Here is a 57,497-nt window from a genome sequence, read left to right as displayed (position 1 = left end):
GTAGTCTCGGATCCGCTGCGACAGCGTCCCGACGTTGAACGCGTCCAGGGGGCGCCGGCCCACCCGCCACAAGGACAGGTGAACGTCCCGCGCCTCCGCGAGGTGACCTGCGCCGACGAGGCGCTCGGCCTGCGCGCGCAGTTGCCGCTGTGCGGCCGGCTCCGGAGGCTCGGCGGGCGGCGGCGCGGCCATGGCCGAGCTCTCCATCAGCAGCGCGAGCACGGGGATCAGCGTGTAGAGCGAGCGTCGCATGGTCTCGATCGGGGGCTCGGGGGTGAGGCTCACCCCGTTCGTGGGGCGCGTCGTCTTGGCTACCTCCATCCGGGCCGGAGGCGAAGCGCTCTTTCCCTGTCGGCTCCGCCGCGCCTTATCTTTCCGTCGGGTGCGGAGTCGTCGTGAGAGCCGCCGGTTCACCCCCCGCGCGAGCAGTGACATGGGGCGCACGTTTTCGACCCACATTGCGGATGACTTGGGCTTGTCCGTCCGTGTAGCTTCCCACGCTGGAGGGTCTCATGGGCAAACCCAAGACATCGAAGTCCCCAAAGGCACCCAAGGCTGAGCACACCGAGGCCGAGCCGCTCGACGAGGCGCTCGATGAAGCCACGCCGACGGAGCTCGACGCCGTGACCACGGCGTTCCTCGGACGTGTCCATACCTTGCTCTTCAACATCCCGAAGTACCTCGATCGGGCGCGGCGCCACGGGTACACGCAGAAGGAGCACGATCTCGGATGGGAGCTGTACACCACGGCTTCCGGCAAGAACCGCCGCTTCGAGCACTGGCTGGCGGAGAGCGATCACCTCGACGTCGCGGCCGGCGTCTCCGCGGAGCGGATGCGCCTGCTCCAGGAGATCGACGCGTTCGAGAACCTGTGGTTCCCGCGGATGCGGGCGCTCATCCCGCGGGCGCTGCCGCGCGAGAGCGCGGATCGCTTCGCCGCCGCGTTCTTCAAGGATCTCTCGCAGCAGCCGCTCAGCCCCGCCGTGGTGGACTCGGTGAAGACGTTCCTGAACCGGATCGACGAGCTCGCGTCGAGCGCCGAGCGCGGCGCGCGGAAGCTGTACGAGACGCTCGGCGAGCGCGGTCTCACGCCGAAGAAGATCGAGGCCATGCGCCGGCTGATCGCCGCCGCGGAGGAGCACAGGACGCCGGACAGGGCCGCGCCCGCGTTGAGCCGGGAGGAGATCGCGAAGGCCAAGGAGGCGCAGCTCGCCGCGCTGGAGTCGCTCCGCCTCTGGTACAACGACTGGGCCACGACGTTCCGCGGCATTTTCGGCACGCGCGCGCAGGTCACGCTCGGGCTCACGGCGCTCAAGCGAAAGAAGAAGGACGCCGCGCCGGAGGACGCCGCGCCGGAGGACGCCGCGCCGGACGGCGAGGAGGAGGACGGCGGCGCGGGCGACTTCTAGCCGCGCTGCCGGTCGAGACCGTCCATGTCACCGGCGGACGAGCGCGCCGGCTGACCCCGCCCTTCGCCCCGCCGCTCTCGACCGCGCTCCGGGGCGCCATGATGGCTGCTAGATAGCGTCTCCACTGCAATCCGGCGGGGTCCGGACCGCGATTCCGAGGGGTCCGGACTGCGATCCGGCGGGGTCCGGACTGCGATCCGGAGGGGTCCGGACCGCGATCCGGCGGGGTCCGGACTGCAATCCGGCGGGGTCCGGGCTGCAGTCGGGAGCGCTTCCCACCGCAGTCCGGAGGGATCTCCTCCGCCATCCGACGGCTCTTCACCCCACGTCGGACCTATAGACCAGCACGGCGCAGCGGCACGACCTCCCCGCAGGGCCCGGCCCATCGCGGTCGAGAGCCGCGTCCGGCGCACTCACAGGCCACGAGCTGCGGCGCAGGTTGACGCGGAGCGGTCGCCGCAGGTATCGTCGCCGCGTGCGGTACGGTGCGCAATCGTGCTTGGCATGCCGGATGCTCGGCGCGGCGCCTTTCGCTCTCGGGGCAGCCAAGGCGGCGGGCAGCCCTCCAGCGCCCGGCCGGCGCGATGGCGTGGAGGCCGGCGACCCGCCCGGCCACGAGCGGAGCGCGCGCAACGCTCACTGGTGCACCGACATGCATGCCGCCCTCGATCCGGCGCGTTCGACGCTGCCATTGCTGCGACGAGGACGGATCGTGCGCGCCCCGCGACTGCCGGATTGCTCGGCCGCGCGGGGGCTTCGTACGCAGTTGCGCCGGCCGACTCCAGCGGGTTCGACAGCGAAGCGGGCGACCTGGCGCGCCTCCGGCGTAGGAGGTGCGTGATGCGACGATGTGTTTCGTTGTTCCTGCTCGCTCTGCTGACCTGCTCTGTTCCCGACGACGGTGCGTCCGTTCGTGGACAAGCGTGGATTGCGTCGGTCGGTCCAGGCGCCGGCGCGATCGAGGGCCCGTATACCGGGACGATCCAGGCGCCTGGCGGGAGCGGGGCTTGGGAGGAGGGCGAACAACTCGAGCGATGGTTCGCTCGTGAATCGGCGGTCGTCGTCAATGGCGAGGTGGTCGACCACGAGGAGATTTTGGCGCGTCGCCGCGCCGCACGCCGCGAAGCCGCCCGAAACGACCTCCCCGGATGGCTGTCCCGTACCGTCAGCGAGACGATGAGGGGGGTCAAGGTTCTGGGCTTCAAGATTTCCGCTTGGGTCCAGGGGGTGCGCTGCGGGGGTAAACGGTTCATGGCGCTGTCACCGGCGCCGGGAGGCCGATGCCAGGACGGCACCGAGGACTGCGACGACGCTCCTTCGCGGTGACGGGCGGTCTCTCGCTGTTCGTAGGGTGTGCGCTGAGCTACGGGTATGAGCGTTGAATGGTCAAAAGACATCCTTCTCATCTGGGAGATCGCCCGCAAGACCCGGTCCGGCGGCGTGTCGGCGGAGGAGCGGCGCGCTCTGGCCGAGCAGTTCGGCGTGAGCGAAAAGGTGGTGCTGCGTTACGAGCACGCGAGGACCGTCTATAATGCGCAGATAGCCGACAAGCGGTGGCGTCAGGCCCGGCAGGAGACGCTCCTCAGGATGACGGAAGGTGGAAAGACGTTCGAGCTGGAAAAGTATCCAGACGAGTTGGAAGCGACGTTGGAGGGGATGAGGGGTGCGGAGTCGGAGAACGAGATCACCCGCGAACTCCGTGACGCCAGGGATGCGATTAGGGCAGAGCTCGGCCTGCCCCCGGTACCGCCCGAAGACTACTCGTGAATCCCCGCACGCGAGCGCACCGGAACGCTCGGTCTCGAACGACTGATCCGCGTAGAGCGGCCCCATCCGGTTCGGCAGCGAAGCTGCAGACCTGGCGCGTCTGTGGCATCGGAGGTGCGTGATGCGAAGGTGCATGTTGTTGTTTCTGTTCGTTCTATTGAGCTGCTCTGTTCCCGATTACGACGCGTCCGTGCGAGTCCAAGCGTGGCTCGAGTCGCTCGATTCAAACGCGGATGTGATCGATGTCCGGTGCACTGGAAAACTTGAGGAGCCCCGTGGGAGCGGGACATGGAAGGAGTATGAGCGACTTGATCGATGGACTGCAGGGGATGTGCTAGCAGCCCTCAAAAACCAGGGTCTTGATTGGGATGAGACTGTGGCGCGTTGCATCGGTGCAAGCCAATTCGAGTTCCCTAAATGGCTTTTCAATGAAATTAGCAAGAATATGTCGGCGGCGGATCGTCTGCTCTTCAAGGTGAGCTTCCATGTCGAGGATGTGCACTGCGACGGCAAGCCGCTCAGGTCGCCGCCACCGATGCCGGTGGGCCGCTGCCCGAACGACATCGACGGCTGCGACGACGCTCCTCCGATGGCGAGCGACCTCCCGCCGCTGCCGCTCCCGCCCCCGAGCGGAGGAGGAGACTTCTGAGCGACGGCCTCTTATGGTGTCAGGTCGTCGCCGTCGCCGTCGCCGTTACCTTGCTCCCCAGCGCCGCCCGCGCGGGCGGCTTCGACGTCGAGGCGGGTCTCGGCGTGGGCATCACGTTGCTGGGTCAGCGCCGCGCCACGGGAGGGATGACCCTCCAGCCCAGCGCGTCGCTCGGCTGGCGGTTCGCCGAATGGGGAAGCCTTCGCTACCGCAATTCGGTCTCCCTCTTCAACCTGAAGGAACTGCGCTGGATCGGCGTCATCGACGTGAACGCCGCCCTGCTCGGGATCCACCTCCGCGATCTCACGTTGGAGATCGGTCCGAGCCTCGACGTGTTCGCCGTGCCCCTCTGCGCCGACACGTGGTGCCAGCGGGAGCACGGCCTGGCGCCGGCCTTCCACCTGGGCGCGATGGTGTTGCCCGCACCGGAGAGCAGGCTCGGCGGCAGAGGCACCGTACATACGACGTATATCCCAGGTATCGCCTGGTCCGGGATCTCGGTCAGCGCCGCCGTCGAAGGCGTCTATCGCTTCTGATGGCGAGGCCCGCGCGCCGCTGTCGCCGAGCAGAGCGAAGGGGTACCGGTGGCGCGTCCCTGTGTCACCATTGATCCGGGCGCGGCCGTGGCCGAAGCGTGCGCTCGGGCAGGCTGACCGCGCCGGCCATCATGACCGGCGCGGCCCGTCGCCTTCACCCGATCACGGCAGCACTGCGCGCTTCGGGCACTCGCCGTCGCCCTGGAAGTCGCCGAGCGTGCGCGCCTGCGCGACCACGTAGTCGTACGCCGTCTCGAGCTCCCCGATCGCGCCGGCGAGGTTGTACTCCTGGCCGAAGACGTCGGCGACCTTTACCTGCTCGAGCTCCTCGATCGTCGTCTCGCCGTCGCCGTCGAGATCGCAGTCGGCGATGTACTGCGCGTAGCGCTTCGTGAGCTCCACGCCCGCGGTGATGTTGTTGAAGAACCAGTGATCGCCGTGGATGGTCGGCTTCACCGCGATCGTCCCGCCCGTCGGCACGCTGAAGCCGGGCAGCTCGTCCTCGGTCGCGCAGTCGTCAAACGACGTGCCGGCCGAGAGACCCCAGCTGAAGCGCACCTCCTCCGCGGGGACGCACTCCCCGTCCGGCGGGCACGACTCGCCCCCCTCCTTCTCGATGGAACCCTCGAAGAACACCGAGTAGCCGTTATCGACCATGAGGGCCACGTCGTCCTCGGTGGTGGGCGAGAGCGTCTTCACCCCCTCCCGCGCGTTCGGGAGATCGAAGCCGAAGCGATCCCAGCGCGCCGCGCTCGCGCCCTCGAACTCCGCGATCACATACCTCGTGGCCGGAGCGTTCTTGAGGTCGAGGACGAACACCGACGGATCGCTCAGCGTCTCCTGCGGCGCGTCCGAGCGCGCCGCGCGCACGTTGCCGATGGTCACGAGGAATCGATCGTAGGTGACCTTCCAGCCGTCCGCGATGTTCTCCTCCCCCGTGCCCGGCTCGAGGCCCTCGGGGATCGTGTCCTCCGGCTCCACGAAGATCTGCACGGTGCCGGTCCCGGACCCCGCGCCGTCGTCGTCACCACCACAACCCGCGACCAGCGCGAGCGCGCACGCCGCGACCGCGATCCTTGCCTGTCCGATGCTCTGCATGATCCTGCTCCTCACTCGCTGGAAATCCGAACGAGCGCGCACGGGCGCGCCCGGCGAGCGCAGCCCCGCGCGTCTTGCGCGCGCCGCGCCCGCATCACCCTGTCGCCTCGCCGATCAGGCCGCGGGCGGAGAGCTCTTCGGCGCCAGGATCAGCAAGGGGATCGGGCGGACCTCCGGCGAGGGCCGGAGCGCGTCGAGGCAGAGCACCCCGAGCAGGGTGGCCTCGCCCACGCGATGAACGGGCGCGCCGAGCTGGCCGCACCGCGCGAACGCGTCGCAGTGATCGTCGTCGAGGTGGCGCTGGCGCAGCGCGTCCTGCGCGGCGACCTCCTCTCCGGGGCCGGGCGCCCGGCCCTCGGCCTGCTGCGGCGCCGCGGCCACGGCGGGCGGCGCGGCGCGCGCGACACCGGTAGCGCGGGCGGCGCCGGCAGCGTGCGAGTGGCCGCCGTGACCGGCGTCGACCAGCGCGCCGACGTGGACCAGCTCGCCGTGCTCGCAGCGGTCGTGCCGGACGAGCAGCGCGTGCGTCAGGCCGCACAGCTGCGCGAGCAGCGCGAGCAACACAAGCCACCGCGCGCTCCAGCCCGCGCGAGCGCGCGCTTGTCGCGGGAGCGGCCGCCGCACCGGCACGCGCGCCCTCGCGCCCGCGCCGCGGCGGCCCCTCACGGCGACCCCGACCAGACGAGCTCCGGCGGCTCCTGCGCCGTCATCGCGATCACCAGCGCGTTGTGCGCGCGCGACCCCGGCGCGATCGCCGCCCTGGTCGTCCCGCCCTCGCCGCCTGCGCCCTCGCCCTGCTCGCCGCCTGCGCCCGCGCTCCCGGCCTCCTCGGCCAGCGCGTCAAAGTCGATCCGCGCGACCCACGCCCCCACGTCGAAGCGGACCGCGAGGCGCACCGGCTCGGCGCCGACGGTCGCCGCGGCCGCGACGCTCGGGACCGCGCGCTGCCCCTGGAACTGCGGCAACGCGTCGACGTCGGCCACGAAGTCGAGCTCGGCCGCCCCCCGCGTCGCGCGCCCGCGCAGGTGCGCCGAGTGCCCGCCGGGCGCCTCGGGCGACCGCACCGGCGCCGACTCGGTCAGGAACCAGTGGATCCCGTAGTCGAACGACGCGCTCCGGATCTCGCCCTCGAAGCCGCGGACCCGGCCGAGCCGCTGCGCCCCCGGATCGAGCAGGTCGACGCGCACGATCGAGAGCAGCTCGGCGATCGCGGTGCCGCAGAGCGTCGCCGAGCCGGACTCCGCCGCGCAGAGCTGGACCGGCCCGAAGGCGACCGACGCCTCGTCGAGCACGACCGTCCAGGCGCCGGCGGCGATCTCCCCGGGCGGCGTGGCCTCGGCGTACGCGAGGTACGAGACCTCCGGCTGGCCGGTGCCGGCGCAGCCGAGCGCCGGCGCCGCGGAGAGCGCGAGGGCGAGCAAGCAGCGGGCGGCCGCGCGGTCGTTGCGAGCGTTGCGAGCGTTCATAGCGAGAGCGTCACGTGGCCGAGGACCGTGAGCGGCGGCCCCGCGCTGATGTGCCGGGCTGGCAGCGCCGACGGCAACGGGGTGGTCTGCCAGCTCGAGACGAACGAGTACTCGGTGTCCGCATGCTCGGCGTCGAGCAGGTTCTGCGCCTCCACGCCGACCTCGATCCACGGGCCCTCCTGCGCGGGATCGCCGCCCGCGCGGAGGCTCCGGCGGAGCGAGAGCGACGCGTCCATCACGAGGAGCGGCGCCGCGGTCTGCGCGTACGGCAGCGGCCGCGCCGAGAGGAACGTCGCGCCGTAGCCGAGCCGCCCCACGATCGGCCGGCCGGCGATCGTGACGAGCGGCCGCTTCACCGAGAGGTCGGCCCGCACCACCACGGGCGGCACGAACGGCAGCTGCTGCCCCTCGACGTACGGCGGCGTCGGGTTCTCGGGCGTCGGCGGGGGCGGCGCGTCCAGCGTGGCGTGGGCGAGCGTCGCGCTCACGCCCGCGGTCAGCATCGGGCTCGGCGCCGCCTGCAGGTAGACGACGAGCCCGCGGCGGGTCGTCGGACCGATGCGCGCGAGGCCGCCCTCCGCCGCGTCGAACGCGAGGTCGTAGGAGAGGCGCGTCTCGTAGGCGGCCGCCGTCGCGCTGAGGCCGCCGCCGGGGCGCAGCGTCGCGCCGACCTCGTAGCTCTTCACGGTCGCGAACGGCGCGTTCTCACCCTCCTCGAGCTGCCGCGCCTGCGGGGAGCGGTAGCCGTGGCCGTACGCCGCGGAGAGGCGCAGCTCGGGCAGCGGGTCGACCTCCAGCGTGGCCCGCGGGCCGAACGCGACGCCCGCCGCCGTGCGCCGGAACCCCTCGATGTGCGTCTCCTTCTGGAACGCCGGGATGAAGTTGCCGAGGCGGTCGTCCACGTCGAAGACGAGCACGTCGGCGCGGGCGCCGCCGCGCAAGCGCGCCCAGCGCGACAGCTCGAGCAGCGCGTCGCCGTGGACGCCGATCCCGGTCAGCTGGATCGACGCGTCGACGCGCCGATCCCACGTCTCGTTCTGCGGCGGCTGGAGGAGGTTCTGCGCCTGATCGATCGCGTCGGTCTGCACCTCGGTCCCGACGGCGACCTGGCCGGTGAGCCACGAGGCGAGCGGGATCCGCGCCGTGCGGTAGGCGAGGCCCCCGCCGAGCGCGACGTCCTGGTTCGACTGCTCGACGAGATCGCCGCGGCCGGCCCACGTGGGCCGCACGCGCGAGCGCTGCGTGTAGCCGGTGAAGTTCATCCGGCTCCGGTAGCCGGACGTCATCGCCCAGAGCCAGGCGCTCTTCTGGGAGCCGTCGTCGTCCGCCCGCTCCGCGAGGAGCCCGACCTGGAGCCGGGTCGACGCGGCCGACTGCGAGCGGGCCGACGGGTCGCCGTAGGCGTCGTAGAAGCCGACGCGCCCCGCCGCGATGTCGTCCCGCCGGAGCACGCCCGCGAGGTTCGCGCGGCTGCCGTGGGCCGCCACGTGGAGCAGCAGCGAGAACTCGTCCGGCAGGTACATCCGGTACTGGCCCACGGCCGCGCCCGAGATCGCCCCGCGCGTGCCGTCGCCGAAGCCGTCCGTCGTGCGCACCGCGGCGGCCCCGAACGTGTCCTCCGACTGCGCCTCCGGCGCCCAGATCGCCAGCAGCCGCCGCGTGTTGAACGAGCCGAGCGTGCCCTTGAGCAGGAGCCCGCGCTCCTCGACGCCGAGGTCGAAGGTTGCGCTGCCCGCGACCGCGAAGTCGCCCTGCTGCGGATCGTAGACGCCCTCGACGACGCGGAGCGACCGCACCACCTCCGGGATGACCACGTTGAGGTCCGCGTAGCCCTGGCCGTGCACGTGCGAGCGCTGGTTCAGCGGGATCGGCCCGACCCGGAGCTCGATGTCCTGGCCATGCTCCGCGTCGAAGCCGCGGAGGAAGATGCGCTGCGCGACCGCCTCGCCCTCGGGGTGCGCGACGTGGACGCCGGGCGCCGTGCGGAGCAGGTCGGCGGCGGACGCGTGCGGCGCGGCGGTGAGCGCCGCGCGGCCGATCCGGAAGTCGCTCGACGCGCGCCGCGGCGGGTTCGGGCGGCCCTGTACGTGGATCTCGATCGGCTTGCCGGGCTCGGCCACGGCGTGCGGGCCCGCGACGCCCCCGGCGAACTCCACCGGCTTCGGCGGCGCCGGCGGCGGGGAGGCCTCCGGCCGATCGGGCCTCGCCGGCGGCGGCTCGGGCTGCTCCTCGTGGGGGCCGGGCGCGAAGTGGAACGGCACCCGGATCCGCGCCCGCACCGGCGCGCCGCCGCGCAGGGCCGGCGAGAAGCGCCACCGCCGCACGGCCTTCATGGCCGCCTCGTCGAACCCCGCGCCGCCGGACTCGGCCACGACCGCGTCGCTGACGGTGCCGTCCTTCTCGACCGTGACGAACAGCGTGACCGTCGTGTCGACGCCCTCGGCGAGCCGCTCGGGCGGGTACACAGGGTCCACGTGCTCGAGGATCTGCGGCGCCACGGCCGCGTCCGCCGGCGGCCCGGGCTGCGCGAGCGCCGCCGGCGCGGCGAGCGTGACGAGCGCGCTGGCCGAGAGGCAGCACGCGAGCAGAAAGCGCCCCCGCGGCGCGACGGAGCCCTCGCGGGCGCGGGCAGCGGCCTCCTTCACGACCCCGGAGGCGGACGCGCGCGGCGCGCCTGCGCGAGGCGCCGGCGGGCTTGTTTCTCGTCCAGAAGCGCGCATGGGCAACTGAGCCCCAGGCGACTACCACGGCGCACAGCGGTGCCGCAAGCGACGCACCGCTGCGTGTCGCGGCCTGGAGCGCCCGCGAGCGACGGCGACAGAAGCGGGCGCGGCGCGAACGACGCCGACAAAAGCGGGCGCGGCGCCTGTGCGAGCGACGGCGACGGAAGCGCGCGGCGCCCGCGGCGCTCGAGCGACGTTCCGTCGGCGCAGCGGCGGGCTCCCCGCGGGGCGCCGGCCCGTGTATCGTCTCGACATGGCGAATGAGGCGCTCGTCCAGGCGGTCAAGACCATCGTCACCCTCGCGCGCGGGGGTAACCTCGACGCGGCCTACCGGGGATACCGCGATCTCTTCCAGAAGCCGGAGTTTCTCAAGCACCGGGCCGAGGACCAGCGGCAGGTGCTGCGGCTCATGATCCTCGCCAAGGGCGTCCCGTCGAAGCCCACCGAAGCGATGACCGAGGCCCACCGCGCCGCGGTGCCCGCGCTGACCGAGCTCGTCTCGATCCACGGGGATCCCGCCGACCACGAGCTCCTCGGGCTCTGCCACATGGTGCTCGGCAACCTCGATAGCGCCGACAAGATCTTCCGCGCCGGCCTCGCGCTCGAGCGCGCGCGCAACCCGCAGAGCGATCTGTGCGGCACGCTGATGAAGCGGATCTCGCTGCTCTAGTTTCCGGCGGCATCCGTCCTGTTAGGATGCCCCCCGGGCGCCGGGACTGCGCGCCGTCGGGGAGTCCATGTACGTCATTGCGGTCGCGAGCCAGAAGGGCGGCGTGGGAAAGACCACGATTTCCCTCAACCTGGGGCTCGCCCTTGCGCGCGCGGGCAACCGCGCGCTGGTCCTCGAGCTCGACGCGCAGGGCAGCCTCGGGCTGTCGCTGGGCCTCGCGGATCGCGCGCGGCCGGGCGTCGCGGAGCTGCTCACGGGCGCCGAGCGCCTCGAGTCGGTGCTGCTCCGGACGCGCGATCCGCAGCTCCAGGTGCTCACGGTCGGCCGGGTCGATCCCACGACGGTCGCGGGCTTCGAGGACGCGCTCGCCCGCGCGCCGGTGCTCCCGAGCGTGCTCGCGCGGCTCGCGCCGGACTTCGACCTCGTGGTCGTGGACTGCCCCGCGGGGCTCGGCAAGGTCACGACGCGCGCGCTCGAGGTGGCGACGCACGCGCTCCTGCCGCTCCAGGCCGAGCCGCTGGCGCTCCGCTCGGTCGGCCAGCTGCTCGCGGTGATCGATCGCGTGCGCGCCGAGACGAACCCGCGCCTGTCGATGCTCGGCATGGTGCTGTCGATGTTCGATCGGCAGGCGTCCGCGTCGCTCGACGTCGCCGAGACGCTCTGGACCAGGTTCCCCGACGGGATCATCCTCGATACCGTCATCCCGCGCGACGAGGCGTTCCTCGAGGCGTCGCTCCGCGGGGCGCCGCTCCTCCTCATGCAGAAGCGGCCTCCGCCGCTCGCGCGCGTCTTCGATCAGCTCGCGAACGACGTCCTGGTTCGCCTGGAGCCCACCTCCCCGGACGATGACGATGGCCCGATCTCGCTCCTCCTTTGACATCGACAGCGCCGTCCTCACCGCGGCGGCGCTCGTCAAGCAGTCGAGGCCGCGCAAGCGGCAACCCCCGTCGATCGCGCCCGCGGGCGCGCCGCTCGTGTCGTTCGGGTCGCCGCCGCCCTCGCGGGCGGAGCCGGAGCCGATGTCCGCGGCGCCGCTGTCGCCGTCGTTCGAGGAGCTCGCGCCGTCGAGCGACCTCTTGCCGATGTCGAGCGCGGGCGCGGGCGGCGGGCTCGGGCTCGGCAGCGCGCTGCCCTCGTCGGCCGACGACGTCGACGCGCGGCACGGCGCGCCGCTCGACCTGCCGTCGCCCGCCTCGTCGGCCTCGTTCGTGTCGGCGCGCGAGCCGCTCGCGGAGCGGCTCGACCTCGCCGTCGAGGCGCTCGCGGCGGGGCGCGCGCAGCCGCGCTTCCCGGACCTCGCCGCGGCGGGCGGGCCGGTCGCGCGCTGCGAGCGGGTGATCGAGTGGATCGCCGAGGTGACCGGCGCCACGGACGTCTTCCTCGCGGACGCGGCCGGGCTCCCGTTCGCCGGCGCGATCCGCGACACCGAGGCGCGGCTCGCCGCCTCGGGCCTCATCGCGTCGGCGATCGGCTCGCTCGTGGCGGCGCTGCCGGGCGCCCCGTCGCAGCGGTTCGACCTGTGCGTCGGCGACGGGCCGTGCTTCCAGCTCATCGGGTTCCAGGTGCGCTCGGCCGGGTACATCGTCGGCCTGATGCGCCCGGGCCCGCTCATGCCGCGCGAGGCGCACGCTGTCCGCATCGCGTGCCGGCACGCGCTCGACGTCGCGGTCAGGGTCGTCAGGTGAGCGCGGACCACGCCGAGTCCTCGTTCGGCGGTGGGGTCACGGCCGTCGCGGGCGCGCTGGACGACGACGATCCGCTCGCTCCGATCGCGCTCGACAGCATCGGCTACGGCGTCGACGGCCTCGAGGCGATCGTCGTGTTCCACCTGAGCGACGCGCGCGTCCACGCCCTGTTCGTCCGCGAGGGCGCGGCCCTCTCGCCGGGCGACGTCGCCGCGGGGCTCCGCGACGCGTACCTCGGGAGCCAGCTCGCCGCGCAGCGGCTCGTCCCCGAGCGCGAGGCGTCGGCCCGGCCTGTCCGGGGCCGCGGCGCGCGGTCGTCGAGCAAGCCGCCGGGCTCGCACGGCCGCGGGGAGGAGCTCCCGGACCCGGTGGTCACGCTGGAGCTGAGCGGCCGGACCGTCCTCCTGCGCCGCGTCCGCGCGTGCGTGGTCGCGAGCCTGTTCGACGGCACGATGCCGCTCGGCATGGCGCGGCTCGTGGCGCAGCGGCTCGCCGCGGCGCTCGCGCCCGAGCTGCCGCTCGAGGAGCCGCCCGAGGAGATGCTGAGCGACCCGCCGGGGCTGTTCGACGAGGCGCTCAGCGCGGACACGGTGGACGATCTCGTGCGCGGCGTCGCGCGCTCCGCGCCGCCGCGGGGCTCGTCGAGCATCCCGTCGCGCCGGACGGGCGGCACGCCGCCGCCCCCGGATCCGCCGTCGGCCGAGGCCGCGCGGACCGAGCGGCTGCTCGCGCTGCTCGAGGCCCGCGCGCCGGAGCCGCACGTCGCGCGGCTCCGGCTCGCCCTGCGCGCCGGGCTGACGCCGCTCGCGCTGGAGCACCCAGGCGAGCTCGGCGCGGAGGCGATGGTGCTCATCGAGACGGCGGCGGCGGACATCCTTGGCCTCGAGCGCGCCGCGCTGCGGAGGCTCCTGTGACGGCGCTCCGGCGCGGCCTGCGGGGCCGCATCGAGGGGCCGCTCGGCGATCTGCTCGGCCTCATCGCCCCCCACTGTCTGCTCCACGTGGCGGACCAGCTGGTGATCGTGCACTCGCACCACTACGCGCTCTTCCTGGAGCAGACGATCCACGACGCGCTCGGCGGGGAGAGCCGCGGCGTGCGCCGGCAGGCGGCGTTCGAGGCGACGCACGCGCTGCTCGGCCCGCTGTACGCGGCGCGCCACGGCGCCTCGCCGCGGGAGAAGCTCGAGCTCGCGGCCGAGCTGTTCGCCGCGATGGGGCAGGGGTGTTTGCGGTTCGAGCTGAGCGCGGAGGGCGGCATGGTGCAGGCGGAGGCGCTCTTCCACGGCACGAGCTTCCTCGCGAAGTACGGCGGTCGGGTCCAGAACCGGATGGTCGTGGACGCGTTTGCCTCCGGCTACTGTTCGGCGGCGGCGAGCCTCGCGTTCCCGTCCGACTGGGGTCGGCTCGACGCCGACGAGGTGACGTGCGTCGCGCGGGGCGACGCGGCCTGCGCCTTCCTGCTCACGCGGCGGTCCGAGCGGCCGCGCTTCGGCGAGGCGCTGACGCGCGAGCTCGTCGAGTCGTCGCGGGTGAGCTGGGAGCCCGAGGGCGGCCCCGAGGCGCGGGCGCAGCGCGCGGGGCTCGCGATGCTCGAGGAGCTCGGGGCGCTCCGGTCCGACGAGCGCGGGCTCATCCAGGCGTACGGCGTGAACCTGGCGGTCTTGCCGGTGGGGTATCTCGAGCAGAAGACGTTCGACACGGTGCACCTCATCGAGCGTCGGTCTCCGGAGCTCGGCCCGGTGTTCGAGGCGCTGGTGCGGGAGGCGGCGCAGACGGGCGCGTTCCACCTGCTCGGCGGGATGCTCGCCTCCGCGTCGTTCGAGGCGGTGTGCGGCCCGGCGGGCAGGGACCAGCACGAGCGTCTGGATCAGCTGCTCGGGCTTGCCCGCGCGCTCGGGTGGGGTGCGCTCTCCGCGCCGGAGTTCCAGCCGGGCCGGGTGCTGGTGCTGCGCGCGCCGATAACGCACGAGAGCGCGTATTACGGGGTGAGGCACGGGCCCACGGCGAGGGCGCGGCTCCTGTTCCAGCAGGGGACGGCGCTCGCGATCATGCAGCTCCTGCACCGCGTGGATTTCGGGACGGAGCGGCCGATCGACGCGGAGACGTACGGCGGGCTGTTCAAGATCGGGACGCGGTTCCGGGTGCAGGAGACGAGATCGCCGCTCCGGGGGGACGACGCGTGCGAGGTGAGGGTGGAGGCGATCGAGGACAGGTGGTGACGACCTCGTTGTCGGGCGCACCGCCATCGCGCTGGCGGGAAGAACGGCTCGCCCGCCGTGCGGCAGCGCAGTAGCCTGTAGGGGAAGAGGTTGAGCATGGCCGAGCCCGCGCGGAAGCTGACGTTCACGTTCGCCGAGTACCTCGCCCGCGAGCAGGGGAGCGAGGCCAAGCACGAGTACTTGAACGGCGAGATCTTCGCGATGGCGGGGGGCACGCCTGAGCACGGGCTCATGGCGGTGAACGTGGCCAGCGTGCTCCGCGGCCAGCTCGTCGGTCGACGCTGCCGCGTCTACAACTCCGACGTGCGGGTGCGTGTCCGGGCGACAGGGCTCGCGACGTACCCGGACGTCAGCGTGGTGTGCGGAGCGCTGGAGCGCGATCCCGAGGATGAGAACAGCATCCTGAACCCGGTCGTGCTGATAGAGGTGCTGTCGCCGAGCAGCGAGGCCTACGACCGCGGCGAGAAATTCGCTCACTACCAGGCCATTCCCTCGCTGCGCGAATACGTGCTCGTCTCGTATCAGAGGAGGCGTGTGGAGGTCTTGCGGCGCAATGACGACGGCACCTGGACGCTCCACGACGTGCGGGAGAGCGGCGTCGCGGAGCTGTCGTCGATCGGGTGCCGTCTTCCGCTCGACGAGGTGTATCTCGGCGTCTTCGAGGGATCAGAGGAAGAGGTGGGCTGAGCCAAGCGGAGGCGCACCGCGCGCGCCTCGTGCTGGAGGAGGTGTGCGGGTTCCGGCACGACGATCTGCTGCTCGCGATGGTGCGCGTCGAGCTCAACCTGCGCGCCGGCAAGGCGGAGCGCGCGGAGGACATCGCCCGCAAGCACCGCCGGCGGATCGCGGGGCAGAGCTTCCGGGAGGAGCACGTGACGTTTCTGCTGCTGCTCGCCGAGTGCGCGCTCGCGCTCGGGAACGCGGACAATGCGCTGCGGATGGTCGCCGGCGCCGAGCTCTTCATCTCGCGGGCTGGCTGGCGGCACGCGGCCTGCCGGGTCCACCGCCTGCGCGCCCGGGCGGAGGCGCTCCGCGGCGAGGCGCTGGCGGCGCGGCGCGGCGCGAGCTCGCGGCTGCGCGATAGATCGCCGAGCAGCACGGCTTCATCTCGCTGCTCGTTGACCCGCTGGTGCTCGAGGGCGAGCTCTCCCTCGAGGCGGACCCGGACGCGGCGTTGCGGTGCGCGCGCGAGGCGCGCCGGCTCGCCGAGAACCACGCCGTGAAGTACAAGTGGGGGCACGGCGATGCGCTCGACCTATGGGGGCGGGCCGCGGCGCGGCTCGGCGAGCGGAGGTTCGCCGAGATGCAGCTCGGGAAGGCGCTGCAGATCCGCCGCGAGCTCGGCAATCCGGAGCGCACGGCGCGCACCGAGGAGGCGCTCGCCGCCCTCCAGGCGAGCGCGCCGCGGCGCGGGTGAGCGGACGCTTTAATACGTCGCGCTGCCGACCGGCGTGTCTCCGCCGATCATCTACAAGGGGACCTACTTGGGGCGACTGCCGGAACGCTTGGTGATGCTCGGCGAGGCGCGCTTCCGTCCAGTTCGGCGCTGGGTCGGCGAGTCCTGTTCACGGGTTGTGCTCCCAGGTTTATCGGATTCCAGCTCGCCCGAGCGGGCCCGGCGGACGAGAGTGTCATAAAATTTCGGAAGAATATTGCTGAATTCGTGGAGCGCCGTTGAGAAGATCTTTTCGACTTCCGCATGTCCGATCTCGCGGGCGGCGCTCATAAGTCGGCGAGAGACCTCGGCAGCCAGTTCCTTGCGACCTGTGCCTAACAACGCGAAATTTCTGAGTAGAAGGATCTGTAGCAGCCATGGATCGTTCGGACTGAATCGCGATTCAATTAGTTCTAACCGAAGAAGTAGATCTGTTGCCTCTTGCTCGGCACCTCGGAAAAATCGTACGACTGCAAGAAAGGCGAGCGTGCCGGCCTCGACGATCTTCTCGTCGATCTGGCGAGCAATCGTTATGCTCTTTCTTAGTGCCTCCTCGCCTTCGTCCATACTCCCTGCACTAAGCAGAAGCTCGCCGAGCTTCTGCAAAGCACGTGCATGTTCGGGGTACGCTCCTCGCGATAAAAAAATGCCAATCGCCTGTTCGAGTTTGCGGATTCCCTCCTCGTATCTTTTCGCCTTGCGCAGCTCTTCCGCCAGCTCGTGCAGGGTGATGGCAAGGCCCAGGGTGTCTCCTCTCAGCTCCGCTGCGGCAGCCTCCGTCTGGAGAGCTGCAATATCCTTCGGGTGAGCTGGTGCAGATGCAACGGCGAGGGGCGGGGAGAGCGGGACCGACTCCTTTCGGAGCCACCGCAGGAGCGTCCCGGTGAGCTGCTCATATGCAAGCACCAGCGGATCCTTTGAATCCACCATGCCCCCTTCACGCAGAACCCTCTCTTCAAAGCCCCAGCGTGCCCTGTGTGGGAGCACGTGTGTCCGGATCCCGTCAGGGTGGTCTTCCCTGAGCCATAAGCCATCCTGGAGGCCTTTCTCGAACAGCTTTGCTTGTTTGCGGAACCACCCGTCAGCGAGGTAACTTTCCTCTACCAGTGGGACACGGCTCATGGCGAGCCACACGCGAGGTTTCTCGCGGTCCGCCCGTTCCTTTTCCGGCGCCCCGGCAATTGCGCGCGCTACGCGCTCGGTGCCCTCGAACGATTGATGGTTCGGCGCGGTGAACAGCACCACGGCATCGGGAAGCTGAATGGTGCAGATCCCGCCGATGTCCGTCAGACCCGTGCGGCTGTCGATGAGCACGACGTTGGCGTTCTCGACGAGCTTCTCACGCAGGGTCTCCACGGCCGCGGAACCCTCCGTCCGGGAGTAGAAATCTTGCCAGTGAAACCCCGCGAGACGATCGCCGTAGGCCCTGTCGAGCCGGCCAGCGAGGAGCACCCGGAGCGAGCCGAACCTGGGAGCATGCTTTTCATCGGTGATGGGAATGAGCCAGTCAAGCACGCTCTCCACCTCGGGCGGCGGCTCGGGAGCGTTATGCGCTACTGCGTTGCGCCATGAGACGAAGTAGTCGAGCATCCCGTTGGTCGAGCCCGCGACTTCCGGGGAGATTCCGAAGAAGCGATGCAGTCCGGGTGCTTCCAGGTCCCAGTCGACAGCAATGACGCTCAGCCCGTGTGTGTTCGCCAGGCGGTAGGCGACATTCGCGAGCGCCATGGTCCGCCCGACGCCCCCCTTGTAGGAGTAGAACGTGAGCACCCGACGGTTGGGTTCAGTGAAGATCATGCTGCTGCCTTGTCATAAAGCCGCGGGGGCAGATTCGGCCCTTTCTTGCGGCGTGCCCAGGCTGGTGTCCTGGAGCCCTCAGAACCGTGGTCGGGCAACCACACATCGAGCTCGTCCTTCTCGGCACCGAGCGCCGCTAGCGCATCGCGGCATCGCCGGCGCGCTTCGTTCGAAAGACCGGCCAGCGCGCCGGCGATGGCACCCGGTTTGTACGTCCGATCCGTGGCGAATGCCCAGAGGACGTCGCCCAGCGGGAAATCATGATTCCGACGGGCGCGCTCGACGGCCTCGGGAAGGATCCCGAGGGCCCGCTCCGGGTCGGAGATGCGCAGTCCGGCCGTGACCACTGGCCACAGGCCAGGGAGCTCGCGCTTCCAGAGGGCAAGCCACTTCGAATAGAGCTCACCCGGAGTCTGGAGCCCTGCGAGCGCGAAGAGGACGAGCTCCTCGGCGTCGTGGTCGAGAGCGCCGTCATGCCCGCCGAACGCGCCGCGCTCTGCAATCTCACGGAGCGTGCTCTCGGCCGCGCGTAGCTCCAGCGTGTCCACGAGCTCGGCCAGACAGCGAACGGCATGCGCGTCCGGCCCTTCGCGCAGGTTCCCCCGAGCTGCTTCCGCGAGTGTGGCGACAGCGGCCTTCTCCAGGCGCGCGCGGAACGCCTTGTCGCGCGACTGCTCGTGGAGGGTGGCCACGTAGTCGTCCGGGCTCTCCATGTGGAGCTCGGAGACGGGTGGGTCCTGCTCCCATCCGCGCATCCGCGCGAGCAGCCACGCGCGGAGCTTCGCCGCGCTCATCCGCGCGATCGTCGACGCGTCGCTCAAGGAAGCCTCCGCTTGGCGAGATAACCCCGCGGCGGAGCGGCCCGGACCTCTCCGACATACCGCGCCTCTCGATCATCGGCGGTGTCCGGAAGCACGAGCAGCTCCGGTTCGGACGGCGCATCGGTGCGGAGGTGCCGCGTGAGGCCCCAGGGGGCGTTGTGCCCAGCGTCCGGGCACCGCCACGCGGGGTACCAGCCGGCGTCGAGCGCGGTCGGGATGTAGAGCGGCCGGCTCGGAACGGTGCTCACGGCGATGCGGATCCGATAGAGATGATTGCCGCTCTTCATCGTGCATAGACCGAGACGGTCGCGGAGGTCGTCCGCATCTACTCCCGTGTTTCTCGTGATCCACACGGAGACGCCGGCGCCGCTCGCGCTCTGGCCGATGGGTCGAGCCAGCGAGATGCGCGGCGGTGGCCGCGAGCGCTTTACGGCTCGAGACAGGTATTTGTATCCCTGGAGAGCCTTGAGCGTCACGTGGTGCCACCAGTCGCCCTGGATGGCGGGAGGACGAGGCGAGGGAACAGCGAGCACCCTCGGCGCCACACGGGCAGCCTCCGCTAGCCGAGCGCGCGCGAGCCGGCTGGCCGAGCTCGTCAGCCTGGCGTGGAATGCAGCTCGCTCACTGCTCGGAACCCGGTCCTCCTCCATCAGGTTCAGGAGTACCGCACGCGCCTCCGTATTGCCCGCTCGGAGCCTGGTCCTGAGCCGCTTGACGGCGGATGCGTGGGCGGGGTTGGGAGAGTCCAGCAGCGACATCGGGAGGAGCCTAACACAACGTCCGGGGAGGCTGAGCTTCGTCCTGCCGATCTACCTCACGCTCGTGAGCGGCGCCGGACGGCCTGTCCTCGCGTTCGGTCGGATGTCAAGGACATGATCAGCCGCTGCTCCCGCCAGCGCCTCACCCCGGCTCGTACCGCTCCGAGCCCCTCGGCGCGAGGCGTACCAGCCAGATGTTCCTGTACCGCACCGGGTCTCCGTGATCCTGGAGCCGCAGCGGCCCCCGTGCGCCCTCGTCCTCCTCATCGATCGCGCCCTCCGTGGGGCCCCGGAGCGTCACGTTGTTGTAGATGACCACCCCGTTGTGGAGCAGCGTGAGCCGCGCCGGCTCGACGACCTCCCCGCCGCCTGACACCCGGGCCGCGCGAAAGACGATATCGTACGACTGCCCCGCGAGCGCGGGCCAGCACGCGTTCGACAGCGGCGCGAGCTGGCCAACCATCGCGCAGCAGTCCCCCGTTGCCGGGGACCGCGATCCCGTGCGAGTCGAGCACCTGGATCTCGTAGCGATTTGCAGGAACATACCGCTGTTGCCCGTCGCCTGCCCGGTCGCGTGCGGCATGTCCGAGCACTGGAACTCAAGGTGGATCAGGGCGTCTCCGAACCGCGCCGCGGACAGAATATCTCCGGCGCCGGCGACCACCTGGATCGCGCCGTCTTCCATCTTGCCCATGACCTCTTCGATCCTGGCAGATCGTTCTAGCGGTTGTGACCGCAGAGGCTGCCGGAGCAGGGCGGCACGCGGGCGCGAGTCGACCCGATATGCTATATAGCGTCACTGAATATGTGCCGTGTTGTGTCAAGCTTTCCACCCTCGCTGGCCATCCTTCTCTCCGCAGCCTCGGCGCTCGCGCTCGCCGGGTGTACCGCCATCCCCGAGGTCATCGGGAAGACGATGGACGCCTCCGGGACGGGCGGCGACGCCTCCGGGACGGGCGGCGGCTCCTCCGGGACCGGTCTGGGCGGCGACTTCTCGCCGGCCGGCGGCGGATCGGCCCCGGGCACGTCCTCCTCGAGCGGCGGGCAAGCCGGCTGCGAGCCGCGGCTCGAAGGGGTGGTGCGCGACTTCAAGGCGGACGGCACTGCCGGCGGGCACCCGGACTTCGAGCGCTTCGAGGGCACGGGCTTGCCGGGCATCGTCGAGCGTGTGCTCGGCCCTGACCAGAAGCCGGTATACGCCCATGAGGGGGCCACGGAGTACACGTCCGGGCCCGAGCACTTCGATCAATGGTTCCGGGACGTCCCGGAGATCAACCGTTCGATCCGGTTCGTCGTCCCCCTCGACGTGAGCGATGACGAGTTTCGCCTCTTCTCCAGCAGGGAGTTCTTCCCCATCGATGGTGAAGGCTGGGGCAACCAGGACAGGGACCACAATTACGGTTTCACGTTCGAGCTCCACATGAGCTTCAGGTACAGGGGCGGGGACGACTTCATCTTCGGTGGCGATGACGACATCTGGGTGTTCATCAACAACCAGCTGGTGATGGATCTGGGCGGGGTCCACGGCTCGATGTTCGACACCCTCGATCTCGACGCGATGGCCGAGGCGCTCGGCCTCGAGCTCGGGAAGAACTACCCGCTCGACATCTTCTTCGCGGAGCGCCGCAGCGGTGGATCGAGCTTCATGATCTCGACGCTCAAGTACACGAACTGCGAGCCGATCATCCTGTAGCGCGTCGACGTCGTCTCAGTGGGCTGCAGCTTGCCTTTGCGGCCTCGCGTTCCACAGGCGCGTCGCCAGCGCGAAGCCGACGAGGGCGACAGGGAGCATGGCGATGGGCCATGGGATCCAGTTCGCCGGGTCCTTCGCCGCGTCGCCCGAGGGCAGGATGCTCGCGTAGAGGAACGATTGCACCGCCGTGCCCAGGTAGACGAAGCCGTCGATGATGCCTGTCGCGACGCCGGCGTTCTTCCTGCCGCCGAAGTCCATGCTCGCGGTCCCGGAGAGCATGCCGTGGACGCCGATCACGCAGAGGGACATGAACACGACGGTCCACCCGGCGATGGGCAGGCTCAGCGTGAAGAGGACGATCCCCGCGCCGAGCACGAGGCCTGCGTACAGCACCGAGGCCACGGGGCCGCGGCGCGAGTCGAAGACATGGTCGGAGATGAACCCGGCGAAGACGCCGCCCAGGATGCCGGCGATGCAGAGGAGCACGCCCCAGTGGGCCGACACGAAGCCCTGGAGGTCGGTCTTGTCGGCGAAGATGAGGTACCACTTCATGACGGCGTTGCGGAGGAAGCCGCTGCAGAACTCGATGGCGACGATGATCCAGATGACCCTTTGCGAGAACATGCGCCGCGCGACGTCGAGCGGACCCATGCGCTCGCCGGTGTCGCCCGAGGACGCGTCGGCCGTGTCGAAGTCCTGAAACCCCGCCTTGCCCGGCGTGTCGCGGATGACGAAGAAGTCGAGCACCAGGAACCCGAGCAGCAGCAGGGCGGGGATGTGGAAGGCCCACTGCATGGGCAGGTGCTTGGCGATGAATCGACTCCAGTCGTAGGCGAAGTAGAGCCCCAGCGAGATCAGGATGCCAAAGACGCCGCCGAGCATCCCGCGCTCGCGGACGTGGAACCAGGGCGCGTTCACCTTGACGATGGATACGGCGCCGAAGCTCTGGAAGTACATGTTGCCGGCGAAGAGCACCGTCATCGTGGTGACGGCCGCGTCGTGGTCGAGCTGTCCTTCCTGGGCGGCGCGGACGGCTGCCCCCATGAGCAGGTTCATGATCGCCGACCCGCCCGCGGCGAGGAGGATGGTGGTGCGCCCGCCCCACCGGTCGGTGAGCGGCCCGTTCAGCAGGAAGGCGACCCCGTAGACGGCCGACCCCCAGCCGTCGATGTTCCCGAACTCCTGCTTGCTGACGAGCTGCATCGCGTCGAGCGCCGACGCGTTGGCGGAGAAATTGTACCGCCCCATGTAGAGGAAGGCGTAGGTGAGCCCGAGCGGAAACCAGTTGAAGAACCGCCGGCGCTTGAACTCCTCCGAGTGTCCGAGCTCGATCTTTGGCAGCCGCCGCATGACGACCGCGATGGCCGCGAGCAGAAGAAGGATCGGCAGCAGCTGATTGAGCCAAGCAGGCATGGATCGCCCTCCGGCCGCCGACGATAACGGCCCCCCGTACCAGCGGCTACGCCTTCGCGCCCGCTCGCTTCACCGGAGAGCCGCCGGCCGCGTTCCTGACCAGCCCTCTCCGGCGGCTCCTGCAGTCCAGCGATCCCCCCTTCGAGGCGCCCCCTTCGAGGCGCCCTCCGCCGAAATCACCCCCCGCGCCCGCGGAAGATCGCGTGACGGAAGTAGTTGATCTGGCTCTTGGCGAACTCCTTGGCCGCGTCCAGCCGGTCCCCGTCGCGCGACGAGCTGCGGATCAGGAGCTCCCCGTTCTCGTAGAGCTCCCGCGCCTTGCTCCGCTGGAGCTTCCCGCTCGAGGTCTTCGGCAGCACGCCCGCCCCGACCGCGACAACGTCGTCGACCGTGAGCCCCATGGCCTGCTGCACGACGCGGCGCACCTCGCCCTTCACCGCTTGCTTCTCCTGCTCGTCCAGCGCCGGCGTCTCGAAGACGATGACCACCCGCTCGCGATCGTTGTGCGGTTTCATCGTCCCGAACGCGATCACGTTGCCCTTCCGGACCCCGGAGACGCGGCTCGCCTCCCACTCGAGATCCTGCGGGTAGTAGTTGCGCCCGTTGACGATGATGACCTCCTTCGAGCGCCCGCAGATATAGACCTTGCCCTCCGCGAGGTACCCGAGGTCGCCCGTCCGCAGCCAGCCGCCCGCGAACGCCTCCTGGGTGAGGTCCGGGTCGCTGAAATAGCCGGGCGTCACGCTCGGGCCGCGCAGCCGGAGCTCCCCGACCTCGCGGTCGCCGAGCGGGCGCGCGCTCTCCGCGTCGTCCGACGCGAACACCGCGATCTCGTGCCCCTCGAACGCTGACCCGCACTGCACGAGCGACGCCGCGCCGTCGCTGTCGGCCGGGGCGGGCACCGCCTTGCCCTCCTTCCAGAGCGTCTCGCCGTCCACCACGTCGGTCTGCAGCCCGGTCCCGAGCGCGCTGAACGACACCGCCAGCGTGCTCTCGGCCATGCCGTACGAGCAGACGAACGCCTTCTCGTCGAAGCCGACCGGCGCGAACTTCTCGGCGAAGGCGCGCAGGTTGTCGGCCCGGATCGGCTCGGCGCCGCAGCCGGCGACCCGCCACGTCGACAGGTCGAGCCCGGCCATCTCCTGCTCCCGGATCCGCTTCACGCAGAGCGCATAGGCGAAGTTCGGGCCGAACGACACGTTGCCCCGGTGGCGCGTGATCGTCTCCAGCCAGCGCACCGGGCGCTTCAGGAACAGGAGCGGCGGCAGGAAGGTGACCGTGTTGACGTAGTAGAGCGGCGCGATCACGAAGCCGATGAGCCCCATGTCGTGGTAGAGCGGCAGCCACGACACGCCGGTGTCCACCGACTCGCGCACCGCCAGGCCGAGCTCCACGATCCCCCGCACGTTCGCGGCCAGGTTCGCGTGCGTGAGCACCACGCCCTTCGGGCGCGACGTCGAGCCGCTCGTGAACTGCAGGAAGCACACGTCGTCGAGCTCGACCTTCACCGGCTTGAGCTCCTCGCGGGAGCCCCGGATGCCCTCCACCGCCACGATCTGCTGGAGCTCCGGCGCCTGCGCCTGGATCGTGCCGAGAACGCGCTTGATCTCGGCGCTCGTGAGCAGGACCCTGGCGCCGCTCTTCGCGACGATGTGCAGCGTGTTCTCGAGGTAGCCGGTCAGCTTGCCGAGGCCCGTCGGCGGGTAGATGGGCACCGGGACGATGCCCGCGCGGATCGCGCCCAGGAAGGCGAAGATGAAGTCGGCGTTGTCCGGCAGGATCAACGCGACACGCTCGCCCTTCTGGAGCCCGAGCGCCTGGAGCGCGCCGCCGATGCGCGCGCTCGCGCGCTCGATGCCGCCATGCGTGAAGAACGGCTCGTTCTCGCTCGACTCCTCGATGAAGCGATAGCCCGTCTTCGTGCTCGCCGCTGCGTCCTCGATCGCCTGTGCGACCGTCCGCGCTTTCCAAACAGCCGTCATCCCGAGAGCCTTCCTTCGTTCTTGAGCCTGAGCTCGATGGCCTTGACGACGTCGGCGACCGTGTCGACCTCGCGCAACATATCGTCGGGGATCGAGAGGTCGAACTTATCCTCCATATCCGCGACGATCTCCATCACCCCGAGCGAGTCGAGGCTGAGATCGGCGACGAGATGGCTCGACTCCTCGATCTTTACCTCGCCGGCCGTGTGTCCTTCCAGGAGCTGGATGATCTCTGCCCGCAACGTCTCCCGTGTCCACGTCATCCTACGGTCCTACCCCAACTGGGGCGTGGCGAGGAGGGGGCTCGCTCGGCCGCGCGGCGCTCGCATGCGGCCGCGCGCCCCTGAACCGACGATCGCGTCGTGCGTGCATCAGGGACGGGCGGCGTCGATGATCTCCCGCAGCCGATTGAGCCCCTCGAGCGCCCGCGCGCCGTACCACATGAGGTCCTTGCCATCGCATCGGATCACGTGGCCGCGGCGGGCGGCGGGGATGTCGAGGGAGCGAAATATTGCCGCGTCGGCGTCGGTGAAGGCGTGCGGTTCGTCGGGCAGCAGCACGAGGTCCGGGGCGCGGGCGACGACCTCGTCGAGGGTGACGCGGGGGTAGCGGACGTCGCGGCCCTGGACGCGCTCGGGCGGGAGCGGCGGCGCTTTGCCCAGGTCGGCCGCGAGCGGGTAGCGCCGGGGCCGATCCTCGAAGACGTTCTGCGCGCCGGCGAGGTCGAGCATGTCCGAGATGAAGGTGTCGCCGTGGACGGTCATCAGCGGGTCCATCCAGATCGGGATGAAGGCGCGCAGCGGCGGGCGCGCGCGGCGCCCCGCCTCGGCCGCGGCGTGGGCGCGGTAGGCGGCCGCGACCTGCTCGCGCGCGGCGGCCGGCGGCCGCGACGGGTCCGGCTCGCCGCGCTCCGGGGCCGCCGCGGGCGCGGCCGCCCCGGTCATCGCGGAGTGCCCGAGCAGGCGCGCCATCCGGGCGAGGTGGGCCACGCCGTCCGCGACCCGCTTCGGGAACGAGACGAGCACCCGGAGGCCCGCCGCGTCGAGGCGCTCGATGTCGCGCTTGCTGTTCTCCTCCTGGTTCGCGACGACGACCTCGGGGTCGAGCGCGGCGATGCGATCGACGTCGGCGTCCTTCGTGCCGCCGACGAGCTCGATGCCCTCGACGTCCTCCGCGGGCGCGACGCAGTAGCGGGTGCGGCCGACGAGGCGGTCCCGGGCGCCGAGCCGGACGAGCGAGTAGGTGTCGCTCGGGACGAGCGAGACGATGCGCCGCGGAGGGGTGCGCCACTCGTGCTTGCGCCCCCGGTCGTCGACGATGCGGATGAACGACCCGGCAAAGGGCTGTCCCCAGCCTGCGCTGAACGTCATGCGCCGGATGTAGCCCGCCGCCGCGCACGCTGCACGTGGTGGGCGCGCTCGCCGGGCGCCGGCGCGGCGCCGGCCGCCGCGCCCCGGCCGCCGCGCCCCGGCCGCTACGCCCCGGCCGCTGCCGGGGGCGGCGCCCGCTTAGTTGGCCCGCCCGCGCGAAGTCTGCGAACGAGGGCTCGTGCAGATCGATCGCCTCGATGTGCGTCGCGGAGGCACGCTCCCGTATCCGCCCTCTGGCCTGCCGCCCCTCGCCCGCGGTCCCGGTCATGAGGATCTCCCCCTGCGCCGGGCGGCGCCCCGCGCAGGGCGGCTCTTGCCGTGCCAATTTGGCCGGTACACGCTGTTCGACCACATCGGCCAGGGGGGGATGGCCGATCTGTACCTGGCGCGGGTGCGCACCGATCTCGGCGCCGCGCGCCTCGTGGCCATCAAGGAGGTCACCCCGAGGTTCGCGCACGATCCGCGCTTCGTGGAGATGCTCGCGAGCGAGGCCAGGCTCGCCGCGGGGCTGCGCCACGCGTCCATCGTGCAGGTCGAGGATCTCGGCCGCGAGGCCGGCTCGCTGTTCATCGCGATGGAGTACGTCGAGGGCTTCGATCTGCGCGAGCTGCTCCGCCGCTGCGCGCGCCAGAAGGTGAAGCTCCCGGTCGCGTTCTCGCTCCTGATCATCGCCGAGGCGCTGCAGGCGCTCGCCTACGCCCACCGGAAGGGCGTCGTGCACCGCGACGTCTCGCCGTCGAACGTGCTCCTGAGCTTCGAGGGCGAGATCAAGCTCTGCGACTTCGGCATCGCCCGCGCGCACGAGCGCAGCGGCGCGACGCTGGACGAGGCGCTGCAGGGCAAGGCCGGCTACATGAGCCCCGAGCACGCCCGCGGCGACGCGCTCGACGCGCGCTCCGACCTCTTCGCGACGGGCATCCTGCTGTGGGAGCTGCTCGCCGGCCGGCGGATGTACAGCCCGGCCCCGGGGGCGGGCCTCTCGAAGGAAGAGGCGCGCGGCGAGCTGCTCGAGCTCGCGCGGCGCGCGGAGATCCCGCCGCTCGTGGAGCGCGGCCTCCCCGACGAGGCGGCGCTCCACGCGATCGTCGCGCGGGCGCTCGCGGAGGCGCCTGAGGAGCGCTACGCGAGCGCGGCGGCGATGCTGCGGGACATCGCGGCCTACGCGGCGGCGTCCGAGCTGACGGCGAGCCCGCTGCGCTTCGGGGCGTGGCTGCGCGACAACTTCGGCCTGGAGATCGTCGCGGCCCGCCGGGCGCGCGAGCGCGCGGTGCGCGCGCTGGAGCTCGGTCCGCCCGCGGTGATCGAGCCGCTCGCGACCGCGGCCGCCACGCCGCGCGCGATGGAGGGCGGCGCGGCGATCGCGAGGGCGGTGGCGGCGCCGGCGGCGAGGGGGGCCGCGCCGGCGGCGAGGGAGGCCGCCGTGCAGCGCGCAAGGGCGGCCGGCGCGAAGAGCGCGGAGCTCGCCGCGCGGGCGGCGGTCGAGCCGCCGTCGCCCTGGGCCACGGCGCAGCGTCCGCTCGCTCGCCCGCAGGGGCGCGGGCTCGCGCCGCTGCTCGTGCACGCCGCGCTGCTGTTCGCCCTCGCCGCGCTCGTCATCGCGGGCTGCTATCTCGCGGCGCGCTAGCGCACCGGCGGTTCCCGTCAGCCGGCGTCGGCGATCGGCGCCTCGGGGACGGGCACCTGCGTCTCCGGTCGCCGCTCGCACGCGTCGTTGCCGACGCCGACGCCGTAGCGGTAGATGAGCTCTCCTCCGAGCCAGCCGCTCGCGCCCGCGAAGCCGAACCCCGCGGTCGACAGCGCGATCCCGAGGGGCCGCAGCCCGATCGCTCGGGAGGCGAGCGAGGCGCCGTACAGGCCGGCGATCGCCAGGTTCATCGCGCCGTGGACGAAGCCGATCCGCTTCGCCGAGCCGAGGGTGGTGCTCCAGTCGGCGAGCCCGGCGAAGGCGGCCACGAGCGCCCCGCCGAGGCCGATGGCCGCTGTCGCGTCCGCCCCCCGATGCAGCCGCCGCCCGCGGCCGATGCCGGCAAGGTCGAGCACGAGCGCGCAGGACCACGCGCCGATGGGGACGGTCACAAGCACCGGATGCAGCGGGTGCCCGAGGAACTTGCCGTGGAGCACCTTCGCGACCGTGGGCGCTCGCTTCAGGACGGACCGAATGCCGCGCTGAAGCGGGTCGGCCATCCGGTCGATCCAGTCCTGCTCTTCGATTCCGCTCAAGACCGCGGTTCTGATCATGTCCCCTCCTCAAAGGCGCGTGATTGCGCGCATTTTCAGCCCATGGCGCCCGCCCCGCCGACCGTCCAGCGGTGAACCCCTGACCGGATCCCGAGCAATCGGCGGACCCATCGGAAGCGGCTCGGGCGTTCCCATCCCCTGCGCGGTGCGTGCCTGTACGACGCGCGAGCAGGCCAGTGCACTTCGCTTCTGCAATGGTGGATTGCTGAAATTTCAGGTTCGAAAGCCGCAGCCGTCTCATCTGGAATGAAATACGTTCAGATCGCGAACAGCAGAGATGGCACGGACGGTGCTCTATGTCCGGGCAGCGCTGCCGGCGCGGCCTTCCCCCCCCCGAGGCCCCGGCGGCGCTTTTTTTTTGCCTCGTTTCGGGCCTGCACGGGCGCACCGTGCGCGCGCGTGCCGTGGTTCCTCGTCCCGGGCGGCGTTCTCTGGTATCTCGCCCGTGCCGCGCCGCGCGCGGCCTTCCCCGGAGCGATGCCCCTCCTCGCCGATGTTGCGGTGCCCGTCCCGCTCTCGCAGGCCTTCACCTACGAGGTCCCTGCCGCGCTCGCCGGCGAGGTGCGACCGGGGGCGCGGGTGCTCTGCGAGTTCCACCGGCGCAAGCTGATCGGCGTCGTGCTCGCCGTGAGCGAGCGCAGCGCGGCCATCGATCCGTCGAAGATCAAGCCGCTGGCGGCGCTCGTCGACGCGCGCCCGGCGCTGCCGGCCGAGCTGCTCTCGTTCCTGCAGGTGCTCGCCTCCTACTACTTCGCGCCGATCGGGGAGGTGCTCCGCCTCGCGCTGCCGGCGATCGAGCGCGAGCAGGTGCGGGCGCTCAAGGCGCAGGGCGAGCTCGACGGCATGCTCGACCTCGGCCGGGCCAAGCAGGTGGGCGGCCGCAAGGTCGCCTACGCCAGGGCGACGGATGTCGTCGAGGAGCCCGGCACGCTCCGCGGGCAGGCCGCTGCCGTGCTCGCGCTGCTCCGGGCGACCGGCGAGCAGCCGGTCGCGCGGATCGAGGAGCGCTTCGGCAACGCGCGCAGCGCCCTGAAGAAGCTCGCCGAGCGCGACCTCGTCGCCCTCGACGAGCGCGAGCCGCCGCGCGACCCGTTCTTCCGCCTCCCCGAGGAGCGCGACGTGCCCCCCGAGCTCAACGCGGCGCAGGCCGAGGCCGCGGCGCGCATCGACGCGGCGCTCGCGGCGCTGTCCGCGTCCGGGGAAGGGGAGGCGCGCGCGGCCGCCCCGCCCGAGCCGCAACCCGCCGGGCACGAGCCGCAGCCCGCCGGGCCGAGCGCGTTCCTCCTCTTCGGCGTGACCGGCTCCGGCAAGACCGAGGTGTACCTGCGCGCCATCCACAGCTGCCTCGAGCGGGGCCGCGGCGCGCTCGTGATGGTGCCCGAGATCGCCCTCACCCCGCAGCTCGTCGCGCGCTTCCGCGCCCGCTTCGGCGACGAGCTCGCGGTGCTGCACAGCGGCCTCAGCGACGCCGACCGCCACGCGATGTGGGCGAGCCTCCACGGCGGCAAGGTGCGCGTCGCCATCGGGGCGCGCTCGGCCCTGTTCGCGCCGGTGCCGGCCCTCGGCCTCATCCTCGTCGACGAGGAGCACGACGGCTCGTTCAAGCAGGAGGAGGGCGTGCGCTACCACGCGCGCGACATGGCGCTGCTCCGCGCCCACCGCGCCGGGGCGGTGTGCGTGCTCGGCTCGGCGACGCCCTCCATCGAGTCGGTCGCGCTGGTGCGCCGCGGCAAGCTCGTCGAGCTGCGCCTGCCGGACCGCGCGCACCGCGAGGCCAGCCTCCCCGAGGTCACCCTCGTCGATCTCCGCCGCTTCGGCGCCGGCCCCTCGGGCGATCCGCTGATCTCCCTGCCGCTCCACCGCGCGCTCGAGCGGACGCTCGCGGCGAAGGAGCAGGCGATCCTGTTCCTCAACCGCCGCGGCTTCGCGCCGAGCGTCGTCTGCGGCTCGTGCGGGAACCTGACGACGTGCGAGGCGTGCTCGGTCGCGCTGACCTACCACCGCGGGCGGCGCCGCGACGCGCCCGCACCGGCGCCGGCGGGCGCGCCCGCGCCGGCGGCGCCGCTCGACGAGCGGCCGCAGGGCGGGCGGCTGCGCTGTCACTACTGCGACTACGCGGGGCCGTTGCCGGAGCGCTGCGGGTCGTGCGGCTCGCGGACCCTGCTGCTCGAGGGCCTCGGCACCGAGCGGCTCGAGTCCACGATCGCCGAGTCGTTCCCGGAGGCGCGCGTGGCGCGCCTCGACCGTGACGTCGCGGGCAAGGACCGCTCGCAGGCGATCCTCGCGAGGATGCGCGAGGGCAAGATCGACATCCTTGTCGGCACGCAGATGGTCACGAAGGGCCACGACTTGCCCAACGTGACCCTGGTCGGCGTGGTGAACGCCGACGCCGCGCTGGGGCTGCCCGACTTCCGCGCGGCCGAGCGCGGCTTCCAGCTGCTCGTGCAGGTGGCCGGGCGCGCGGGGCGGCGCGACCGCCCGGGCCGGGTGCTCATCCAGACGCGCAACCCCGAGCACCCGGCGATCGCGTTCGCCGCGGCGCACGACGTGCCGGGCTTCCTCGATCGGGAGATCCGCGACCGCGAGGAGGTGGGCTATCCGCCGGCCACGCGCCTCGCGCTGATCCGGATCGACGCGGTCGACGAGGGCGTGGGCCGCGGCGCGGCGGCGAAGCTCGCGGCCCACGCCCGCACGTGTCCGGAGGGGGTCGCGCGGCGCGTCGAGGTGCTCGGGCCGTCGGCGGCGCCGATCGCGCGGCTGCGCGGGCGGTACCGGTTCCGGGTGCTCCTCAGGGCGCGCGAGCGCGGCCCGCTCCGGGGAACCCTCGCGGCGCTGACCGGGCTGATACGGGACGGGCTCGACCGGAACGCGCGGGTGATCATCGACGTGGATCCGGTCGCCATGCTGTGATCGGCGGTCCGCGCGCGGCGTTCCACCCGGGCGCGGCGCGGTCGGCGCTACCCCGGCGCGGCGAGCTCGCCGAGCTCGCCGCGCGACGCGCTCGAGAGCCGCTCGAACTCCGCGCCCAGCCAGTCGAGGAACGCCGCGTCCCACGACGGCCCTTCCGGCCGGGAGGCGATCGCCTCGGCGAGCTCGCGATCCCACCGGCCGTAGACCTCCCGGAGGAGCGCGTGCGCCCGGCGGCTCGCGGCCGAGGCCGGGTCTGCCTGGCCGTCCAGGCGCTCGGCGAAGGCCTCCTCGCACAGGAAGTAATTGCAGGTCGCCGCCCGCCGCTCGGCGGGGACGGTGCAGCCGCGCGCGCCGTGATACACGCACTTCGAACGCCGCGGGGCCGTGCGCTCCTCCCGCTTCCGCATGCGCCGGAGCTCGAGCCCGCGGCTCACGGGGAGCAGGTTGCCGGCGGCGATCTGCTCGAGCAGCCAGGCGCGACCGGCGAGGGAGACGATGCGCCCGATGTCCGTCCAGTCGAGCTCGGGCGGGCTGGCGCAGCACCCCACGGGCCCCTGCGGGCACTGGCCGCACAGCGTCGAGTGCAGCCGGGTGTGCTCTCCTGAAAGCTCCAGACGGATCATCGATGCCCTTGCCGTCCCCCGAGGGGCCGAGACGTGCGCTCGAGACAGCGCACATCCTGGTACGCGACTCGCCAGAAATGACAGAAGTGTCCCGCGATCGCAACCGACGCTGGCCGAGCACCAACCCGGCGCCGTCGCCGGGCGGCGACCTCACGTGAGCCGCGCGTCCGCCGTCGCCAACATGGTGTTCGAAAAGAGCGAGAACTCGCACTCCCGGGCGCTCGTGGAGGAGCTGAATCAGTTATAGTAAGTAACGGGCGTCGACACGCGCGCGGCCGAGCAAAAGACGCGCGAAGGACGCGTGAAAAATGCGCGAAAGACGCGCGAAAGGTGCGATCGTCCTTTTCTGGTCGTGGCGGGAGTTGATAGGCTGCGCCGGCCATGGGCGATGCGCTTCCCAAAGAGGTCGGTCGGGCCATTCGCGTGCTCCGGCTGCTGCACGGGCTCAGCTACGCCGAGTTCGCCGAGAAGGCGCACCTCTCTGCGACGTACCTGCGGCAGGTCGAGCGCGGCGAGCGCGATCTCGGGCTCGGCGCGCTGGCGCTCATCGCACAGGGGCTCAACTGCGATGCTCGCCTTCTCCTGCCCGGCGACGGGAGGAGCCCGGTGTCCGCCGTCGTCGCCGATCGCTTCGACCGCGCGCCCGAGGCGCTCCAGGAGGCGCTGCTCTTCCTGCTGATCGAGCCGGCGGACTCGCCGAAGACGCAGGCCGTCCTCGCCCTCATCCACGATGATCCGGAGCGCGCGCGGCCGCGCTCCCGGCCCCGGCCCGACGAGCGCGGCTCCGTCCCCTCGTCGTCGAGCCGGCGGCCCGGGCGATGAGCCCCTGAGCGGTCACGGCCGCGCGGACGAGAGGAGGACGAGCGCCGGGGCCGCACCGGACGCCGGGTTGCCGCCGTTCTGGGGGTCACTCCCGTCCATCGACGCGAGCCGCTGCGTGACGAGGAGCTGAAACACCGCGATCGCGCGCGTCCGCCGCTTGTAGGCCGTCGAGAGGGGGATTCCGGACTGGCTCGCGAAATCCGCCATCGGGACACCCTCGATGTCGTGGGCCACGAGGACCGCGCTGAGCTCGCCGTCGAGCTCCCGCAGGACCGAGAGCGCCAGCAGGCGATCGCGCTCGGAGATGATCTGCTCCTCGGCCGACGGCTCCTCGAGCACCGCGTCGAAGTCATCCGGCAACGGCTCCTCCTGCCGGCGCCGCGCGCGCTCCGCATAGTGGGACGCGGTGTGGACCGCGATCCGGTTCAGCCACCGGTCGGGCGGGCCGCGCGCCGGGTCGTAGTTCGCGAAGCTCTCGTACGCCGCGAGCATCACGTTCTGGGCGACGTCCCGGCGATCGCGGCGCGGCACCCCCAGGAGACGCAGCCATCGCCGCACGAGCACGATCGTTTTCTTGTCAAAGAGCCGCCAATAAGCCCCTTCCCTGTCGTGCGGCGGCCGTCCACCGTTGCCTCCGTGCCCTGTGCCCGGCATTGCGTAACGATCGTTATCACAAGAAACCAAACTTGCAAAATGCGGTCGAAGCGATCCCAGGCAGAATTTCACCTTTTCGGGTGGTTTAATGTAGGTGTAAGTGGGCGTCGCCGGCGGTGCCCTGGTTCTGCGTATTGCGCGGATGCGGGCTGAAACGTTCGGAAAATCGTCGCACGACGATCGTTCCGGAGATGTAACGATCGTTCATCTTGCGGCTTCGGCGGCGGGGTCTTCCGTTGCGCCGGCCGCGCTCGTGCAGCCGGGCTGCGGCGCGCGCTCGCGGCGCGGTCCAGAGAGCGGGCGGCGGCCCGGCGCGGCTCCTCAGGCGCCGGGCCGCCTCGGCCGATGGGTCGCTTTCCTCGCTGGACGCCACGGCATTGCGCCGGTAGACAGGCGGCGCTCGAATGCACACGTTCCTTCGAAGAATGCCGGCCCCGCGGCGGAACGGCGCGCCCCGCAGCGGGCGTGTCGCGATCGCCCGCGCGGGCTCTGGCGAGGCGCCCGCCGGCCATGTCGGTTGACGCGGGGGAGCCGGGGGCGGCGCGCCGCGACGAGGCGGCGGCGGGCCACGCGGGGGAGGCCCCGGCGCCGCGCCAGCGGGTCGCCTACTTCGGGCGGCCTGGGACGTTCAGCCATGAGGTGGCGTCTCGGCGCTTCGGGGCGAGCGCGGACCTCGAGCCCCGGCGCACCATCTCGGACGTGTTCGACGCCGTGGCCGACGGCGCGGCGACCTACGGCGTCGTGCCGATCGAGAACGCGGTGGGCGGTCCGATCTACGACACCGTGGATCAGCTGATAGGACGCGAGGGCACGGGCGCGGCGCTCGTCGTGTGCGAGGAGCTCTCGCTGCACGTCACGCTGTCGCTCCTCGGCAGGCCGGGCGTGGCGCCGAAGCGCATCTATTCGCACTTCGTCCCGCTCAAGCACTGCGGCGACTGGCTGCGCGAGAACTACCCCGGCGCGCAGATCCTCGCGGCGGAGAGCACCGCCGAGGCGGTCGAGCGCGCGGCGCAGGACGGCGAGGCCTGGGCGATCGGCAACAAGGGCGCGGCGGCGATCTACAACCTCGAGATCCTCGTGCCGAAGCTCGGCGCGAAGGGCGAGAACATCACGCGCTTCTTCGTCGTCGGCAAGACCGCCGAGCCCCCGCCCTCGGGCGGGCGGACGCTGCTCCTCTTCGGGCTGGACCACCGCCCGGGCGCCCTGGTGGCGGCGCTGTCCGCGCTCGGGAGACACCATATCAACCTCACGCGCATCGTCTCGCGCGCGCTGCCGGACAGCCCCGAGGAATACCTCTTCCTCGTCGAGTGCGAGGGCAGCACGGAGGAGCCTGAGTTCAAGGACGCCCTCGCGCTGCTCGAGCAGCACGCGACGGGCGTGCGCTCGCTCGGCTCGTTCCGCGTCAGCCGGAAGTACGAGTAGCGGCCGCGCGCTGCGCTGCTGGGCGCCCCCACCGGCGAGCGGAACAACGCCGCTGGGAAGCGGGAAATATCCTCGCGCCGCGTGGCCTGCGTGACTCCTCTTGTCTTTTCGATAGCCAGTCGCGCCTCGCCTGGGACTAGAACGCTCGCAGCGAGCGGTCTCGCGTTGCTCGCGTTGATCGCGTTGATCGACAGGCAAGGTGACATGAATCTACGTTGGCGATGGCTTTTCGTGGTGGTGCCGGCGCTCATGGGTTCTCTGGAAGCGTGTGAGTTGGGCCCCTGGATGCCGGTATCGCCGGGCGGCGGCGACGGCGACCTGCTCGGTGGGGCGGGCCCGAAGCGGAGGCCCATCGGCGCGAGCTGCAGCTGTGATGCGGACTGCGACGGCGAGGCGGCCGTCTGCATGCTGGGCATCTGCATGCAGCGCGCGGCCGGGCTGTGTGCGGCGCCGAACAGCGAGGAGGGCTGCGCGCCCGGCTCCCGCTGCTTCAACACCGATATCCTGACCGACACGGGGGTGTGTTATCCCGTCCACGATCCCGCGACCTGCGAGGGCGTGGAGAACCGCCATGGCCTTTGCTCGCCTCGGCGCGGCGACGGATGCAACGCGGCCTGCGGCGCGGCGTGCGCCGAGGACACGGTCGGCCCCGGGCGCGTGGGCGCGGCCTGCGACGCGGACGAGGCGTGCTCGCTGCCCGGCGCGACCTGCCATCGCGACGCGGACCCCGCGGCGCCGAACGGCTGGGTCGAGGGGTACTGCCTCGCGTTCGATTGCGCGAGCGACGACGCGTGCGGCCCGGAGGCGGGCTGCTTCCCTGCGGCGGAGGGCGGCGCGCCCGTGTGCATGAACACCTGTGGCAGCGACCTGGACTGCCGGCCTGGCTACGTGTGCCATGTTGTGGACCAGGAGAGCGGGGCCGCGTGCTTCGCCGGCTGCGACGCCGCCGCGACCTGCCCGAAGGGCACGACCTGCCTCGGGGAGCTCTGCGTATCGGACGAGGTCGCGTGCTCGCCGGACCTCCCCTCCGGCTGGTGCCCGGAAGGCAGCTATTGCGACGACGGCGCGTGCCGCAAGGACGCCTTCGTCTGCGCGTCCGAGGGCGACGTGCTCGAGCCCAACGACGACGCGGGAGCGGCGGTGAGCGCGCCCGCGGGCGTCACGGAGGAGCTCACCTTGTGCGAGGGGGACGAGGACTGGTTCAGGATCGTGGTGCCGGAGCGGACGATCGTCCGCGTGGGCATCCGGTTCCGTCACGCCGCCGGCGACATCGATCTCGTGGCCTATGACGGCGAGGGTCGCCTGCTCGGCTCGCGTTACGGCGAGCAGTACCCGTACTCGTACCGCGACCAGGAGACGAACACCGAGTTCTACGGGTTCTACTCCGAGCGAGGCGGCGCCGAGTACCTCGTCCGGGTCGTCGGCCATGAGGGGGGCCAGAACGCCTATGATCTGGACGTGACCTCGACTCCTTACGTCGACGGCCCGAGCTGCGTGGGCGCCGGCTTCTCGTTCGACGAGTGCGCCGGCTTCGGCGACGGCGGCAGCGGGCTCCTGCCGTTCCCGTTCCCCGATCCTGACGACTCGGTGGTCGGCGGCGGTTACGTCTGGGAGACCTTCAGCAACTACCGCTTTGCTCGGCGCGAGCTCATCATGCTCGTCCGCGATGCGCTGGCGGAGACGCTCTGGGCCTTCCCTGGCACGACGCCGCTCTCGCTGATCGACGTCTGCCAGCTGAACGGCGTCACGCCTGGTTACGACGTCGACGACCCGCGCCACCCCGAGTCAACGCACGATCAGGGCGGCAACATCGATATCGCCTATTTCCAGACGGACGGCTCGAACGACGGGGAGATCATCTGCGGGGACGGGTCGAAGCACGAGGACGGATACTGCTCCTCGGCGGCGAACCGGAAGCACTTCGTCGATCTCGAGCGCGAGGCGTTCTTCATGGCGAGGCTGTTCCGCTCGGCGCGCACGCGCGTCATCGGCGTGGACAAGATCATCGCGCCGTTCCTCTCGAAGACCGCCCGGAAGCTGAACGCTCTTCCGGCGCGCGATCGGAGGAAGATCACCGACGACGAGCTCGCGAGCTTCTCGGACCGGATGGCGTACGGCGAGGGGTGGCCGTATCACCACCACCACATCCACCTCAGCATGGACTGGTGGCCGAAAAAGGTCGTGGGCCACGGTGGCGCGGCGGACGCGTCGTTCGCGTCGTCCCCTGCCATCCACCGATCGCCCGGGGCCGCGGCCGAGCAGCGGATGGCGTGGCCTCCTCGGCCGCTCAGGGCACGACCGTGATCCGGTCGAGCGCGGGCGGCGAGACGGGCGAGCTCGCCGCGAAATGGTCTCGCAGGGCGTCGAGATCGAGCGCTCCGCCGAGGCGATCGACGCCGTCGTTGAGCACGGTGAAGCCGTCGCCGCCCGTGGCCAGGAAGCTGTTCACGGTCACCCGGTAGGTCCGCGCGACCTCGATCGGGGCGCCGTTGATCCGGATCGAGGCGATGTCGACCTTCGCGCCGACGGGCGCGCTCTGGCTATAGGAGTAGGTGAAGCCGCCCGACACCTGGAGGATCACGCTCCGCGGCGTGCCCGTCGAGTCCACCCGGAACTGCTGCTCCAGCAGCTGGTCGATCTGCGCACCCGTGAGGGTCATCACGACAAGGCTGTTGCCGAAGGGCTGCACGGTGAAGATCTCACCGAACGTGACCACCCCGTCCATGGGCTCGGTGGGCGAGGCCGCATAGGTCAGGTCGGTGCGGACGCCGCCCGGGTTCATCAGCGCGATCTCGGCCCCGCCTTTGCTCGCCTCGCGCGTGGCGGCGAGCTGGGCGTCGGCGATGACCGCGCCCATCGTGAACAGCCCCGAGCTCAGGGGCGGGACCGTGCGATCGAGCGTCGCCGTGATCGCGCCGACCCGCGCGTTGGCCAGCGGCGCCGAGAGGTCCTTGTAGCGCGTCACCAGGGCCTCCACGCCCGCGTCGGGCGCGTCGCGCGTCACGACGACGTTGTTCGCCGTCTTCGCCGTCACCTCGCCAGTGCCCCTGCTGATCTCCAGATCGATGTCGGTCACCAGCCGCCCGAACGACGCCGCGCTCGTCACGATCCTGTCGCCGAGGAGGCAGTTGTACGCCTGGTGCGTGTGTCCGGTGACGATCACATCCACGGCGGGGTCGACGTTCGTGGCGATCTCGATGATGGGGCCCGAGATGTCGGGGCACTCATTGAAGTGGCCTGTCGGGAGCCCTCCCTCGTGGAGCAACACGACGATCGCCTCGATGCCCTGCGCCTGGAGCTCCGGGACGATGTCGTTCACCGTATCGACCTCATCCATGAACGACAGCCCCGCGACGCCGATCGGCGTCACGATCGACGGGGTGTCCTCGAGCGTCATGCCGATGAAGGCGATCTTCACGCCGTCGAGCTCGCGGACGTCGTAGCGCGGGAACAGCGTCCTGCCGCTCGCCGTGTCCACGACGACGTTGGCGGCGAGGAACTGGAAGCTCGCGCCTGTGAAGGGGGTGCCGTCCGCGCAGCCGTCGACCGGGCTGCACCCGCCCGACTGCATCCGGAGGAGCTCGGCGGTGCCCTTGTCGAACTCGTGGTTGCCGACGCCGTTGATGTCGAGGCCGAGCAGGTTCATGGCCTCGATCGTGGGCTCGTCGTGAAACAGCGCCGACACGAGCGGGCTGGCGCCGATGAGGTCGCCGGCCGAGACCACCACGGTATTCGGGTTCGTGGCGCGGAGGGCGGCGACGTGCGACGCGAAGTAAGCGACGCCGCCCGCGTCCACCTGCGTTGCGTCGGACAGGGTGATCCTGCCGCTGCTGCCCGCGGGGGGCTCCAGATGGCCGTGGAAGTCGTTGAAGGCGAGGAGCTGCACGCTCACGGTGTCGCCGCCGCTGGTGCCGCCCGCGCCGCCGCCCCCGGTGCCACCCTCGCCGCCCTGTCCGCCGGTGCCCGCCGCGCCGCCGCCGCCGGTGCCGGTGCCGGTAGCGCCGCCGGTGCCGGTGCCGGTGGTGCCGCCGCCCGAGCCGGTGCCCGTGGTGCCGCCGGACATCTCGGGGGGGCTCGTCGCCCCATCGTCTCCGCAGCCCGCGCCGGCCACCGGCGGCACGCACAGCATCGCGCCGAGAAGCGTGGCCCGCCACGCTCGCGCGCATCGCCCCAGGACTCCGGAAGCACCGCTCGCTCTCATCGTCGCTCCTCCACTCCGCTGCGCTCGCCCCCCAAGGCTCTCACAGGCTGGGTTCGCGTGGAAACAGTCGTGTGAACGCCCCGCGGCGAGCTCATGGCTGGCCGCGGCCGCGGCTCCAGAACGCGACGACGTCCTCCGGCCGCTCGCGCTCGCGCAGGACCCGGAGGTCGCCGCCGTCGACGCCGAGCACCGCGGGGATGCCGCGACTGCAGTGGCGAGACCACATGCTCAGCGTGTACGCGCCCGTGTCGCGGATGAGCACGAGATCCCCGGGCGACAGGTCCGGCAGCGGGAGGTCGCGGGCCAGCACGTCGCCGCCGAAGCAGAGCGGACCGCCGAGGGTGCACGGCGAGAGCGGCCCCTCCTTGGGCGCGGCGTCGGGGTCGAGCGCCACGAAGTCATGGTGCCAGTCGTCCGGGTGATAGGCGCGGCGCAGCAGGAAGTCGGCCCCGAGGTGCAGGATCGCGGTCCGCCCGGCCGAGTCCTTCTTCACGTACTCGACGCGCGAGACGGCGAAGCCGCAGCCCGCCTGGACCCAGCGCCCGAGCTCGGTGATCAGCGTGGTCCCCTCCTCGAAGAGCGTCGGCGCCTCGCGGCGCAGCGCGGCCGCGTAGTCCTCCAGCGCCGGCGGGCGGTCCGTGCTCCGGTAGGCGACCGGCAGCCCGCCGCCGATGTCCATGACGCCGGCGGCACCCGGCCCCAGCGCGCTCCGGATCTCCTGGCGCAGCGCCTCGACGCGGCGGATCCCGTCGATCAGCTGCGCCAGCGCGCACCCCTGCGAGCCCACGTGCACGTGCAGCCCGGCGAGCCACGGATACCGCGCGAAGGCGGCGCGCACGGCGTCGGCCTGCTCGAGGGGGACCCCGAACTTGGAGCGCCGGTCCGCGACGCTTGTGAGGGCGATGCTGGAGGCCCCGACCTGCGGATTGATGCGCAGCCCGATGCGATCGGCCGCCCCCTCGGGCCGGACGAGCTCGTCGATGCGCTCGAGCTCATCGAGGTTGTCGGCATTGAGCCGCACGCCGAGGCGGAGGGCCTCCGCGATCTCGGCGCGCGTCTTGGCGGGGGAGTCGTAGACGATGCGGCCGGGCGGGCAGCCGGCGGCGAGCGAGAGCTTCACCTCCTCGAGCGAGGCCGCCTCGAGCCCCGCGCCGCCGTCGACCGCCGCGCGCAGGACCTCCACGAGGGGGTTCGCCTTGATCGCCACCGTGTGGAGGGCGTCCGGCGGGAACGCCGCGCCGATCCGCCCGATCCGCGCCCGCATGCGCCCGAGGTCGTGGAACAGGACCGCAGGCTCCACCTCCATCCCGCGGCGCCGCGCCTCGCGGAACGCGCGCGCCATGCTCCCGGGATCCAGCCGATCCGCGTCGCTCATGGGACCTCCCTACCGCAGTGTGGCGTCCGGGAGGCGGATTGTCCGCCCCGGCCCGGCCCCCGCGACGCCGTGACCACGAGCAGCGGCGCGACCCATGTTTCCAGGATCTCTCGCGCGCGACGTCCCGCGGCGGCACCCGGGCGCGCGCCGCCCTGCGAGGCGCTCGCCCGCTGGCGCGGGACGAGCAGCCGCTCGCGGATCACGCCCGCGTCGCCTCCGCGGCGGCCCACGGGATCACGGGATGTCGAGGTGGGGTTCAGGTCGGTCGGGGGCCGGCGACGCGCCGTGCCCGCGGACCGCAGCGACGGACTCGAGGGACGAGACTTCGAGTCAGCTCTAGGTCGGCTCCACAGCGATCTGCATCTGAGCGATCACGATATCCCCGTTCATCACGGCCTTGGCACGAAGGTTGCTGTTGCCCGGTTCGTCGGCCTTGATGGCGCCTGCGTACGCCGTCGCCAGACCCCCGGTGGTGCGCGCCTGGTACGGCTCGTACTTGGTATGAACGGAGTCGGTGAAGGCGGGATCGAAGTAGAATTGCGTCGTGAAGATGTGGCTTCCACCTCTGTACGTGGTGCGACCCATCGACGTCGATCCCTTCTTGAAGCAGACGAAGTGGATGTGAACATCGCGGCCGTTGTACCAGCCAGGGAAGATGCTTTGGAACGAGACGACGCCGTCTGCGTTCGTGGTTTGCACGCCGCGACAGAAGCGGTCACTGACGTCGAGATCGTTCTGACTCGGCCTGCCCGCGTACGGCGAGTCGGGTTTCTGTTCGTTGGCAGTGCCCCTGGTCCCGAAGCCGCTGTAGAACCCCTGCCCGTCCGTGTGCCAGATGTAGACGTCCACGTCGGCCAGGCCTACGCCCTTGCCATTGCAGTCGGGCTTGCTCAGGTCGAGCACGCGCAGGTGGAGATGCATCTCCACACCGGCAGGTGCACTTTCATTGTAGCGACCACGAATGTCCTGCCGGAACAGGGAGATGTCGTCGCCCTTCTCGAGCTCGTGAATGAAGAAGGGGCCCTGACCGGCGCCGTCCGTCTTGTTGAACGCCGTGCACATCGGCACGTCGTCGAACGGCGGCGCAATGAGGCCGTCACCGCCGCCGCCGCCGCCGCTGCCGCCGCTACCTCCAACGCCCGGCTCGGTGCCTCCCGTGCCTGAGCCGCCCGAGCCTGCCGTGGTGGAGCCCGGTCCCGCGCCGCCCGAACCGGAGCCCGATGTGGTGGCGGGGCCGGCCCCCCCGCCTCCCGTGCCCGAGCCAGTGGTCCCGCTGGCCCCGGAGCTCGTAGAGCCTCCGGCGCCGGTCGGATCCGACTCGCCGCCATCTCCGCACGACACGGTGACGGCGATCGCCCCCAGCCCCAGGAGGGCCTGCCGCCGGTCAACGTCCCTGAGCGACGGGCCCTGGGTCTCGGTATCTCGTTCCTTGCTCATAAGCAGCTCTCCTCAGGTGGTCGATGACCTGTCCGTCCAGCTGGATAAGGCGCCGAAAAGGCAGCATCTTCCCAAGAACGGCAACATTAAAGCATGACGGCGCGGAGCGTGGAAGATGGGACCCGAGCCGATCCCATCTTCCCGCCCTCTTGTAGTTATCTACCGCTGTTTCACGCGGATCGGCGCGTCATGGATCCAGGGTGACGGGGGTCTGCGTGCCATCCTGGATCCGCTTGCGCAGGACCTCGAGTTGCGCCGCTGGGGGTCCCATGATTCCGGTCGGCATCGGTCAAGCGCCAGTCTACCGGATCAGCTGGCAAGATCGCCAGCTGCCAGATCGGTGTCAGTCTGACCGTGAGCAACGGACTGGCGCATTCGTCGATTGGGTTCGAGCTGTTTCTGCCGGAAGCGTGGGGCAACAGTCCAGCTCGCCGGCGCGAGAAGGTCTGCCCATTGGACTTGCCCCGAGGCGAGGCGAGGCGAGGCGAGGCGGAGCGCGGAGCGCGGAAGCGGAAGACGGCGCGCGCCCGGCCGCCGGGGTCGGAAAATTCGCGACCGCTTTTGCTTTTGCTGTTTCTGTTGTACTAGGCGCCCCGAGAGCCCCGCAGGCCCCCTATGACGCGCATCCTTCTCATCGATGACTCCGCCGCGATGCGAGCGCACATGGGGGCCGCGCTCGAGAGGGCGCCCCAGCTCGGGCCGGCGGTGGAGATCGTGGAGACGGCGAGCGGGTTCGCGGCGCTCCGGTTGATGCACCGCGGCGCGTACGACGCCGTGATCATCGACATCAACCTGCCGGACATCGACGGGCTGGAGCTCATCCGCTTCATCCGGCAGAGCCGGCACCACCGCGACGTCGCGCTCGTCGTCGTCTCCACGATGTCGTCGGCGCGCGAGCGCGAGCGCGCCTTCCGGCTCGGCGCCCATGCGTTCGTCGCGAAGCCGTTCTCCCCGGACACCCTCGTGTCCGCCGTCCGGCGGGGCGTCGCGTCGAGCCAGCTGCGCCTGCGCGTCGCCACGTAGGCGGGCCCGACCTCCCCGCGCCGAGCCTTCCGGCGCGCCGCCCCGAGCTGGTAGGGTGCGCGGCCATGAAGCTCCGCTCGCTCCTCCGCCGCCTGGCTGCGCCGCTCGCGCTGCTCGCGGCGACCGCCTGCTCTGCCTCGTCTCCCCCGCCGCCCGCCGAGCCGCCGGCGGGCGCCGCCGCCCCAGCACCCGCGCCCGCGCCTTCCGGCGCCGCGGACAGCCCGACCGGGTTGCTCTCGGAGGAGGACTTCAAGGCGCTCCACCAGCTCCGGTCGGACAAGGCCCCGCCCGCGCGCGGACAGACGGTCGAGGTGGCCGGGACGCGGGCGTACCTGAGCCTGCCGCGGGACGCGAAGCCGCCGATCCCGGCCCTCGTGGTCGTCCACGAGTGGTGGGGCCTGAACGAGCACATCAAGCACTGGACCGACCGCCTCGCGGAGGACGGCTATGCCGCGCTGGCCGTGGACATGTACGGCGGCAAGGTCCCGACCACGCCCGACGACGCGATGGCGGCGATGAAGGCCGTCGACGAGGCCAAGGGGATCGAGACCGTGCGCGCCGCGCACCGCTTCCTCTCGACCGACGCGCGCGTCCTGGCGCCGCGCACCGGCTCGATCGGGTGGTGCTTCGGCGGCGCCTGGTCGCTCAAGCTCGCCCTGAACGAGCCGGAGCTCGACGCCGCCGTCCTCTACTACGGCCGGCTCGTCACCGATCCCGCGCAGCTCAAGGCGATCAAGGCGCCGGTGCTCGGCGTCTTCGGCAACATGGACAAGGGCATTCCGCCCGAGGTCGTCAACGAGTTCGACAAGGCGCTCCACGAGGCGAGCGTCGAGCACGAGGTGCTCCGGTACGACGCCGACCACGCCTTCGCGAACCCCTCGGGAGAGCGGTACGACACGAAGGCCGCGGCGGACGCCTGGGAGAAGGTGCGGCGGTTCCTGGCCGCGAAGCTGAAGGGGCAGTGATCGGCGAGGCGGGACCCCGTGGGGGTCCCGGTCCTCCGGCGTTCGATCTCAGGAGAGGCCTCCCGCCTCCGCCTCACCGGAGCTCGCGCAACGCCGCGATGAGCTCCGACAGCGACGTCGCGTCGCTCCGATCGAGCGCCAGCGAGCCCGCGGCGAGCGCTTCGGCGAGCGCCCTCGAGCCGCCGGCCTCCGGCGCGGCGATGGCGACGGCCGACTCGGCGCGCGCGACCTCCGTCACGAGCGCGCCGAGCGCCGCCGGGTCGACCGCCGCGGCCCTCGCCGCCACGGAGAGCGCGCCCGCGGCGCTCTCGACCTGCTCCACCGAGGCGCGCGTCGAGGCGTGGAGCTCCGAAAGGCGCAGCCGCTCGAGCAGCGCGCCGTAGGCGGACTCCATCGCGGCGAGCTCGCCCAGCGCCACGGCCGCCGGGCTCTCCTCCGCGCCCGCGTCGGTCGCGCCGCCCGGCGCGCGCCGCTCCGCGATCTCGGCGACCTCGGCGCGCGCCGCCCGCACCTCGCCCAGGAACGCCTCGATCGACGCCGCGGCCGGCGCGACCGCGCCCGCGCCCAGGGCCGCGAGCGCCTGCAGGGCCTCGCGCGGCCGCCGCCGCAGGAGCCGCCGGAGCGGCGCGTTGCATGCGACCCGCAGCGCCGCGGCCTCGGCGGCGGCGAGCACCCGCTCGCCCATCGAGCCCTTCAGCGCGGCCTCGTCGCACGCCCGCGCGAGATCCTCGGCGAGCGCGCTCGCCTCGGGCCGCTGCTCCGACCCCCGTCCGCCCTGCGCGCCGTGCTCGTCGCCGTCGCCGTCGCCGATCGCGCCGCCCCCCCGCGCCGCGTCGCGCCTCGCCTCGATCACGTCGCGCGCGTCGGCCAGCGCCTCGACCGCGGCGCGCAGCCGCTCCACGGCGGCGTCGGCCGCCGCCGTCTCGGCGGCGAGGTCGTCGCCCTCCACGTAGGCGCGCTGGCTCGCCGCGAGCCGCCGGCGCCGCTCGTCGCCCGCCCGCAGCGCCGCGGCGCTCCGCCGGGCCCGCGCCGCCCCGAGCGCCGCCGCGCCGCGCGCGCCGAAGGTCCACGCGCACGCCGCGGTCGCCCCGAGCGCCGCCGCCGCCGCGAGCCCCACCGCGGCGGTCGGGACGGCCGCGGCCGCGCCCGCGCCCACGCGCAGCCCGAGCATCCCGGCCGCCAGCGCGCAGGCCGCGGCGCCCGTGCCGACCGCGCGCGCGCCGCGCTGCGGGGGCGCGGCGCCGAGCGCGGTCACGCCGAGGTAGGCCACCGATCCGAGCGCCACGATCAGCAGGACGAGCGACAGCGGCGAGGTCAGCGTGACGAGCAGCCAGCCGAGCAGCGAGACGTCGATCATGGCAGCGCGGCGCTCGCCAGCACCACCTCCCGGTCCCGCGCGCCGATCGATCCCGGCGCGCTCGCGACCCGGAAGGACGTCCCGTCCCACGCGATCGTCGTCACCATGAAGCGCACGTCCCTCCCCGGCGGATCGCTGCGGAACCGCACGCGCCACTCGAGGCGCTCGAGCTCGGACGCGGGCAGCTGCACCGCCGCGAGCCCGACCGCCGGGGCGAAGAGGCCGTCGCCGAGCGCCGCGTCCACCTGGCCGTCGCGGGCCGCGAGGGCGAGCTCCGCCGCGTGGTCCTCCCAGAGCACGACGCGCAGCGCCCCCGGGCCGCTGAAGAGCTGCAGCTCCTTCAGCTTGCGGGTGAGGCTCTCGGCCTCGGCGCCGGCCGCCGGGGCCGCGGCGCCGTCGCCGGCGAGCAGCCGGCCGATGCGCGCCGCCGACAGGAGCCGCGCCCACGCCCGCGGATCGTCCGGCCCCGGCGTGCCTTCGGCGGCGGCGACCTTGCGCTGGATGCGGAGCGCCTCGTCGACGCGCCCGCTCCCCGCGGCCGCCGCGGCGAGCCTCAGCCATCCCCGGGGCTCGGCCGGCGCGAGGTCCGTGAGCGTCGTGTACTGGCGGTACGCCGCCGCGTACCAGCCGTGCCGGAGGTAGACGTCGCCGAGCATCCCGCGCGACGCGGGGCTCGTCGGATCGAACTCGACGATCTCGGAGTACGTGCGGAGCGCGTCCGCCTCGAAGCCGCTCGAGGCGAGCACGTCGCCGAGCTCCAGCGCGAGCCCCGGGCTCATGAAGCCGCGGTCGCGCAGCCTCCGCCCGTAGGCGAGCGCCTCGTCCTTCCGGCCCGCCTCCGCGAGGAGGCGCACCCGCCGGATCTCCCCCTCCGGGTCGTCGGGCCGCTCGGTGAGCGCCTGCCGCAGCAGCGCGAGCCGGTCGTCCACCGCCGGGAGCGCCGCGAGCCGCTCGTCGATGAGCGTCCAGCTCGCCTTCGGATCGGCGCCCCCGAAGAGCGTGCGCCGCACCGCGGCGGAGATCGCGGGGTCCACGCTCCGCCGGAGGAGCGCGTGCGCGATGAACCGCTGCGCCTCGGGCTCGCCGGCGAAGCGCCCGAGGAGCGCCTCGGCGCCGCCCTCGGTGGACACCTTCGCCTGGAGGAGCGAGAGGAGCGCGGCCCTCGAGCGCCAGTCCGGCAGCTCGCAGGTAGAGAGCGCGCCCTCGTAGCGCGCGATGAGCTGCTCGGCCGCCGTGGCGCGGGCGAGGCGCTTCGACCAGACGACGATGCGCTCGGCGAGCGGCCGCCGCGCGGTGTCGCTGCACGGCGCCGTCGCGACCGGCGGGGGCTTGGACGTCCCGATCGCGGGCGGCTTCCGCGCGTCCGCCGGAGTCGTCCTGAGCGCTGCGCCCAGGGGCGTGGCGCCCGCGGCCGGCGTGACCGGCCCGCCGCCGCCGCGCGGGGCGCTGGCCCTGTTCGCGCCGAGCGCCACCGGCTCGCCGGCCACCGGGGGCCTCGCGGACGCGGGCCGCGCGCGCGGGGCGTCCGCGCGGCGCGCCACGATGCCCTGCTCCTGCGGCGCGGGCTGCTGCTCCGCCTCGTCCGCTGCAGCCGGGACCGCGGGCGGCGGGGCCGGCAGCGCGGCTTCGGGCGACGCGGGGACCGCCGCGGCGCCTTCGTCCCGCTCCTCGGTCTTCTGCGCCGTTGCCGGCGCCATCATCGGCGCCGGCGCCGACCCCCTCTGCGCGTAGCCGCCCTCTTTCCCCGGGCTCTCCTCGTAGCTCGCGCCCTCCGGCTCGCTCTTCGAGCACCCGAAGGCGACCGCCGCGGCGGGCGGCGCGAGCAGCGCCGCGAGCTCGCGCTCCCGCTCGGGCGTGAGCGCCGTCAGCCGCTCGCCCCGCAGCGGCGAGCGCCGCCGCCGGATCCCCTGGTTCAGGTACGCCTGCTCGCTCTCGAGCGCCAGCGTGCTCGTGAACGGCGTGATCAGCCCGTAATCGAGCCCGAGCTCGACCACCTTGCCCCGGTGCGCCTCGATGTCGTCGCCGTCCGCGAGCAGGCGCCGCACCTTCTCGGCCGCCCAGAAGCGCGGCACGAGCGCCGCCCCGACGCCCCGATCGAGCTCGATCGGGTGCTCGCGGGAGTACTCCTTGCCGGCGAGCCGCCCCTTCACGACCGCCTTCGCGGGCAGCGCGTGGTGCGTGCGCGCGAGCAGCACGACCTCCTCGCCGCGCGACACCTTGCCGCTCGCGGTGAGCATCGGCTCGTCGAGCCCGGCGCCGAGGTCGATCGAGAGCTCGGTGAGGGTCGCCGTCTTGATCGCGCCGGCGAGGCGCAGCACCTCGGACGTCGAGCCCTCGGCCTCGTCGATCCGGAACGCCTGTCCGCCCCCGGCGCGCGCGAGCTCGCGGAGCAGCGCGTGGTTCGCGTTCTCGCCGACGCCGACCGTGAAGAACCGCGCGCGCGAGGCCGTGAGCGAGCGGCGCAGCCGCTCGGCGAGGCGCGCCCCCGTCACCTCGCCGCTCGTCGCGAGCCCGTCGCCGATGTAGATGACGGCCGGCTGCTCCTTGCCGTGCACGCGCCCGAGCGCCGACTCGAACAGGGCGCCGAGGTCGGTCGCGCCCCCGGTCGCGTGCTCGGCCAGCCGCGTGAGCGCGGCGGAGATCTCCTTGTCCGACGCCTCGGCGAGCCCCTCCTTCGGGTGCAGGACCGCGGGCGCCGAGTCGAGCGCGATCAGCGCGAAGTGGTCCGACGGCGACATCGCCCGCAGGATCGCCTCGGCCGCGGCCGCCTTCTGCTGTCGCGCCGTCTCGTCGGCCGACGCCGACGTGTCCACCACGACGACAAGGTCGGCGGGGAGCTCCTTGAGCTCGGCCCAGTCCACGTCGGGCACGTACCGGGCCATCACGTAGTCGGCGCGGTCCTCGCCCGCGGCGAAGCGCGACATGCGCAGCGGCGACGGCTTCTCCTTGACGGAGGCCTCGAGCTGGAAGTCCGCGCGCGGCGCGTAGCCGCTCCGCCGCATGCTCACCCGCCGCCCGCCGTCCTCGATCACCGCGTCGGCGAGGGTCGCGATCTTCATCCCCTGGCCGGCCTGCCCGAGGTCGACGGAGAGGGAGAATTCGCCGATCTGGACCGGATCGGCCGAGCGCATCGGGTACACGTAGGCGAGCTTGCCGGCCGGCGCGCCGAGCATCTCCACGTAGCGCAGCACCACGCGCCGCGAGCCGCTCGCGGGCACCGGGAAGATGCGGGCGCGGTAGCTGCGCCCGTCGACCCACTCGAGCAGCGCCGGCTCGTGGCCGCTCTGCACGGCGGCCTGGTACCGCTGCGCCGCCTCCTTCCGCTCGATGATCTCCCCCTCGACGAGCGCACCGTTCGTCTCGACCGCGAACGAGCTCACGAGCGCCCGCTCGGGCACGGTGAACCAATACCAGCCCTCGACCTGTCGCCCGCCCGGGTTCGAGAAGGTCTGGTCCACCTCGGTCTCGGCGATGCCGTCGCGCACGACCGCGCGCACGGCCTGCCGGCTGATCTCGAGCGTGCGCGCCTGCGTCCCGGGGGCGCCCTGCAGGTCGACGCCGTAGATCCGGCCGGAGCCGCTGCCTTCGCCCGCGAGGGGCCGGTGGTCGCCCATGCCGCCGGTCCAGTCGTCCCAGTAGGCGAGCGGCGCGACCTTGGGCGCGGCGCCGCCGGCGACGGTGACCTGCTCCCCTGCGTGCACCTCGACGCGCCCGCCGGGGGCGGTGACCATGGCGAGCCCGCGGGCCACGTACACGCTCACGGCGTCGCCCGAGCGCCTCATCGACAGGCCGGCGTCGGCGGCCGTGACCCGGACGTCTCCGAGCGCGTGCGAGAGCTCGCCGCGCCCTTCGGGCGGGGCGTCGAGCCACACCTCGCCCTGCGCGAGCGAGAGCCCCTCTGCGCCGAGCGTGACCTCCGAGTCGGCGCGGAGGAACACCGCCGAGCCGTCGGCGAGCCGCACGAGCGCCCGCGCGCCCTTTCCGGTCGCGAGCTCGGCCCCGACCGGGAGGGGGATGCCGGACACCACCGTCGACCGCCGGTCGTCCTGTTCCAGCGTGACCTCTCCCGAGGAGAGCTCGAGCCGGGCGCCGATGGCGCTGGCCTTCGTGGGTGCCCTCTCCTGGGTCAGGAGGAGCGCGGTCACGCTGGCGGCGAGCACGAGCACCCCGGCTGCGAGCCGGAACCGCAGGCTGCGCTTGCGGCGTGCCCGCTCTGCGCCCGTCTCCAGCGCGCGTTTCTCTGCCGGCGTTCCGGCCGGTTCCCTCTGTTCGTGCGACGACATCCGAGACCTCCCTCGCCGCGGTGGCCCTCGCCCCCGGGAGCCAAGTGCGGGGTTGCATGCAGACGTCTCATGCCCCGCCGCGATCTACCGAAGCGATCGCGCCGGTCATCGTAACGGGAAAGCGCGCAGGAAGCGTAGCCCTATCCCGGAGCGGGGGCGGCGGCTGCTGCGGGGACGGGATCTGGGTGGCCAAGGGCGCCTGGAGCAGAACAGAAGAGCAGAAGGAGAGAGTTCAACGCAAAGGCGCAAAGGTGCAAAGGCGCAAAGAGAGGAAGGGCAAGATGTATTCTCTTTTTTGTCTCGCGCCTTTGCGCCTTTGCGCCTTTGCGTTGATTCTCTCCTGCTCTCCTCCCACCGCTCGGCGCTTCAGGTCACCTCCTGCCGCCGGATCAGGCGTAGCGAGCGCTGTCAGCCGGGCGGCCCTCGGGCCATACCATCATGGAACAGGTCGCCTGGGCCGGGCGAACGTCCGAGCGAACTACAACGGTGGTTTCTGGAAGTTTATCCAGCACAGGAGGGGGCGATGACAGGACTGCTTCCCGGATTCCGGAGGTTCATCGGCTACGTGTCCCTTGTTTCCCGGAGGCGGAGGCTGCGCAGAGCGCCTGATTTGCCGGGCGAAAGCTTCCACGCGGAGGTGATCAGGACGGTGGATGGGGACACGCTCCACGTGCGCGACGAACGGGGCGTGGACCATCCCATCCGCATGCTCTCGATCGACACGCCGGAGACGCACTTCCTCGGCGCCTCGCAGGGCCGCTGGGCCGAGGCGGCGTCCGCGCGGCTCGCCGAGCTGCTCCCCGAGGGCGCCGAGGTCGAGATCCAGACGGACGAACAGCCGTGCGACGCTTACGGGCGCGTCCTCGCCTATGTCCTGTCCGGAGGTCGGCTCATCAACCAGCAGCTCCTCGAGGAGGGCCTGGCGATGACGTACATCGTCGCGCCGAACCTGCGTCACGCGCAGGAGTTATCCGAGGCTGCGCGGTCCAGCTTCACCGAGCGGCGCGGCATGTTCAGCGATGAAAGCCTCCTGCTCCCGTACGAGTTCCGGTGGAGCCTGAGAGGCCAGTCGAGCGCGAAGCTCGTCGGCAGCCTGTCCCAACGCGAGGTGTACGCGCTGTCGGAGCGCGAGCGCGTGCCGTGCTGGGATCGGGTGTTCTTCTTCGACGTTCGGGACGTCAAGGATCCCTTCGTCCGCATCGCGACGGAGAGGCGCCCGCGCGGCGGCTGATCGGACGGCATCCGTCCGAGCTCCCCTCTTTCAGCTCGCCCGGCTCCGCCGGGCGAGCCACCCTGCCACGCACCGTGGCAATCCGCCTCATTTTGCCAGGCTGCCGCGCGAAGCCGATCGCGCGCCGGAGCCCATGCATGCGGCCAGCTTGAATGGCTCGACCGGTTGCCAGCTCCCCGATCCGAGCCAAAAGAGAGCGGTCTCGCGCGGCGGACGCCGCGCTCCGCTCCGGGTCAGGCTCGACGCGCACAGCGGACGCGACCCTGGCACGAGAGTCGCCTAAGGGCGGAATTGCTCATGGCGCCTGCCCTGGGTGCCCGGCGAGCCGACCTCTCGTGTGAGCCGGACACGAGCTCGGCGCACCGGAGACCGGAGCGCCTGGTCGACCGTTCCCTGTCGACGTATCCCTCGCGAAGGAGCGCTTTTATGCCTGTGAAGAAAATGGATATCTCATGCCTTGTGGCGTGCACCGCGGCGCTCTCGCTGGGCCTCGTGCATTGCGCCTCGGCGCCGAGCGCGGGACCGGAGGATCCTGCCGGCCTGCGGGAGGCGCCGCCGGCGACGGCCGGGACGATCGCGCCGGCCGGCCCGCGGGCGCCCATGAACGCGAATCCTCCGCCCGGGCCCGAGGCGCCGCGGACGAGCTACCTGCCTGTGGAGGACAAGGAGCCGTTCGCGGCGATGGTCGCCCGGATGAAGGCTGACAAGCCCGCGGTGATGAAGCGCCATCAGACCCTGCTCGAGGAGCGGTACGACCTATCGAGCCGCCCTGCGCAGGGGGTCACCATGTCGCGCGGCAAGCCCGTCCAGGCCGGCGTGCGCGTGAAGCTCGCGAACGGGGCCACATGGGATGCGCTGGCCGCGCTCACGCCGGATGCCATCCGGGAGCGGGGGCTCTGGCCGAGGGGCTTCTTGCCGCTGCCCCACCCGAACCACCCGGAAGGTGGAATGGTCTTCCCGAAGGTCCAGATCGACGAGCTGAAGCGCCAGACAGGGCGCGAGCTCACGCGCTTCGATCTCGACTTCGACCTGCCGGACCACCTCATCTCCGAGTTCCCGGCGCCCATCTATCTCACCACGCGGCCCGACCTGGGCGACGTCTCCAAGGGGCAGCTCGTCACGATCGACAACTTCTACGAGCTCTTCAACGGCATCCTGACGCCGAAGCAGCTCGAGGGGCTCCGGCTCCTCGTCACGCCGTTCCCGCAGATGCAGTTCAACGCGACGGCGGACCGGCGCTCGGAGAAGGCCAGCCTCGGCGTCGCCTGCCTCGATTGCCACGCGAACGGGCACACGAACAACGCGACCCACCTCGTGGGCGACACGAGGCCGCAGGAGTTCCGGCACCGGGTCGACACCCCGACCTTGCGCGGCGTGAACATCCAGCGCCTCTTCGGCTCGCAGCGCGCGCTCAAGACCGTTGAGGACTTCACCGAGTTCGAGCAGCGGGCGGCGTACTTCGACGGCGATATCGTCATCGCCGTGAAGAAGGGGATCAACATCCTGGATCGCGGGCACCAGGTGCACGCGATGGCCGAGTTCCAGGAGATCCTCGACTTCCCCCCGGCTCCGAAGCTCGGCGTGGACGGGCGCCTCGACCCCGCGAAGGCCACCCCGGAGGAGCTCCGCGGCGAGCAGGTCTTCCACGGCAAGGGCCGGTGCGGGACGTGCCACGCGGCGCCGTACTACACCGACAATCTGATGCACAACCTGCGGGCAGAGCGCTTCTTCAAGCCCGAGCTCATCAACGGCCGGATGGCCACGGCGGACGGCCCCATCAAGACCTTCCCGCTGCGCGGCATCAAGGACAGCCCTCCTTATCTGCACGACGGCCGCCTGCTCACGCTGGAGGACACCGTGGAGTTCTTCAACCTCGTGCTCGGCACGAAGCTGACGGCCCAGGAGAAGGCCGACCTCACGGCGTTCATGCGGGCTCTCTAGCTTCCAGTCCCGCGCGTCAGAGCTCCTGGCGGGACTGTGCGCCGCCCGCGCGCGCTCGCTCCTACAGGCGCTCGATGAGGAAGCTTCGGGTCTTGCGTCGCAGCACGCGCGCGCGGGATCGCCGCGCGATGGCGCGGAAGCGCGCACGGCCTGTGCCTGTGCCTGTGCCGGCGCCGGCGGCGGCGCGCCTGCCCGACGGCGGCGCCGGCCGGCGGGCGCGACAGCCGCGCACTCACCATGACCTCGTGGTCTGATGTGGTGTGCCTTGCGTCCATCGCGCGGCGCGCTGCGGGGCCCCTGGCCGAGGGGGTCGACGGCCCGCGGCGGAGGTGATAGGCATGCTCTTCATCATGCCTGAAGCCTCTCGGATCGACGACCTCGACCGCTTCTTCGAGCTCTCTGTCGACATGGTGGGAATCGCCGGATTCGACGGATACTTCAAGCGCATCGGCCGGGCGTGGGAGCGGACGCTCGGCTTCTCGCGCGAAGAGCTCATGGCCACGCCCTTCCTCGACTTCATTCATCCCGAGGATCGCGAGCCCACCGTGACCGCGTCGGCGAAGCTGCTGTCCGGCGACTTCACCGCGACGTTCGTGAACCGATATCGATGCCGTGACGGCTCGTATCTGTGGATCGAGTGGAACTCGGCGATCTACCCGGACGCTGAGCTCGTCTATTTCGTCGCGCGCAACATCACCGAGCGCAGGCGCGCCGAGGAGGCGCTGGTCGCGGCCGAGTCGCGGTACCGGGCGGCGATCGACGGGAGCCTCGACGGGTTCTGCGTGCTGCGTCGCACGGTCGGCGAGCCGGGGGAGACCGTTGATTTCGTGTTCACCGAGGCCAACCTGCTCGTGAGCCAGGTGACGTCGAGGCCGCGCGAGGAGATCATCGGCCGGCGGCTCGTCGATGTCTTTCCCACGGTCCGCGAGTCCGGGCTCTTCGATAAATACGAGCGCGTCTTTCGGACGCGCGAGCGGCTCCTCCAGGAGACGGAGAGCGTGCTGCCCGGGGGCGAGAGCCTGTGGCTGCAATACCAGATCGTCCCGCTCGACGACGGCGTCGCGGTGACGGTCAGGGACATCACGGCGTCCAAGCGGCTGGAAGCGGAGCTCCGCGAGGCGCTCCAGCGCCGGGAGAGCGACGCCGAGGAGCTCCAGCGCAAGAACCGCCAGCTCGCCGAGGAGAACGCCGAGCGCGAGCGCGCCGAGGCGCTGCTGCGGCAGCAGCAGGAGACGATGCTCGCGATGTCCACGCCGATCATCCAGGCGTGGGAGGGCGTGCTCGTGCTGCCGGTCATCGGCGCCGTGGACACCGCGAGGGCGGCGCAGATCATGGAGCGGCTGCTCCCCGAGATCGTCCGGACACAGGCGCGCTTCGCGATCCTCGACCTGACCGGCGTCAGCGCGGTGGACGCCGCGACCGTGTCGCACCTGCTCGCCGTGGTGCGCGCGGCGAGCCTGCTCGGCAGCCGGTGCCTCGTCTCCGGGATCTCGCCGGCGATCGCGCGGACCATGACCGAGATCGGCGGCGCGGAGGGGGCGTTCCTGACCTTCGGGCTGCTCCAGAACGCTCTCCGTCACGCGCTCTCCCGCTGCAGCGCCTAGCGGCGCCTCCGTCGCTTCTGCTGGACCGGGTGCGGTGCATCCTGCGCTGTGGGCGAACTCTCCGGCGGCGTCCGCGCCCCACCGCCCCGGAGCCCAGAGGTCGGTTCGCCTCGGCCATGGAGAACAGCGCGGAGGAGGGTCGGGCCCATTGAAACGGGCCCTGCCACCGTGAAGGATCTCCTGGCCATTGCTTGCATCGAGCCGCGGACCTGGCTACGTCAGCGTCTCCGTGACTCCCGCCCCCTCGCCCTACGGTGTCCTAGGCCCCCTCGACGTTCCCCTCGGCCTCGGCCTGCTCCGGCTGGCCACGGAGGGGCGCCCCTCGGAAGAGGACGCGACCGCCGTCATCCACGTTGCCCTCGATCAAGGCATACGCCTCCTCGACACCGCCGACTCCTACTGCCTCACCGACCGCGAGGTCCACTATGGAGAGCGCCTCGTCTGCAAGGCGCTCGACGCTTGGTCCGGCCCGCGCGACGACGTGCGCGTTATCACCAAGGCGGGCCTCACCCGGCCCAAAGGGCGATGGGCCCCGAACGGCAGCCGCGACCACCTGCGCCGCACGGTCGAGGGCAGCCTGAAGGCGCTCGGCGTCTCGCGGATTTTCATGCTCCTCCTCCACGTGGCCGACCCCAAGACCCCACTCGAAGAGAGCCTCGCCGCCCTCGCCGAGCTCCAGAAAGAGGGCCTCATCGAGCACCTCGGCCTCAGCAATACCGCCATCGCGGTGGTCCGCCAGGCCGAGCGGCACTTTCCGGTGCGGGCCATCCAGGAGGAGCTGAGCGTCCTCGATCGCGGCAGCGCCGCCCGAGGCCTCCTCGAGCTCGCCAGGCACATGGGCATCCCGTTCCTCGCCCACCGGCCGCTCGGCGGTCACGCCAAGGTCGATAGCCTCCTCAAGAACCGCGCGGTCAAGCCCATCGCCGCGCGGCACAGCATCACGCCCCAGGAGGCGGCCCTCGCGGCCCTGCTCGATCTCGGCCCCCCGGTCCTTCCCCTGTTCGGGGCGACAAGGCGGGCGAGCGTCGAGTCCTGCTTGCGCGCGCTCCGGGTCCCCTTTGGCGCGCGCGATCGAGCCGACCTCTCGAAGACAAGCTTTGCGCCCACGGCCGATGTGCTGGCCTCGGTCGCGCCCCCCGTGGCTCCCGCCGGCCTGCGCAAGCTCGAGCCCGGAGAGGGCCCCGGCGATGCGCCCGAGGTGGTCGTGGTCATGGGAATTCAAGGGGCAGGCAAATCGTCGGAGGTCGCCCGCTACACGGCCAGAGGGTACGCGCGCCTGAACCGCGATGAGCTCGGCGGCACGCTCGACGGCGTGGTCAAGAAGCTCGGAGAGCTGCTCTCCTCGGGGCAAACGCGGGTGGTCCTCGACAATACGTACGGCACGCGCGCGTCGCGCTATGCGGTGCTCCGGATGGCGCACGCGCACGGCGTGCCGGTCCGGTGCCGGTACCTGGCCACGCCCATCCACGAGGCCTACGCGAACGTCGTCCTGCGCGTCCTCGAGCGCCACGGCAAGCTGCTCGGGCCGGAGGACATGAAGGCGCTCGGCAAAGAGGATCCCAACCTGCCGCCGCCGCAGGCGCTCTCGCGGTGGGCCGCGAATTTTGAGGCGCCGCACGTGGATGAGGGGTTCTCGGTGGTCGAGGAGATCCCGTTTGCCCGGCGCGTTGATCCGCTCTTCACGGGCAAGGGCCTGCTCCTCGACGTCGACGGCACGCTGCGAAGGACAAAGAGCGGCGAAATCTACCCGCGCGACCCCGACGACGTCGAGCTCCTGCCCGGTCGGCGCGCGGTCCTGGAGCGCTGGGTCAACGACGGATATACGCTCTTCTTCGTGTCGAACCAGAGCGGCATCTCGAAAGGATCGGTGACCGAGGAGGCTGTCCTGGCCGCGTTCTCGCGGACGGTCGAGCTCCTCGGCCTGCCCGTGGCCGAGGTCGTGTACTGCCCGCACCCGGCGTTTCCGGTCGGCTGCTTCTGCCGCAAGCCCCTGCCGGGGCTCGGGATATCGCTGATCCAGCGCCATCAGCTCGCGCGCGAGCACCTGGTGATGGTCGGCGATATGGAAAGCGACCGGGAGTTCGCGCGAGCGCTCGGGGCGAAGTACATGACGGCCGAGGAGCTCTTCCCAGGCGAGTGAGCGCCCGCGATGGAGAGCTACAAGGCGCCCAGTGTCCGTCGTCGTTGTTGGTGGTCCTGTGCTTCTTCGAGGAGGGATGGGCTCGAGCTGCAGAAGCGACACCCCGTCGAGGCGGAGCGTGGTCTGCCCCTCAGGTCTTGTCCGTTCCGCTTGACGGCGCCATCAAGTCGTCCACGAACCGGCGCATCAGGCGCACCAGGTCGCTGAAGTCTTCCTCACTCCACCTGGCGAGGATAGGGGCCGCAAGCCTCTGACGCGCGGCGTCCAAGGCGTCCGTCACCTGCCGCCCCTTGTCGGTGATCACCGCCTCATGGATGCGACGATCGGCTGGGCTGGGTCGACGTTCGATCAGCCCCAGGCTCTCGAGCTTTGCGACCTGGCGGCTGACCGTCGTGTAATCGCGCCCGGCTCGGTCCGAAAGCTCGACAACGCCGATCGGCCCGAAGCGCTCGATCCCCACCACCAGCTGAAAGAGGGCTCGATCCAGGGAGAGGCCCGCCTCCGCGAGCAGCGCCTGATCGCGCTGCGGCTGGTTCATGAGCGCGATCAGATCGACCATGGCTCCGTGGAGCTCGCGGAGCTTCTTTTTTGTAATCCGTGTATTTTGCACAAAATTTCTTGACGCTTCGGGAGGCGTAACTATATGCATAATACACATATATGAAACGCAGTCCAAAGAATAGCGGAGCTCGCAGTGGGATCTAATTTTTCGACGGATGTCCTGATCGTTGGCGCAGGTGCTGCTGGGTTGACCCTGGCCATCGAGCTCGCCCGTCGGGGCGTTGCGTTCCGACTCATCGACAGGCTGGACGGGCCGTTTCGCGGCTCGCGCGGCAAAGGGATCCAGCCGCGCAGCCAGGAGGTGTTCGAGGATCTGGGCATCCTCGACCGTGTCGTTGCGACCGGCGGCCTGTACCCACCCCCGCGGGAGTATCGCGACGACGGAGGCTACGAGGAGTCGCAGATCATGGAGCCTCAGGATCCGACGCCTGGCGAGCCCTATCGTCTGGCACTCCTCGTGCCCCAGTTCCTGACCGAAGCCGCGATGCGCGAGCGTCTGTCGGAGCTCGGGAAATACCCGGAGTTCGGCCGCGAGCTGAAAAGCTTCGAGCAGGATGGCGAGGGCGTCAACGCCCGCATCGCTGGCCCGACGGGCGCGGAGACCGTCCGCGTCCGCTATCTCGTCGGAGCGGACGGTGGCCGCAGTGTCGTACGGCACGCGCTCGCGATCGACTTTCCCGGCAAGACCCTGGGGGTGCGCGCCGTCGTCGCCGACGTCGTCCTGGATGGGCTCAGCAGGGACGCCTGGCATCGCTTCAACGAAAGGTCGATGGAGAAGCACATGTCGCTGTGCCCGCTCGCCGGCACCGACATGTTCCAGTTGCAGGCGCCGATTCCTCTGGAGGGCGATGTCGATCTCTCCGCGGAAGGCCTTACAGCGATGGTCGCGGGCCGCACGGGCCGAGGCGACATCGTGGTCCGTTCGGTCTCCTGGGCCTCCGCCTACACCATGAACGCGCGCCTCGCCGACCGTTACCGGGACGGGCGCGTCTTCCTCGCCGGCGATGCCGCGCATATCCACCCGCCGATGGGTGGGCAGGGCCTCAATACGAGCGTGCAGGATGCCTACAACCTCGGCTGGAAGCTCGCCGCCGTTCTGGCAGGTGCGCCGGAGACGCTGCTCGCGACCTACGAGGAGGAGCGCCGGCCGATCGCCGCGGAGGTGCTCGGCCTGACGACGAAGCTTCTGGAGGCGGCCAAGCGAGGCGTCATGCGCCGCG

General features: G+C 71.7%; 48 protein-coding genes and 1 pseudogene (2 of these 49 only partly in view). 27 read left to right on the top strand and 22 right to left on the bottom strand.

The window, feature by feature from the left end:
* Positions 1–321 carry the start of a hypothetical protein gene (locus WME75_RS36710; RefSeq protein WP_437480898.1) on the bottom strand. 786 nt of this gene lie to the left of the window's left edge, so the window shows 321 of its 1,107 coding nt (coding positions 1–321); its start codon is at positions 319–321; its stop codon lies beyond the left edge, outside the window.
* A 191-nt stretch (positions 322–512) separates the two neighbouring features.
* Here WME75_RS36710 and WME75_RS36705 point away from each other — a divergent pair, with 191 nt between their 5' ends.
* The 5 genes from WME75_RS36705 to WME75_RS36685 all read left to right on the top strand — a co-directional run bounded on the left by WME75_RS36705 (position 513) and on the right by WME75_RS36685 (position 4,361).
* Positions 513–1,409, top strand: coding sequence for a hypothetical protein (locus WME75_RS36705; protein WP_437480895.1), 897 nt, complete (start codon positions 513–515; stop codon positions 1,407–1,409).
* 840 nt (positions 1,410–2,249) lie between these two features.
* On the top strand, positions 2,250–2,735 hold the full coding sequence (locus WME75_RS36700; protein WP_437480893.1) for a hypothetical protein: 486 nt from the start codon (positions 2,250–2,252) through the stop codon (positions 2,733–2,735).
* Between the two features lie 45 nt (positions 2,736–2,780).
* The gene (locus WME75_RS36695) at positions 2,781–3,176 is read left to right on the top strand and encodes a hypothetical protein (protein ID WP_437480891.1); all 396 of its coding nucleotides are present in this window, start codon (positions 2,781–2,783) and stop codon (positions 3,174–3,176) included.
* A gap of 445 nt (positions 3,177–3,621) precedes the next feature.
* Complete coding sequence (locus tag WME75_RS36690) at positions 3,622–3,825, top strand: hypothetical protein (protein ID WP_437480888.1); 204 nt, start codon at positions 3,622–3,624, stop codon at positions 3,823–3,825.
* A 104-nt stretch (positions 3,826–3,929) separates the two neighbouring features.
* Complete coding sequence (locus WME75_RS36685; RefSeq protein WP_437480885.1) at positions 3,930–4,361, top strand: hypothetical protein; 432 nt, start codon at positions 3,930–3,932, stop codon at positions 4,359–4,361.
* A gap of 162 nt (positions 4,362–4,523) precedes the next feature.
* Here the strand turns inward: WME75_RS36685 and WME75_RS36680 are convergent, their stop codons facing one another.
* The 4 genes from WME75_RS36680 to WME75_RS36665 form a co-directional block, all read right to left on the bottom strand.
* Positions 4,524–5,459: a hypothetical protein gene (locus WME75_RS36680; protein WP_437480883.1), complete on the bottom strand. Its 936-nt coding sequence runs from the start codon at positions 5,457–5,459 to the stop codon at positions 4,524–4,526.
* 114 nt (positions 5,460–5,573) lie between these two features.
* On the bottom strand, positions 5,574–6,023 hold the full coding sequence (locus WME75_RS36675; protein WP_437480880.1) for a hypothetical protein: 450 nt from the start codon (positions 6,021–6,023) through the stop codon (positions 5,574–5,576).
* Between the two features lie 98 nt (positions 6,024–6,121).
* Positions 6,122–6,925: a hypothetical protein gene (locus WME75_RS36670; RefSeq protein WP_437480877.1), complete on the bottom strand. Its 804-nt coding sequence runs from the start codon at positions 6,923–6,925 to the stop codon at positions 6,122–6,124.
* Positions 6,922–9,570: a TonB family protein gene (locus WME75_RS36665; protein WP_437480875.1), complete on the bottom strand. Its 2,649-nt coding sequence runs from the start codon at positions 9,568–9,570 to the stop codon at positions 6,922–6,924. The genes WME75_RS36670 and WME75_RS36665 overlap by 4 nt, the downstream gene beginning before the upstream one ends.
* 331 nt (positions 9,571–9,901) lie before the next feature.
* Between WME75_RS36665 and WME75_RS36660 the strand changes: the two genes are divergently transcribed.
* From WME75_RS36660 to WME75_RS36625, 8 genes are all read left to right on the top strand, one after another.
* Positions 9,902–10,318: a hypothetical protein gene (locus WME75_RS36660; RefSeq protein ID WP_437480872.1), complete on the top strand. Its 417-nt coding sequence runs from the start codon at positions 9,902–9,904 to the stop codon at positions 10,316–10,318.
* 67 nt (positions 10,319–10,385) lie between these two features.
* Positions 10,386–11,195 (top strand): ParA family protein, encoded by an 810-nt coding sequence (locus WME75_RS36655; RefSeq protein WP_437480869.1) that lies wholly within the window; start codon positions 10,386–10,388, stop codon positions 11,193–11,195.
* Complete coding sequence (locus tag WME75_RS36650; protein ID WP_437480866.1) at positions 11,170–12,003, top strand: hypothetical protein; 834 nt, start codon at positions 11,170–11,172, stop codon at positions 12,001–12,003. Before WME75_RS36655 ends, WME75_RS36650 begins: the two co-directional genes overlap by 26 nt.
* Positions 12,000–12,917 carry a hypothetical protein gene (locus WME75_RS36645; protein ID WP_437480864.1) on the top strand — a complete coding sequence of 306 codons (918 nt, stop codon included), beginning with the start codon at positions 12,000–12,002 and terminating at the stop codon, positions 12,915–12,917. Before WME75_RS36650 ends, WME75_RS36645 begins: the two co-directional genes overlap by 4 nt.
* Complete coding sequence (locus WME75_RS36640; protein ID WP_437480861.1) at positions 12,914–14,221, top strand: hypothetical protein; 1,308 nt, start codon at positions 12,914–12,916, stop codon at positions 14,219–14,221. Before WME75_RS36645 ends, WME75_RS36640 begins: the two co-directional genes overlap by 4 nt.
* A gap of 96 nt (positions 14,222–14,317) precedes the next feature.
* On the top strand, positions 14,318–14,908 hold the full coding sequence (locus tag WME75_RS36635; protein WP_437480858.1) for a Uma2 family endonuclease: 591 nt from the start codon (positions 14,318–14,320) through the stop codon (positions 14,906–14,908).
* A gap of 29 nt (positions 14,909–14,937) precedes the next feature.
* Positions 14,938–15,444 carry a hypothetical protein gene (locus WME75_RS36630; protein ID WP_437480856.1) on the top strand — a complete coding sequence of 169 codons (507 nt, stop codon included), beginning with the start codon at positions 14,938–14,940 and terminating at the stop codon, positions 15,442–15,444.
* Positions 15,441–15,638, top strand: coding sequence for a hypothetical protein (locus tag WME75_RS36625; RefSeq protein WP_437480853.1), 198 nt, complete (start codon positions 15,441–15,443; stop codon positions 15,636–15,638). Before WME75_RS36630 ends, WME75_RS36625 begins: the two co-directional genes overlap by 4 nt.
* A 63-nt stretch (positions 15,639–15,701) precedes the next feature.
* Here the strand turns inward: WME75_RS36625 and WME75_RS36620 are convergent, their stop codons facing one another.
* The 4 genes from WME75_RS36620 to WME75_RS36605 form a co-directional block, all read right to left on the bottom strand.
* The gene (locus WME75_RS36620) at positions 15,702–17,453 is read right to left on the bottom strand and encodes a KGGVGR-motif variant AAA ATPase (RefSeq protein WP_437480850.1); all 1,752 of its coding nucleotides are present in this window, start codon (positions 17,451–17,453) and stop codon (positions 15,702–15,704) included.
* A complete protein-coding gene (locus WME75_RS36615) occupies positions 17,450–18,274 on the bottom strand; it encodes a hypothetical protein (protein WP_437480848.1) in 825 nt (274 codons plus the stop codon). The genes WME75_RS36620 and WME75_RS36615 overlap by 4 nt, the downstream gene beginning before the upstream one ends.
* Positions 18,271–18,561, bottom strand: coding sequence for a hypothetical protein (locus WME75_RS36610; RefSeq protein WP_437480845.1), 291 nt, complete (start codon positions 18,559–18,561; stop codon positions 18,271–18,273). Before WME75_RS36610 ends, WME75_RS36615 begins: the two co-directional genes overlap by 4 nt.
* A 613-nt stretch (positions 18,562–19,174) precedes the next feature.
* Positions 19,175–19,726: a 3-keto-disaccharide hydrolase gene (locus tag WME75_RS36605; protein ID WP_437480842.1), complete on the bottom strand. Its 552-nt coding sequence runs from the start codon at positions 19,724–19,726 to the stop codon at positions 19,175–19,177.
* Between the two features lie 123 nt (positions 19,727–19,849).
* Here WME75_RS36605 and WME75_RS36600 point away from each other — a divergent pair, with 123 nt between their 5' ends.
* Positions 19,850–20,725 carry a fibro-slime domain-containing protein gene (locus tag WME75_RS36600; RefSeq protein WP_437480839.1) on the top strand — a complete coding sequence of 292 codons (876 nt, stop codon included), beginning with the start codon at positions 19,850–19,852 and terminating at the stop codon, positions 20,723–20,725.
* A gap of 15 nt (positions 20,726–20,740) precedes the next feature.
* Here the strand turns inward: WME75_RS36600 and WME75_RS36595 are convergent, their stop codons facing one another.
* The 4 genes from WME75_RS36595 to WME75_RS36580 all read right to left on the bottom strand — a co-directional run bounded on the left by WME75_RS36595 (position 20,741) and on the right by WME75_RS36580 (position 25,490).
* Entirely contained in the window at positions 20,741–22,138 is a 1,398-nt protein-coding gene (locus WME75_RS36595; protein WP_437480836.1) for an MFS transporter, read from the bottom strand.
* A 176-nt stretch (positions 22,139–22,314) separates the two neighbouring features.
* Positions 22,315–24,120 carry a fatty acyl-AMP ligase gene (locus tag WME75_RS36590; protein WP_437480833.1) on the bottom strand — a complete coding sequence of 602 codons (1,806 nt, stop codon included), beginning with the start codon at positions 24,118–24,120 and terminating at the stop codon, positions 22,315–22,317.
* Complete coding sequence (locus WME75_RS36585) at positions 24,117–24,383, bottom strand: acyl carrier protein (RefSeq protein WP_012239660.1); 267 nt, start codon at positions 24,381–24,383, stop codon at positions 24,117–24,119. The genes WME75_RS36590 and WME75_RS36585 overlap by 4 nt, the downstream gene beginning before the upstream one ends.
* A 108-nt stretch (positions 24,384–24,491) precedes the next feature.
* Positions 24,492–25,490, bottom strand: a complete 999-nt coding sequence (locus WME75_RS36580) for a helical backbone metal receptor (protein ID WP_437480830.1) — start codon at positions 25,488–25,490, stop codon at positions 24,492–24,494.
* Positions 25,491–25,668: 178 nt separating this feature from the next.
* On the opposite strand from WME75_RS36580, the gene WME75_RS36575 reads away from it, so the two are divergent.
* A complete protein-coding gene (locus WME75_RS36575; protein WP_437480827.1) occupies positions 25,669–27,114 on the top strand; it encodes a serine/threonine-protein kinase in 1,446 nt (481 codons plus the stop codon).
* Positions 27,115–27,131: 17 nt separating this feature from the next.
* On the opposite strand, the gene WME75_RS36570 is transcribed toward WME75_RS36575, so the two are convergent.
* Positions 27,132–27,728, bottom strand: coding sequence for a DUF2231 domain-containing protein (locus tag WME75_RS36570; RefSeq protein ID WP_437480825.1), 597 nt, complete (start codon positions 27,726–27,728; stop codon positions 27,132–27,134).
* A 477-nt stretch (positions 27,729–28,205) separates the two neighbouring features.
* On the opposite strand from WME75_RS36570, the gene priA reads away from it, so the two are divergent.
* Positions 28,206–30,638 carry a replication restart helicase PriA gene (gene priA, locus WME75_RS36565; protein WP_437480822.1) on the top strand — a complete coding sequence of 811 codons (2,433 nt, stop codon included), beginning with the start codon at positions 28,206–28,208 and terminating at the stop codon, positions 30,636–30,638.
* 47 nt (positions 30,639–30,685) lie between these two features.
* On the opposite strand, the gene WME75_RS36560 is transcribed toward priA, so the two are convergent.
* On the bottom strand, positions 30,686–31,261 hold the full coding sequence (locus WME75_RS36560) for a hypothetical protein (RefSeq protein ID WP_437480819.1): 576 nt from the start codon (positions 31,259–31,261) through the stop codon (positions 30,686–30,688).
* A gap of 381 nt (positions 31,262–31,642) precedes the next feature.
* Between WME75_RS36560 and WME75_RS36555 the strand changes: the two genes are divergently transcribed.
* On the top strand, positions 31,643–32,083 hold the full coding sequence (locus WME75_RS36555) for a helix-turn-helix domain-containing protein (RefSeq protein WP_437480816.1): 441 nt from the start codon (positions 31,643–31,645) through the stop codon (positions 32,081–32,083).
* A 12-nt stretch (positions 32,084–32,095) separates the two neighbouring features.
* Here the strand turns inward: WME75_RS36555 and WME75_RS36550 are convergent, their stop codons facing one another.
* Positions 32,096–32,647: an RNA polymerase sigma factor gene (locus tag WME75_RS36550; RefSeq protein WP_437480814.1), complete on the bottom strand. Its 552-nt coding sequence runs from the start codon at positions 32,645–32,647 to the stop codon at positions 32,096–32,098.
* A 600-nt stretch (positions 32,648–33,247) separates the two neighbouring features.
* Between WME75_RS36550 and WME75_RS36545 the strand changes: the two genes are divergently transcribed.
* Both WME75_RS36545 and WME75_RS36540 read left to right on the top strand, forming a co-directional pair.
* Positions 33,248–34,159 carry a prephenate dehydratase gene (locus WME75_RS36545; protein WP_437480811.1) on the top strand — a complete coding sequence of 304 codons (912 nt, stop codon included), beginning with the start codon at positions 33,248–33,250 and terminating at the stop codon, positions 34,157–34,159.
* A 285-nt stretch (positions 34,160–34,444) separates the two neighbouring features.
* Positions 34,445–36,463 carry a hypothetical protein gene (locus WME75_RS36540; protein WP_437480810.1) on the top strand — a complete coding sequence of 673 codons (2,019 nt, stop codon included), beginning with the start codon at positions 34,445–34,447 and terminating at the stop codon, positions 36,461–36,463.
* On the opposite strand, the gene WME75_RS36535 is transcribed toward WME75_RS36540, so the two are convergent.
* From WME75_RS36535 to WME75_RS36525, 3 genes are all read right to left on the bottom strand, one after another.
* Positions 36,447–38,288 (bottom strand): bifunctional metallophosphatase/5'-nucleotidase, encoded by a 1,842-nt coding sequence (locus WME75_RS36535; protein WP_437480807.1) that lies wholly within the window; start codon positions 38,286–38,288, stop codon positions 36,447–36,449. The genes WME75_RS36540 and WME75_RS36535 overlap by 17 nt on opposite strands.
* A 163-nt stretch (positions 38,289–38,451) precedes the next feature.
* Positions 38,452–39,735: a diaminopimelate decarboxylase gene (locus WME75_RS36530; RefSeq protein WP_437480805.1), complete on the bottom strand. Its 1,284-nt coding sequence runs from the start codon at positions 39,733–39,735 to the stop codon at positions 38,452–38,454.
* Between the two features lie 336 nt (positions 39,736–40,071).
* The gene (locus WME75_RS36525) at positions 40,072–41,172 is read right to left on the bottom strand and encodes a hypothetical protein (RefSeq protein WP_437480802.1); all 1,101 of its coding nucleotides are present in this window, start codon (positions 41,170–41,172) and stop codon (positions 40,072–40,074) included.
* Positions 41,173–41,463: 291 nt separating this feature from the next.
* Here WME75_RS36525 and WME75_RS36520 point away from each other — a divergent pair.
* From WME75_RS36520 to WME75_RS36510, 3 genes and pseudogenes are all read left to right on the top strand, one after another.
* Positions 41,464–41,760 (top strand): annotated as a pseudogene (locus tag WME75_RS36520) (transposase); the annotation flags it as partial.
* Between the two features lie 27 nt (positions 41,761–41,787).
* On the top strand, positions 41,788–42,195 hold the full coding sequence (locus WME75_RS36515) for a response regulator (RefSeq protein ID WP_437480799.1): 408 nt from the start codon (positions 41,788–41,790) through the stop codon (positions 42,193–42,195).
* 65 nt (positions 42,196–42,260) lie between these two features.
* On the top strand, positions 42,261–43,160 hold the full coding sequence (locus tag WME75_RS36510) for a dienelactone hydrolase family protein (RefSeq protein ID WP_437480796.1): 900 nt from the start codon (positions 42,261–42,263) through the stop codon (positions 43,158–43,160).
* A gap of 73 nt (positions 43,161–43,233) precedes the next feature.
* Here the strand turns inward: WME75_RS36510 and WME75_RS36505 are convergent, their stop codons facing one another.
* Positions 43,234–44,517, bottom strand: coding sequence for a hypothetical protein (locus WME75_RS36505; protein WP_437480794.1), 1,284 nt, complete (start codon positions 44,515–44,517; stop codon positions 43,234–43,236).
* Positions 44,514–48,800 carry a VIT domain-containing protein gene (locus tag WME75_RS36500; protein ID WP_437480791.1) on the bottom strand — a complete coding sequence of 1,429 codons (4,287 nt, stop codon included), beginning with the start codon at positions 48,798–48,800 and terminating at the stop codon, positions 44,514–44,516. Before WME75_RS36500 ends, WME75_RS36505 begins: the two co-directional genes overlap by 4 nt.
* Positions 48,801–49,488: 688 nt before the next feature.
* On the opposite strand from WME75_RS36500, the gene WME75_RS36495 reads away from it, so the two are divergent.
* From WME75_RS36495 to WME75_RS36480, 4 genes are all read left to right on the top strand, one after another.
* Positions 49,489–50,031 (top strand): thermonuclease family protein, encoded by a 543-nt coding sequence (locus WME75_RS36495; protein ID WP_437480788.1) that lies wholly within the window; start codon positions 49,489–49,491, stop codon positions 50,029–50,031.
* 600 nt (positions 50,032–50,631) lie between these two features.
* Positions 50,632–51,972, top strand: a complete 1,341-nt coding sequence (locus WME75_RS36490) for a cytochrome B6 (RefSeq protein WP_437494997.1) — start codon at positions 50,632–50,634, stop codon at positions 51,970–51,972.
* A gap of 338 nt (positions 51,973–52,310) precedes the next feature.
* Positions 52,311–53,576 carry a PAS domain S-box protein gene (locus tag WME75_RS36485; protein ID WP_437480785.1) on the top strand — a complete coding sequence of 422 codons (1,266 nt, stop codon included), beginning with the start codon at positions 52,311–52,313 and terminating at the stop codon, positions 53,574–53,576.
* Between the two features lie 229 nt (positions 53,577–53,805).
* Complete coding sequence (locus WME75_RS36480; protein ID WP_437480783.1) at positions 53,806–55,716, top strand: aldo/keto reductase; 1,911 nt, start codon at positions 53,806–53,808, stop codon at positions 55,714–55,716.
* A 130-nt stretch (positions 55,717–55,846) separates the two neighbouring features.
* Here the strand turns inward: WME75_RS36480 and WME75_RS36475 are convergent, their stop codons facing one another.
* A complete protein-coding gene (locus tag WME75_RS36475; protein WP_437480780.1) occupies positions 55,847–56,365 on the bottom strand; it encodes a MarR family winged helix-turn-helix transcriptional regulator in 519 nt (172 codons plus the stop codon).
* Between the two features lie 45 nt (positions 56,366–56,410).
* Between WME75_RS36475 and WME75_RS36470 the strand changes: the two genes are divergently transcribed.
* On the top strand, positions 56,411–57,497 hold the 5' portion of the coding sequence (locus tag WME75_RS36470) for an FAD-dependent oxidoreductase (protein WP_437480779.1). Its footprint extends 419 nt past the window's final position; only the first 1,087 of its 1,506 coding nucleotides appear in the window; the start codon lies at positions 56,411–56,413; the stop codon falls past the right edge of the window.

It is taken from the genome of Sorangium sp. So ce1014, assembly GCF_051521505.1.
Lineage (GTDB): Bacteria > Myxococcota_A > Polyangia > Polyangiales > Polyangiaceae > Sorangium.
This window is presented reverse-complemented; position numbering and strand designations above follow the sequence as displayed.

Coding starts and splice junctions, on each gene's coding strand:
- WME75_RS36705 (WP_437480895.1), top strand. CDS start 513: ATGGGCAAACCCAAGACATCGAAGTCCCCAAAGGCACCCAAGGCTGAG.
- WME75_RS36700 (WP_437480893.1), top strand. CDS start 2,250: ATGCGACGATGTGTTTCGTTGTTCCTGCTCGCTCTGCTGACCTGCTCT.
- WME75_RS36695 (WP_437480891.1), top strand. CDS start 2,781: ATGAGCGTTGAATGGTCAAAAGACATCCTTCTCATCTGGGAGATCGCC.
- WME75_RS36690 (WP_437480888.1), top strand. CDS start 3,622: ATGTCGGCGGCGGATCGTCTGCTCTTCAAGGTGAGCTTCCATGTCGAG.
- WME75_RS36680 (WP_437480883.1), bottom strand. CDS start 5,459: ATGCAGAGCATCGGACAGGCAAGGATCGCGGTCGCGGCGTGCGCGCTC.
- WME75_RS36670 (WP_437480877.1), bottom strand. CDS start 6,925: ATGAACGCTCGCAACGCTCGCAACGACCGCGCGGCCGCCCGCTGCTTG.
- WME75_RS36660 (WP_437480872.1), top strand. CDS start 9,902: ATGGCGAATGAGGCGCTCGTCCAGGCGGTCAAGACCATCGTCACCCTC.
- WME75_RS36655 (WP_437480869.1), top strand. CDS start 10,386: ATGTACGTCATTGCGGTCGCGAGCCAGAAGGGCGGCGTGGGAAAGACC.
- WME75_RS36650 (WP_437480866.1), top strand. CDS start 11,170: ATGGCCCGATCTCGCTCCTCCTTTGACATCGACAGCGCCGTCCTCACC.
- WME75_RS36635 (WP_437480858.1), top strand. CDS start 14,318: ATGGCCGAGCCCGCGCGGAAGCTGACGTTCACGTTCGCCGAGTACCTC.
- WME75_RS36620 (WP_437480850.1), bottom strand. CDS start 17,453: ATGATCTTCACTGAACCCAACCGTCGGGTGCTCACGTTCTACTCCTAC.
- WME75_RS36610 (WP_437480845.1), bottom strand. CDS start 18,561: ATGAAGAGCGGCAATCATCTCTATCGGATCCGCATCGCCGTGAGCACC.
- WME75_RS36605 (WP_437480842.1), bottom strand. CDS start 19,726: ATGGGCAAGATGGAAGACGGCGCGATCCAGGTGGTCGCCGGCGCCGGA.
- WME75_RS36595 (WP_437480836.1), bottom strand. CDS start 22,138: ATGCCTGCTTGGCTCAATCAGCTGCTGCCGATCCTTCTTCTGCTCGCG.
- WME75_RS36590 (WP_437480833.1), bottom strand. CDS start 24,120: ATGACGGCTGTTTGGAAAGCGCGGACGGTCGCACAGGCGATCGAGGAC.
- WME75_RS36585 (WP_012239660.1), bottom strand. CDS start 24,383: ATGACGTGGACACGGGAGACGTTGCGGGCAGAGATCATCCAGCTCCTG.
- WME75_RS36580 (WP_437480830.1), bottom strand. CDS start 25,490: ATGACGTTCAGCGCAGGCTGGGGACAGCCCTTTGCCGGGTCGTTCATC.
- WME75_RS36570 (WP_437480825.1), bottom strand. CDS start 27,728: ATGATCAGAACCGCGGTCTTGAGCGGAATCGAAGAGCAGGACTGGATC.
- priA (WP_437480822.1), top strand. CDS start 28,206: ATGCCCCTCCTCGCCGATGTTGCGGTGCCCGTCCCGCTCTCGCAGGCC.
- WME75_RS36560 (WP_437480819.1), bottom strand. CDS start 31,261: ATGATCCGTCTGGAGCTTTCAGGAGAGCACACCCGGCTGCACTCGACG.
- WME75_RS36555 (WP_437480816.1), top strand. CDS start 31,643: ATGGGCGATGCGCTTCCCAAAGAGGTCGGTCGGGCCATTCGCGTGCTC.
- WME75_RS36545 (WP_437480811.1), top strand. CDS start 33,248: ATGTCGGTTGACGCGGGGGAGCCGGGGGCGGCGCGCCGCGACGAGGCG.
- WME75_RS36540 (WP_437480810.1), top strand. CDS start 34,445: ATGCCGGTATCGCCGGGCGGCGGCGACGGCGACCTGCTCGGTGGGGCG.
- WME75_RS36535 (WP_437480807.1), bottom strand. CDS start 38,288: ATGCTGTGCGTGCCGCCGGTGGCCGGCGCGGGCTGCGGAGACGATGGG.
- WME75_RS36530 (WP_437480805.1), bottom strand. CDS start 39,735: ATGAGCGACGCGGATCGGCTGGATCCCGGGAGCATGGCGCGCGCGTTC.
- WME75_RS36525 (WP_437480802.1), bottom strand. CDS start 41,172: ATGAGCAAGGAACGAGATACCGAGACCCAGGGCCCGTCGCTCAGGGAC.
- WME75_RS36515 (WP_437480799.1), top strand. CDS start 41,788: ATGACGCGCATCCTTCTCATCGATGACTCCGCCGCGATGCGAGCGCAC.
- WME75_RS36510 (WP_437480796.1), top strand. CDS start 42,261: ATGAAGCTCCGCTCGCTCCTCCGCCGCCTGGCTGCGCCGCTCGCGCTG.
- WME75_RS36505 (WP_437480794.1), bottom strand. CDS start 44,517: ATGATCGACGTCTCGCTGCTCGGCTGGCTGCTCGTCACGCTGACCTCG.
- WME75_RS36500 (WP_437480791.1), bottom strand. CDS start 48,800: ATGTCGTCGCACGAACAGAGGGAACCGGCCGGAACGCCGGCAGAGAAA.
- WME75_RS36490 (WP_437494997.1), top strand. CDS start 50,632: ATGAACGCGAATCCTCCGCCCGGGCCCGAGGCGCCGCGGACGAGCTAC.
- WME75_RS36485 (WP_437480785.1), top strand. CDS start 52,311: ATGCTCTTCATCATGCCTGAAGCCTCTCGGATCGACGACCTCGACCGC.
- WME75_RS36475 (WP_437480780.1), bottom strand. CDS start 56,365: ATGCATATAGTTACGCCTCCCGAAGCGTCAAGAAATTTTGTGCAAAAT.